General features: G+C 41.9%; 54 protein-coding genes, 4 tRNA genes and 1 pseudogene (2 of these 59 cut by a window edge). 8 read left to right on the forward strand and 51 right to left on the reverse strand.

Features of this window, described 5'->3' with window-relative positions:
- Positions 1–267, forward strand: the 3' portion of a protein-coding gene (locus AB685_RS06120) for a DUF421 domain-containing protein (RefSeq protein ID WP_047969580.1). The gene continues 447 nt to the left of window position 1, outside the view; only the last 267 of its 714 coding nucleotides appear in the window; its start codon lies off the left edge, out of view; the stop codon is at positions 265–267.
- 205 nt (positions 268–472) lie between these two features.
- Here the strand turns inward: AB685_RS06120 and AB685_RS06130 are convergent, their stop codons facing one another.
- Complete coding sequence (locus AB685_RS06130) at positions 473–1,873, reverse strand: MBL fold metallo-hydrolase (RefSeq protein WP_047969582.1); 1,401 nt, start codon at positions 1,871–1,873, stop codon at positions 473–475.
- A 127-nt stretch (positions 1,874–2,000) separates the two neighbouring features.
- Between AB685_RS06130 and AB685_RS06135 the strand changes: the two genes are divergently transcribed.
- The gene (locus tag AB685_RS06135; RefSeq protein WP_047969583.1) at positions 2,001–2,516 is read left to right on the forward strand and encodes a PH domain-containing protein; all 516 of its coding nucleotides are present in this window, start codon (positions 2,001–2,003) and stop codon (positions 2,514–2,516) included.
- Positions 2,516–3,970 carry a PH domain-containing protein gene (locus AB685_RS06140; RefSeq protein WP_047969584.1) on the forward strand — a complete coding sequence of 485 codons (1,455 nt, stop codon included), beginning with the start codon at positions 2,516–2,518 and terminating at the stop codon, positions 3,968–3,970. Before AB685_RS06135 ends, AB685_RS06140 begins: the two co-directional genes overlap by 1 nt.
- 55 nt (positions 3,971–4,025) lie before the next feature.
- Here the strand turns inward: AB685_RS06140 and AB685_RS06145 are convergent, their stop codons facing one another.
- The 6 genes from AB685_RS06145 to AB685_RS06170 form a co-directional block, all read right to left on the reverse strand.
- Complete coding sequence (locus tag AB685_RS06145) at positions 4,026–6,053, reverse strand: TRAP transporter permease (protein ID WP_082153517.1); 2,028 nt, start codon at positions 6,051–6,053, stop codon at positions 4,026–4,028.
- Positions 6,050–6,517, reverse strand: a complete 468-nt coding sequence (locus AB685_RS06150; protein ID WP_047969585.1) for a DUF1850 domain-containing protein — start codon at positions 6,515–6,517, stop codon at positions 6,050–6,052. Before AB685_RS06150 ends, AB685_RS06145 begins: the two co-directional genes overlap by 4 nt.
- A complete protein-coding gene (locus AB685_RS06155) occupies positions 6,507–7,484 on the reverse strand; it encodes a TAXI family TRAP transporter solute-binding subunit (RefSeq protein ID WP_047969586.1) in 978 nt (325 codons plus the stop codon). The genes AB685_RS06150 and AB685_RS06155 overlap by 11 nt, the downstream gene beginning before the upstream one ends.
- A 257-nt stretch (positions 7,485–7,741) precedes the next feature.
- Positions 7,742–8,020, reverse strand: coding sequence for a YwqI/YxiC family protein (locus tag AB685_RS06160; protein ID WP_047969587.1), 279 nt, complete (start codon positions 8,018–8,020; stop codon positions 7,742–7,744).
- A gap of 19 nt (positions 8,021–8,039) precedes the next feature.
- Complete coding sequence (locus AB685_RS06165; protein ID WP_047969588.1) at positions 8,040–8,405, reverse strand: DUF5082 family protein; 366 nt, start codon at positions 8,403–8,405, stop codon at positions 8,040–8,042.
- Between the two features lie 425 nt (positions 8,406–8,830).
- Positions 8,831–9,772 carry a D-2-hydroxyacid dehydrogenase gene (locus AB685_RS06170; RefSeq protein ID WP_047969589.1) on the reverse strand — a complete coding sequence of 314 codons (942 nt, stop codon included), beginning with the start codon at positions 9,770–9,772 and terminating at the stop codon, positions 8,831–8,833.
- A gap of 194 nt (positions 9,773–9,966) precedes the next feature.
- Here AB685_RS06170 and AB685_RS06175 point away from each other — a divergent pair, with 194 nt between their 5' ends.
- From AB685_RS06175 to AB685_RS06185, 3 genes are all read left to right on the forward strand, one after another.
- Entirely contained in the window at positions 9,967–10,944 is a 978-nt protein-coding gene (locus AB685_RS06175) for a TAXI family TRAP transporter solute-binding subunit (protein WP_128755803.1), read from the forward strand.
- A 130-nt stretch (positions 10,945–11,074) separates the two neighbouring features.
- On the forward strand, positions 11,075–11,602 hold the full coding sequence (locus AB685_RS06180; protein WP_082153518.1) for a DUF1850 domain-containing protein: 528 nt from the start codon (positions 11,075–11,077) through the stop codon (positions 11,600–11,602).
- Positions 11,595–13,604, forward strand: a complete 2,010-nt coding sequence (locus tag AB685_RS06185; protein WP_047969592.1) for a TRAP transporter permease — start codon at positions 11,595–11,597, stop codon at positions 13,602–13,604. Before AB685_RS06180 ends, AB685_RS06185 begins: the two co-directional genes overlap by 8 nt.
- A gap of 71 nt (positions 13,605–13,675) precedes the next feature.
- On the opposite strand, the gene AB685_RS06190 is transcribed toward AB685_RS06185, so the two are convergent.
- The 15 genes and pseudogenes from AB685_RS06190 to AB685_RS06255 all read right to left on the reverse strand — a co-directional run bounded on the left by AB685_RS06190 (position 13,676) and on the right by AB685_RS06255 (position 28,471).
- On the reverse strand, positions 13,676–15,160 hold the full coding sequence (locus AB685_RS06190) for an N-6 DNA methylase (RefSeq protein ID WP_082153519.1): 1,485 nt from the start codon (positions 15,158–15,160) through the stop codon (positions 13,676–13,678).
- A 372-nt stretch (positions 15,161–15,532) separates the two neighbouring features.
- Positions 15,533–16,477, reverse strand: a complete 945-nt coding sequence (locus AB685_RS06195) for a biotin-dependent carboxyltransferase family protein (protein WP_047969594.1) — start codon at positions 16,475–16,477, stop codon at positions 15,533–15,535.
- Positions 16,470–17,246: a 5-oxoprolinase subunit PxpA gene (locus tag AB685_RS06200; RefSeq protein WP_047969595.1), complete on the reverse strand. Its 777-nt coding sequence runs from the start codon at positions 17,244–17,246 to the stop codon at positions 16,470–16,472. The genes AB685_RS06195 and AB685_RS06200 overlap by 8 nt, the downstream gene beginning before the upstream one ends.
- Entirely contained in the window at positions 17,243–17,980 is a 738-nt protein-coding gene (gene pxpB / locus AB685_RS06205; protein ID WP_241773246.1) for a 5-oxoprolinase subunit PxpB, read from the reverse strand. The genes AB685_RS06200 and pxpB overlap by 4 nt, the downstream gene beginning before the upstream one ends.
- A gap of 21 nt (positions 17,981–18,001) precedes the next feature.
- Complete coding sequence (locus tag AB685_RS06210) at positions 18,002–19,231, reverse strand: NRAMP family divalent metal transporter (RefSeq protein ID WP_047969597.1); 1,230 nt, start codon at positions 19,229–19,231, stop codon at positions 18,002–18,004.
- Positions 19,232–19,364: 133 nt separating this feature from the next.
- Entirely contained in the window at positions 19,365–20,135 is a 771-nt protein-coding gene (locus AB685_RS06215; protein WP_047969598.1) for a YibE/F family protein, read from the reverse strand.
- On the reverse strand, positions 20,132–21,253 hold the full coding sequence (locus AB685_RS06220) for a YibE/F family protein (RefSeq protein WP_047969599.1): 1,122 nt from the start codon (positions 21,251–21,253) through the stop codon (positions 20,132–20,134). The genes AB685_RS06215 and AB685_RS06220 overlap by 4 nt, the downstream gene beginning before the upstream one ends.
- Positions 21,254–21,431: 178 nt before the next feature.
- Positions 21,432–22,286, reverse strand: coding sequence for a pirin-like C-terminal cupin domain-containing protein (locus AB685_RS06225; RefSeq protein WP_047969600.1), 855 nt, complete (start codon positions 22,284–22,286; stop codon positions 21,432–21,434).
- 145 nt (positions 22,287–22,431) lie between these two features.
- On the reverse strand, positions 22,432–23,940 hold the full coding sequence (locus tag AB685_RS06230; RefSeq protein WP_047969601.1) for a malate:quinone oxidoreductase: 1,509 nt from the start codon (positions 23,938–23,940) through the stop codon (positions 22,432–22,434).
- Positions 23,941–24,286: 346 nt separating this feature from the next.
- Positions 24,287–24,757, reverse strand: coding sequence for an inner membrane protein YiaA (yiaA, locus tag AB685_RS06235; RefSeq protein ID WP_047969602.1), 471 nt, complete (start codon positions 24,755–24,757; stop codon positions 24,287–24,289).
- 533 nt (positions 24,758–25,290) lie between these two features.
- On the reverse strand, positions 25,291–26,307 hold the full coding sequence (locus AB685_RS06240) for an aldo/keto reductase (protein WP_047969603.1): 1,017 nt from the start codon (positions 26,305–26,307) through the stop codon (positions 25,291–25,293).
- Between the two features lie 113 nt (positions 26,308–26,420).
- Entirely contained in the window at positions 26,421–27,335 is a 915-nt protein-coding gene (locus tag AB685_RS06245; RefSeq protein WP_047969604.1) for an EamA family transporter, read from the reverse strand.
- A 22-nt stretch (positions 27,336–27,357) separates the two neighbouring features.
- Positions 27,358–27,639, reverse strand: a complete 282-nt coding sequence (locus AB685_RS06250) for a DUF1232 domain-containing protein (protein ID WP_047969605.1) — start codon at positions 27,637–27,639, stop codon at positions 27,358–27,360.
- A 189-nt stretch (positions 27,640–27,828) separates the two neighbouring features.
- Positions 27,829–27,984: pseudogene (locus AB685_RS30170) on the reverse strand (dihydrofolate reductase family protein); the annotation flags it as partial.
- A complete protein-coding gene (locus AB685_RS06255; RefSeq protein WP_047969606.1) occupies positions 27,977–28,471 on the reverse strand; it encodes a peptide-methionine (S)-S-oxide reductase in 495 nt (164 codons plus the stop codon). The pseudogene AB685_RS30170 and the gene AB685_RS06255, both read right to left, overlap by 8 nt.
- Positions 28,472–28,871: 400 nt before the next feature.
- Between AB685_RS06255 and AB685_RS06260 the strand changes: the two genes are divergently transcribed.
- Complete coding sequence (locus AB685_RS06260; RefSeq protein ID WP_047969607.1) at positions 28,872–29,609, forward strand: hypothetical protein; 738 nt, start codon at positions 28,872–28,874, stop codon at positions 29,607–29,609.
- 40 nt (positions 29,610–29,649) lie between these two features.
- On the opposite strand, the gene AB685_RS06265 is transcribed toward AB685_RS06260, so the two are convergent.
- The 26 genes from AB685_RS06265 to AB685_RS06385 form a co-directional block, all read right to left on the reverse strand.
- Positions 29,650–31,182 (reverse strand): N-6 DNA methylase, encoded by a 1,533-nt coding sequence (locus AB685_RS06265; protein WP_047969608.1) that lies wholly within the window; start codon positions 31,180–31,182, stop codon positions 29,650–29,652.
- 318 nt (positions 31,183–31,500) lie between these two features.
- Positions 31,501–31,980 (reverse strand): 23S rRNA (pseudouridine(1915)-N(3))-methyltransferase RlmH, encoded by a 480-nt coding sequence (rlmH, locus tag AB685_RS06270; RefSeq protein WP_047969609.1) that lies wholly within the window; start codon positions 31,978–31,980, stop codon positions 31,501–31,503.
- Between the two features lie 82 nt (positions 31,981–32,062).
- Positions 32,063–32,275, reverse strand: a complete 213-nt coding sequence (locus AB685_RS30175) for a CxxH/CxxC protein (protein ID WP_347230862.1) — start codon at positions 32,273–32,275, stop codon at positions 32,063–32,065.
- Between the two features lie 53 nt (positions 32,276–32,328).
- On the reverse strand, positions 32,329–33,582 hold the full coding sequence (locus AB685_RS06275) for a S1C family serine protease (RefSeq protein WP_047969610.1): 1,254 nt from the start codon (positions 33,580–33,582) through the stop codon (positions 32,329–32,331).
- Between the two features lie 103 nt (positions 33,583–33,685).
- A complete protein-coding gene (locus tag AB685_RS06280; protein ID WP_047969611.1) occupies positions 33,686–34,480 on the reverse strand; it encodes an MBL fold metallo-hydrolase in 795 nt (264 codons plus the stop codon).
- A 6-nt stretch (positions 34,481–34,486) separates the two neighbouring features.
- Entirely contained in the window at positions 34,487–35,278 is a 792-nt protein-coding gene (yycI, locus tag AB685_RS06285; RefSeq protein ID WP_047969612.1) for a two-component system regulatory protein YycI, read from the reverse strand.
- A gap of 1 nt (position 35,279) precedes the next feature.
- A complete protein-coding gene (gene yycH, locus AB685_RS06290) occupies positions 35,280–36,617 on the reverse strand; it encodes a two-component system activity regulator YycH (protein ID WP_047969613.1) in 1,338 nt (445 codons plus the stop codon).
- On the reverse strand, positions 36,614–38,449 hold the full coding sequence (gene walK, locus AB685_RS06295; RefSeq protein WP_047969614.1) for a cell wall metabolism sensor histidine kinase WalK: 1,836 nt from the start codon (positions 38,447–38,449) through the stop codon (positions 36,614–36,616). Before walK ends, yycH begins: the two co-directional genes overlap by 4 nt.
- 5 nt (positions 38,450–38,454) lie before the next feature.
- Positions 38,455–39,156: a response regulator YycF gene (yycF, locus tag AB685_RS06300; RefSeq protein WP_047969615.1), complete on the reverse strand. Its 702-nt coding sequence runs from the start codon at positions 39,154–39,156 to the stop codon at positions 38,455–38,457.
- A 285-nt stretch (positions 39,157–39,441) separates the two neighbouring features.
- Positions 39,442–40,944, reverse strand: coding sequence for a peptidoglycan DD-metalloendopeptidase family protein (locus AB685_RS06305; RefSeq protein ID WP_047969616.1), 1,503 nt, complete (start codon positions 40,942–40,944; stop codon positions 39,442–39,444).
- A 427-nt stretch (positions 40,945–41,371) separates the two neighbouring features.
- Positions 41,372–41,444: transfer RNA gene (locus tag AB685_RS06310), tRNA-Phe, on the reverse strand.
- Between the two features lie 178 nt (positions 41,445–41,622).
- Positions 41,623–41,698, reverse strand: a tRNA-Asp gene (locus tag AB685_RS06315).
- Positions 41,699–41,713: 15 nt separating this feature from the next.
- Positions 41,714–41,788, reverse strand: a tRNA-Glu gene (locus AB685_RS06320).
- 5 nt (positions 41,789–41,793) lie between these two features.
- Positions 41,794–41,869: transfer RNA gene (locus AB685_RS06325), tRNA-Lys, on the reverse strand.
- A 348-nt stretch (positions 41,870–42,217) separates the two neighbouring features.
- Positions 42,218–43,507 carry an adenylosuccinate synthase gene (locus AB685_RS06330; RefSeq protein ID WP_047969617.1) on the reverse strand — a complete coding sequence of 430 codons (1,290 nt, stop codon included), beginning with the start codon at positions 43,505–43,507 and terminating at the stop codon, positions 42,218–42,220.
- A 338-nt stretch (positions 43,508–43,845) separates the two neighbouring features.
- Positions 43,846–45,213, reverse strand: a complete 1,368-nt coding sequence (gene dnaB, locus AB685_RS06335; RefSeq protein WP_047969618.1) for a replicative DNA helicase — start codon at positions 45,211–45,213, stop codon at positions 43,846–43,848.
- Between the two features lie 84 nt (positions 45,214–45,297).
- On the reverse strand, positions 45,298–45,747 hold the full coding sequence (gene rplI, locus AB685_RS06340) for a 50S ribosomal protein L9 (RefSeq protein WP_047969619.1): 450 nt from the start codon (positions 45,745–45,747) through the stop codon (positions 45,298–45,300).
- Positions 45,744–47,714: a DHH family phosphoesterase gene (locus AB685_RS06345; protein WP_047969620.1), complete on the reverse strand. Its 1,971-nt coding sequence runs from the start codon at positions 47,712–47,714 to the stop codon at positions 45,744–45,746. The genes rplI and AB685_RS06345 overlap by 4 nt, the downstream gene beginning before the upstream one ends.
- 41 nt (positions 47,715–47,755) lie before the next feature.
- Complete coding sequence (locus tag AB685_RS06350) at positions 47,756–48,694, reverse strand: YybS family protein (RefSeq protein ID WP_047969621.1); 939 nt, start codon at positions 48,692–48,694, stop codon at positions 47,756–47,758.
- A 364-nt stretch (positions 48,695–49,058) separates the two neighbouring features.
- Positions 49,059–49,298, reverse strand: coding sequence for a 30S ribosomal protein S18 (rpsR, locus tag AB685_RS06355; RefSeq protein WP_047969622.1), 240 nt, complete (start codon positions 49,296–49,298; stop codon positions 49,059–49,061).
- A 71-nt stretch (positions 49,299–49,369) separates the two neighbouring features.
- On the reverse strand, positions 49,370–49,897 hold the full coding sequence (ssb, locus tag AB685_RS06360) for a single-stranded DNA-binding protein (protein WP_047969623.1): 528 nt from the start codon (positions 49,895–49,897) through the stop codon (positions 49,370–49,372).
- Between the two features lie 45 nt (positions 49,898–49,942).
- A complete protein-coding gene (rpsF, locus tag AB685_RS06365; protein WP_047969624.1) occupies positions 49,943–50,233 on the reverse strand; it encodes a 30S ribosomal protein S6 in 291 nt (96 codons plus the stop codon).
- Positions 50,234–50,539: 306 nt separating this feature from the next.
- Positions 50,540–51,640, reverse strand: a complete 1,101-nt coding sequence (ychF, locus tag AB685_RS06370) for a redox-regulated ATPase YchF (protein ID WP_047969625.1) — start codon at positions 51,638–51,640, stop codon at positions 50,540–50,542.
- A gap of 504 nt (positions 51,641–52,144) precedes the next feature.
- Complete coding sequence (locus AB685_RS06375) at positions 52,145–52,354, reverse strand: DUF951 domain-containing protein (protein ID WP_047969626.1); 210 nt, start codon at positions 52,352–52,354, stop codon at positions 52,145–52,147.
- 61 nt (positions 52,355–52,415) lie between these two features.
- Positions 52,416–53,300: a mechanosensitive ion channel family protein gene (locus AB685_RS06380; RefSeq protein WP_047969627.1), complete on the reverse strand. Its 885-nt coding sequence runs from the start codon at positions 53,298–53,300 to the stop codon at positions 52,416–52,418.
- Between the two features lie 88 nt (positions 53,301–53,388).
- On the reverse strand, positions 53,389–54,405 hold the full coding sequence (locus AB685_RS06385) for a membrane protein (protein WP_047969628.1): 1,017 nt from the start codon (positions 54,403–54,405) through the stop codon (positions 53,389–53,391).
- Between the two features lie 99 nt (positions 54,406–54,504).
- Between AB685_RS06385 and yyaC the strand changes: the two genes are divergently transcribed.
- Positions 54,505–55,140, forward strand: coding sequence for a spore protease YyaC (yyaC, locus tag AB685_RS06390; protein ID WP_047969629.1), 636 nt, complete (start codon positions 54,505–54,507; stop codon positions 55,138–55,140).
- A 66-nt stretch (positions 55,141–55,206) separates the two neighbouring features.
- Here the strand turns inward: yyaC and AB685_RS06395 are convergent, their stop codons facing one another.
- From AB685_RS06395 to AB685_RS06405, 3 genes are all read right to left on the reverse strand, one after another.
- Positions 55,207–55,914 (reverse strand): DUF554 domain-containing protein, encoded by a 708-nt coding sequence (locus AB685_RS06395; protein ID WP_047969630.1) that lies wholly within the window; start codon positions 55,912–55,914, stop codon positions 55,207–55,209.
- Positions 55,915–56,221: 307 nt separating this feature from the next.
- The gene (locus AB685_RS06400; RefSeq protein WP_047969631.1) at positions 56,222–57,073 is read right to left on the reverse strand and encodes a ParB/RepB/Spo0J family partition protein; all 852 of its coding nucleotides are present in this window, start codon (positions 57,071–57,073) and stop codon (positions 56,222–56,224) included.
- Positions 57,066–57,671, reverse strand: the 3' portion of a protein-coding gene (locus AB685_RS06405) for an AAA family ATPase (protein WP_047969632.1). Its footprint extends 156 nt past the window's final position; only the last 606 of its 762 coding nucleotides appear in the window; the start codon falls outside the window, past its right edge; its stop codon occupies positions 57,066–57,068. Before AB685_RS06405 ends, AB685_RS06400 begins: the two co-directional genes overlap by 8 nt.

A 57,671-nucleotide genomic window follows, 5' to 3' on the forward strand; every position in this document is an offset into this window, starting at 1 on the left:
TCCATCAGTATCTTAAAGAAAAATAAATATCAAAAAGTTACTCTCCAAGACTTACAAATTGTCCCACAGCCAACCTACCTCAGTACGTCTTTGATAATTGATGGAGAGGTACTGCAGGACAATGTCACACATCTCGGCTATGACCTGGAATGGCTACAGCAGCAAATACACGCTAAAGGCTATTTTAAGATAGAGGATGTGTTATATGCCGACTGGATAAAAGATGATGGAATTTATATTGTTCCTTATCAATCGAAAGCTAATTAGAAAGGCTACTCTAAAAATTGTGGATTGATCTGTTTAACTCCTCTCGATTTTCTTTCTAGGTGTTCGCTTTCCGCGGGGCGGTGCTTGAGCCTCCTCGGCTTCGCCTGTGGGGTCTCAAGTCTACCGCTACCTCCCGCTGGAGTCTCACACCTTGCACTCCAATCAACAAGGGGAACCTCATATAACATGATGCATTCCCCATTTTCTACGTAATATCCTTTTGCCACCTTGCATACCCACCGAGCATATTGCGGACATCCTTTATTCCCCTTGCCTGCAGCAGACTAATTGCTATCGCTGATCTGACGCCTGATCCGCACTGAAGAATAAGGGGACGGTTCTTAGGTACTTCATCAAGTCTATCAAGCAAAGTGCCTAGCATTATATGCTTTGCCCCCTCGATATGCCCGGTCTTCCATTCCGAATCATGCCTTACATCAACCACTTGCGCCCCTTCCTCATCCATCAACACCTTCGCCTCGTCAGGAGTAATATCATGATAGGATTCAAGCTCTGGTGACATCCGGATCGCTATGTCACTATCCATAAAAAATTCCAGTTTATCTACTCCAATTGATTGAAGGGTCTTCTGTATCTCCCCAATTTTATCCGGATCGGTCAACAGATAGAGCGGACGCTCATAATCAATGATCCATCCAGCCCAGTTGGTAAAGGCCTGGTTGAATGGAATGTTTATGGTTCCCTCGATATGCTGTTTGGAAAAAAGGGCTGCTTCCCGAGTATCAATGACTTGAGCCCCTTCCTTGATTTTCTTACTAAGGACCGTTATATCATCCAGGCGTTTCGGCGAAGGGATTTCTAATGTGAAATTGGGACCAACTTTGTTCACACGCTTCATCACTGCAAAATATGTTGGAGGTTCCGGCTGGCCTTCCAATAGCTCATTTGCAAATGATTCATGATTATCATGCTGGAATGCCCAATTCACCTGCTTCTCGTAGCCGACAGTGGATGAAGGAATGGCACCAAGAGATTTTCCGCATGGACTCCCCGCCCCGTGACCTGGCCACACCTGCACATAATCGGGAAGGCTCTTGAATTTTGTAATGGAATCGTACATTTCTTTGGCACCCTTATCGGCGGTTCCTGCTTGTTGTGCCGACTTTTCCAAAAGATCCGGCCTGCCGACATCCCCTACAAAGACGAAATCCCCTGTAAAAATACCCATAGGTTTGTCTGTCTTCGCACCACCATCCGTCACCAAAAAGGAAATACTTTCAGGTGTATGCCCTGGTGTATGAATAACCTTAAATAGTATATTTCCGAGCTTTATTTCCTCCCCGTCCTTTACCAGGTGATGGGGAAGCTGTTCCACATTTTCATATTTCCAGTCCTTGTCCCCTTCATCGGAAAGATACATTTTCGCACCTAATCGTTGGGCCAACTCTCTTGATCCTGCAACAAAATCAGCGTGGATATGAGTTTCGAATGCCCCCACAATGCTCAGACCTTCTTTTGTAGCTGCCTCTATATATGGCAGGATATCTCTCGCCGGATCAATAATGACTGCCTCTTTGGAAGCCTGGCAGCCTACCATGTAGGATGCCTGTGCTAAGTTTTCGTCATAAAAGTATTTTAGTAACATGATGTCTCCTCCAGAACTTTTATTTCATCCTTTTTTATTCCCTTAAATAGGTTTTCCCTAACGCCCATAATTATTTTTGAAACCATCCTTTTTCCATAACCGTATAGTTAGTGGGAGCGTGAGAAGAATGTATATGACAATTAAAGAACCTAGTGAGAAAATTGCAGATCAAGCAGTCCAGATTTGGCGCATATCCAATACGATCGGACATGGAATCACCTTGGTAGTTTTAGGAATCCTGCTTTTTTGCAGCGAGCATTTTAGCTGGTACAGTTGGGTACAAATTATTCTGTATATACTAATTGGTCTAATAAGTGTCTCAGCCGTTTTTTCCATCTTTATTGAGCCTGTTTTTCTACAGAGGACTTGGCGTTATGAGATTGATGAAGAATTTATTCAGATGAAAAATGGAAAGTGGAATGAAAGTCATACACTATTACCAATGGAAAAGGTGGAGTTTGTCCGTACAGAGCAAGGTCCAATCCTGAGACGTTATGGACTCTACACCCTTATAATCGGGACCACCACTTCCCAGCACACCATTCCCGCTATTCCTGCAGAAAAAGCCAAGGTGTTGAAGGCTAAGATTGCCCAGCTGGCTAAGGTGAAAGAGAGTGATTTGACTGAAGGAGAGGAAGGTTAATGTCACAAGAGGTGAAAAGATTTCATCCTGCATGGATCGCACTCGAATTTACCAAGCTGATTAAAAATTCCATCGCTATCTTTCTATTCCTTTTTGTTTTGAAAATCAATTCTACGTCCGACTGGATAGTTTGGGGTCGTTACATATTTTTTATCGGTGTCGTTTGGACCATCATCATGATTGTATTGAAATGGCTTTATTATCGGTATGAAGTGATTGGAGACTCTTTTGTCCTTACTGAAGGAGTTTTTGTAAAGGAGCACCGGACTGTTTCTTTTGAAAAAATACAGAATCACCATACCAAGACTACTTTTTTGCATAGATGGCTGGGTCTGACCTCTTTAACGCTTGAGACAGGGACGACATTGGAGGGAGCGGCCGTATATTTCCCTGTATTGACAGTGGCAGAAAAGGAACGGATTCTTTCAAAACTTGAACAGAAAGTTCCTGTAGTGGAAGATGACCATAAAGTAGTTGGACAGGCAGGTAGGACGGTTCATTTCCGTTCCAATAAAAAGGATTTACTGAAAGCTTCCTTTACATCATTGAGCTTTCTGGCCATATTCCCCTTATTAACCACCATCTACTTCAACCTGGCCGATTTTTTCAACTTGGAGGATACGGCGGAAGGTGCTTTTGACTACTTGCTTCTGCATTGGTGGATGCTGATTGTCCTATTCGTGCTGGCATTGATTATTTCTGTCGGCATCGGTTATCTGCAAACGACCATCAAGTATGGTAACTACGAGATCAGTGATGATGACGAGCGCATCTATATTGTCAAAGGTGTCGGGAACACAAGCAGCTTTGTCATTCAAAAGGAGAAAGTCCAAGCCGTTGCAGTAGAGCAGTCTCTGATCAAACGCTTGCTCGGCTTAGCCTCTGTAAAGCTCATCAGTGTTGGCGCGATGAAAACGGAAGAGCAGGAAACAAGCTCGCTCTACCCTTTCATGCCAAAACACGAGGCTTATCAACTATTGGAGACGTTACTTCCAAACTATCCAATCCAGGAGGAGATGGAACGATTTCCGATGAAGGTGCTTTGGTACAAGTTGCTGGTGCCTTATTACTTCACTATTATTACAGCTGTCGGTCTTTTTATTTTCAAAAGGGAGTGGATCTGGGTTGCCGGTATTATCCTTGCAATAGCTTTGACCACCAGAATATTGGATTACTTGTTTACCAGCTACCTTCGCCAAGGGAACACTGTCCAGATCCGAAAGGGCGGACTTACAAACGAAACATTTATTACACATTACAGACGAATCCAGCAGGTGTCGGTGGAACATTCCTGGTTGCAGAGAAAATTCGGCATCGCCTCCCTGTATTTTCACAACCGGGCAAATCCCCTTCAAATAAGTGAATTGCACGGCGTCTCCAAAGAAGAAGCGAGCGAGTTTTTTAACTGGTTCAAAGAAAAGAGGCAACGTCTTGTACACCGTGTACAAGAATAATCCTAAGAAAAAAAAGCAATGCCCCTACGATGTTCCTGCAGGGGCCTTGCTTTTTCTATACATTCAAATTAGGCTGCTCTTCTTGTTTCTTACCTTGGATAAAATTAAATGCCATCGTCACACCTACGATGATGATTCCAAAGATGTCCGAATTGGATTCAGGTAAAATCATCATTAGTGCTCCAGCACCCATCAGAATACGCAATACCACATTCAAGTTGGTTCTGAAATACCCTTCTACTGCCGCACTCAATGCGATGATTCCAATGATTGCCGTAACGGATATCAGCACGATTTCCATCACCGGTGGCATTGCAAACTCCCGCGCGTTAGTAGCGATATCTGTTGTATCAATCATTAGCATTGCCGGATTGTAGACAAACAGATACGGTATGATGAATCCAGCTATCGAGAGCTTCAAGGCATTGAAGCCGGTTCGCATCGGATCTCCACCAGATATCCCCGCTCCGGCAAACGCCGCAAGCGCAACAGGTGGTGTGATATTGGCAAAAATACCGAAATAGAACACGAACATATGCGCAACCAGGATCGGAATACCGAACTCCGCCAATGCAGGTGCAGCCATCGTAGCCGTAATGATATACGCCGGGATGGATGGTAAGCCCATTCCTAATACCATGGAAGCGATCATCGTGAAGAACAGAGTAAGGAACAAGGAATCCGCCCCAAGGCTTGTAATGGATGACGTCATCACGTTACCGAAACTTGTCAAACTTACCACTCCAATGATGATACCCACCACTGCACAGGCCACCATAACGGCAAGGGACTGTCTTGCACCATTTTCAAGCGCCCCAAGAATATCCTTGAAAGACATTCTAGTATTCTTTCTGAAGGCTGCCACTACCACCGTCGAAATGATGGTGTAGAATGCTGCATGAGCAATCGGGAGGTTTTGATAAAGTAATACAATCAGAAAAACGATAGGCAGCAATAGATGTCCGCGCTCTTTCATGATCTCTTTTACTTTCGGCAGGTCCGCTTTCGGTATGCCTTTCAGGTTATCCTTGCCGGCACGGAAATGGACCTGCATAATAACGCCAAGGAAATAAAGAACTGCCGGAATCAACGCGGCAAGTGCGATGGTACCATAAGCAATACCAGTTGTTTCCGCCATGATGAAGGCACTTGCACCCATGATTGGCGGAAGTATTTGTCCACCAACAGAGGCACTTGCCTCGACTGCACCGGAAAAGTTACGGGAATAGCCTATTTTCTTCATCAATGGAATGGTGAAAGCTCCGGTACCAACCACATTTGCTACAGCTGCACCATTGATACTTCCCATAAATCCACTCGAGATGACCGCTACTTTCGCAGGTCCCCCCTGCTTGTGACCTGCAAGTGCCAAGGCAAGGTCGTTGAAGAACTGCCCCATGCCGGAACGTGCCAAGAAGGCTCCGAACAAGATGAACAGGAAGATAAAGTTAACCGACGCACCAATGGCTGTGGAATACAGTCCTTCTGTTTTCAAAAATAATTGACCAAATATATCTCCAAGATCATAAGGACGTGTTGCCATCTTAAGTGGCATCCAGTTCATATGACTGACAAAAGGATATGCCAGGAAAATAAGAGCAATGATCGGTAAAATGATGCCTGTTACACGCCTAGCCGCTTCAAGGACCAGTAGGACGGTCATCACGGCCACAAGGATATCAAGCGTATTAGGAATACCACCTCGGGAGGTTACAATTTGTGTGTATTCCACAATCAAGTATCCTGCAGACCCAAGTGCAAGGAAGAATAGGATCCAGTCGTACCATGCTACCCTTTTTCGATCCTGTGTTTTCGTAACGGGATACAAAACGAAGATCAAGGCGATCCCGACTGCCACATGGATGGCTCTCTGTTGTAGGGCAGGTATAGGATTAAACGTGATATATAAATGAAATAAGGAATAGAGGATTGCGATGGCTGAAACCAATAGGACTATTTTCTTGTTTGCAAACTTACGGACCTTCGACTCTGCATCATACTTTTCAAGAACCTCTGCCTTCTTTTCTTCCGAAATCATATCGGTATCCTTTAAAGGATCGTTTATTTTCTTTTTATCCGTCATTGTATCTCACCTCTTAGAAACTCCCACAACGGTAGTTTTTTTATTTCAATCAAAACATTTCCGTAATCTTCCACCATCTCATATAGACGGTACTCTTTCGAATTCGTGGTAAGCGTTGTTTCCACGTTTGCTGACACGATCAGATCGATCGCTTCCACTTCCCTGTCTATCTTCATATGGACAAAGCCATCATTGGATGGAATGATTTCTCCGTCTGAAGGAGTGCCTGCACCGAAGGTCTTAAATTTCGTTTTCACCAGATAAAGACGGTTCCCTTTTTTCTCATAGGTTTCCATCCAAGCTTCCTTTTCGACGGAATGGATCCAAGTAACTTCAAACGAGTCATCCTTCAATGAAAAGCCGCCACCTTCATAGGAAACGTATAAGACTGGAATCTTCACAAAAAGGAAAAGAAGGAGCACGATTAAAATTGTGCTCCCAAAAATGAAAATCTTATTGTTCATCGAAGAACTTCTGTGCTCCTGGATGAATTGGTGCAACCGTGCCCTCTTGTGCTTTCTCCAAGGAAATTTCCGTGGCAGCCTGGTGAGCATTTCCTAATGTATCCAAGCTATCAAAGAACGTTTTCGTCAATTCATACACATCATCTTCGCTTAAATCACTGTTTACCACCAAGGCGTTCATAATTGCCGCAGTTGGTACCGCTTCTTCGTTATCATACGTACCTGCCGGAATATCCAGCGCGACAAAATAAGGTTGATCTTGTGCAATCTCTTCAATCTTGGCAGGGTCCACCGTTACAAGCTTGAGATCGACTGTTTTAGCAAGCTCCAATACGGATGCATTTGGTAGTCCGCTTGTCAAAAACGCTGCGTCGATGGCTCCTGACTTCAGTCCATCAGCCGCTTCAGCGTACCCCAAATAATCTACTGAAATGTCATCATAAGAGATGTCGTGACCTGCAAGAAGATTTCTCGCATTCACTTCCACCCCCGAGTTCTGGTCCCCAACTGCCACACGTTTTCCAACCAGGTCCTCAACCGTTTCAATGCCTGAACCTTCAGTAGTTACAATCTGTACAAAGTTCGGATAAAGCGTTGCAACTTGTGCCACATTCTCCACTTTTTCTGAGAAGTTACCAGTCCCCTCGACCGCTTCTGTCAATACATCACTCATGACAAAGGCCATTTCGATCTTGCCTTCTTTGATTAGGTTGATATTTTCTACAGAAGCACCTGTCGCCTGTGACTTGGAGTTTACTCCATATTCATCGGAATAAATATTTGCTAGGGAAGAACCAATAATATTATACGGACCTGAAGATCCACCGGTAGCGATTGTTACCAATCTAGTATCCAATCCTTCTCCGTCCCCATTACTTGTCCCTTCACCTCCGCCACATGCCACAAGCATAGAGCTAATGGCTAAAGCGCTTACAATCGTCGTGCCTAATTTCTTGAATTTTTTCATGATTAACCCTCCCCTTCGTAGTTAAAAATCGTACAAAAAAAGCGTTCGGAAATATTTTACCAGAATAATAGTTTCACTTCAAATAATATTCTGTATTTTTCGAAATCTGTTGATAAAATAAAGAGTGCCTGCCTTGAATGTTTTAAATGCTAGACACTCTTCCACATTTATATATTATTCAAATTCGCAACTGCTTCTTCTATTTTATTTGTGTCTAGGAAGACTGTTTGACTTTTCACCCTCTCTCCTCCCTCCTGCTACCGCAGCTGAATATTGGAGGAAATCTGCCGATCCTTCTCCACCATTTGTTGGACAGATTGACGGGTCATCTCTTCATTATGTAGAAGCAACGCCTTATAGTTTTCGGTAAGTTGCTCAAGTGTTCGGTTTATTTCATTTAGTCTGTTGACTACATCTAAACGGTTACCACTGCCTATTGTGGTGGGAAAAGAGGAAGTAAGAGCTTCTGATGAGGATTTGATTTGCGTAAGGACCTGCTCTATATCACTTTGCTTAATTTTAATTTCGGTACTCATGTGGACACCTCCAATGATCTTAATTGAATCGCTTGGCTGCTTGTTCTTCTGCCAGTTGCAATTCTAATGAAGCAATTGTTTGCTTTATGGAACTTATTTCACGATGAAGCTGCTGGATTTTAATCTCTATGCCTGAGAAGATGGCACTGAATTGGCTCTGTTCCATATCATTAAAATAATGAAGCATCCCATTTGTTCGGATATCTTCAAATCGGTTTGCAAGAGTCCCTTGCCATGTAAAGGAGGAAAGATCAGGCCTTGTTACAGAAGCTCTGAAGCTGGCAAACTCTTGCTGTTTGCCCCTCAGCTGACTTTGACAGCTTTGAAGTCGCTGCAGATGCAACTGCTTTTCTCTGAGCAAAGCATTATAATATGCGATAGACAATATTATCACCTCATAAGGAATCTATTGGTTTTATTTTGGATTGGGTATGTACACGGGTGGTATAGATCAATTTCTCAATACCTTCTACTATAACATGGAAGAAAAATGCCAAAATGATGAAAACTATTTATTTTTGGTTGTATTTAAATGGGTAATTTATACTATTTTGTGAGAATTGGGTTGGATTGTGCTGATTTTGTGCGGAGTAAGTCGAATTACACCCAACCGGACGAAAAGTACTACTACTTTAATAGCACATTTTTTGGAAAATGAAACCTGAAATTAATTGTTGCATTGGAGGTGGGGGGCAGGCGAGTAATGTGGTAGTTTATGGTGGTTCAGAGGATGGAGTGGTTCTATTAGGGGGTTTTTTGGGTGCGTCGGGCGGTTAGAGACCCGCCCACTCAATAATACGCAGCCCCCCTTCAATAGCCCTTCCCAACATCCACCTTATTCCGCAATTCCCGCCCATCCTTAAGCAATGCCAACGTCTCCAAAAAACATTCTACCGCTTCTTCAGGCGTGGTAATGGCGGAGATGTGTGGGGTGATGTTCACTTTCGGATGAGCCCATAACGGACTGTCTGCCGGCAATGGTTCCTCTTCTAATACATCCAGAACGGCAGCCTTCAGCTTTCCTGAATGTAATGCTACTAACAAAGCTTCAGAGTCAATGGTTCTCCCCCTTCCAACGTTAATCAAAACTGCTTGATTTACCCATTCAAAAAAACTATGACTAAACAGATTCGTAGTCTCTTCCGTCAATGGTAATGTGTTTATTACATAATCCATTTTCCCGAGAATGCTCTCTTCCACATCCTCCAAAGGCATAACCATGCGAAAGTTCTCCTTATCCGCTCCACTACGGGAAACACCGTACACTTCCACTCCGAAGAAAGTAAGGATCCTGGCTACCTCCTGACCGATTTCCCCTGTTCCATAAATGATTACCTTCACCTCATGGAGAGGACGTGGAGAATGGACTGTCCATTCTTTTTCCCCCTGTTGCCGCTGAAATTTATCGTGGTGTTGAAGATCTTTTAAGATATGACTTAGCGTGTACTCCCCTATTTTCTGACCAAACGATGTAACAGTTCTTGTCAAAAGAACATTTTCGGGCCAACTCCCTAGTGCCATATAACGATCCACCCCAGCTCCTAAAGAGTGTATCCACTTGATATTGCCAAATTGGAATTCCTCTGTCGGCTGAAATGCTACAAAACCATCGGCCCAATCCATGTCCTCCCCTGTTACCTGACTCTCAGCAATAAAGCGGAGATTCAATCCTTTCAATGCATCTTTTGCTGTCAGCATAGTCTTCAACTCGTTGACTAATCTACCTGTAAAAAGGATATTCGTTATTTTCATGACAAAATCTCCCCTACTCATTAGGCTAATAATATCTTTATCTTATCATGTTAAAGTAGTAGTGTAATAGGACACACAATCTTCTAGAGTAAGTGAATAGAACAGAAAATCACCTAAATATTGGGTTCATATTTGATAAATCACTGTAATAACTGTAAAATAGGAGATGTAAATTTAATACTAGGGGGAGTTTGATGAAGAAGAATAGTTTTGTAGTCTTATCTATGGTTCTGGTACTATCTTTATTCTTGGCTGCATGTGGCGGGGATAATGGATCTAATGGTGAAGGTAGTTCAGAAGATCCGAAATTAATGAGTATGTTGACAGGTGGAACTAGTGGTACATATTATCCACTTGGTGGAGCTATGGCTAAGATTATTACAGACGAAACAGGAATTCAAACAGATGCGGTTTCATCCAACGCTTCTGCAGATAATGTAATCGCTCTATCCGAAGGAAATGCTGAGCTGGCTTTTGTTCAAACAGACGTTATTGCTAATGCGATTGAAGGTACGAATGCATTTGAAGGCAAAGCTGTTGATAACGTAATGGCAATCGGTTCTTTATATCCTGAAACGATTCAAATTGTAACTCTTGCAAAATCTGGAATTTCCAGTGTTGAAGATTTAAAAGGAAAAAAAGTTTCTGTAGGTGCACCTGGTTCAGGTACTTACATCAATGCTGAGCAAATTCTTGAAGTTCACGGTATGACAATGGACGATATCGATGCGCAAAACCTTGACTTCGGTGAATCCACTGGTGGTATCCAAGATGGCAACATCGATGCGGCATTCATCACTTCCGGAACTCCAACAGGTGCGGTTGATGGATTATCTGCTACTAACCCTGTAAGCATCGTTTCTATTGAACAGGATAAGGTTGATGAGCTAATAGAGAAATATCCATACTATGCTGCAGACACAATTCCTTCTGGAACTTATGGTATGGACAACGAAGTTAATACAGTTGCAGTTCTTGCAATGCTTGCGGTGTCAAAAGACCTTTCTGAGGATCTAGTTTATAACATTACAAAAGCTATCTATGAAAACACGGATGGCATTTCCCATGCTAAGGGTGAATTCATTACACTTGAAACGGCAACAGACGGAATCGGTATTGATTTCCACCCTGGTGCTGAGAAGTACTTTAAAGAAGAAGGTTTACTAGATTAATTTTTTGATATGAGGAATAGGCAGGCCGACACTTAATATTCATTTTGCTGTCGGTCCTTCTTTTTTATTTTTTTTGGCTCTGTAAAGACTTGTTTGAGTGCAACAGTACCTTTTTATTAGGTGGGTTACTATGAAGAAGAAAGTTTTAGCTATTATTATATCCTCTACTATTTTAATACTCTTAATGGGCCTTTTCTTGGTCCCTTTCCGAACCGCGCTAGTTTTCCATGTGCAAAACACCGAACAAATACAAGCATTCCTCCCCATTGATGAAGAGGAACCATTTCAAATCATCTTTACACACTCTATCCATTTAACCGATGTGGTGGAAAAATATAAGGTGAGAGATGACCACCAAATCGTTCAAACAGAAATCACTTACGAAGAATTCGGGATTGGCATGCCATCTAATGCGGAAGAGGGAGAAGAATTTGTATATGAAGATGGAAAGTATCATATCAGAGAATTAAACAATGTTTTCTCCTCCATGAATGTCCGAAATGGAAAAACCGTTTCCAAGAATCGCCTTGCCTGGGGTGAAAATGGAGAAAAGATGGTGTGGTTCAACGAATACTTTACTCCAGGAGACTGGTATAATGTAAGAGTAGAAAAATTGACATTATGGCAGTATATGAAAGGAATGAAAATAAATGAGTGATAGAAACGATCAAAAGGAATTGACGGCGGAAGAACAAGAAAAGCTGCTTGAGAAATACGATCCGGACGCAAAAACACGGACCCTTTCCGGCTACGCAGCTAAAGTGATCTTCTTTCTATTGATTGCCTTTTCCCTGTTTCAATTATACACAGGAATATTCGGTCAGCTTACAGCATACCTGCAACGTACCGTTCACTTAGGTTTTGCCCTGACTCTCATATTCTTGTTATATCCTGCTAGAAAAGGTGGAAATAAAACCAAGATTGCTTGGTATGACTACATATTAGTAGGATTGACGATTGTCGTTTGCGGCTATTGGCCTGTTTACTATGATACGTTGGTTCAGCAGATTGGTAGTATCACTTCCGCCCAAGCGGTCATTGGCGGGTTGGCCATCCTTTTAGTAATTGAAGCAACGAGGCGTGCAATCGGTCTTCCGATTACCATTATCGCCGTTGTGTTCATGATCTACGCGTTGTTTGGCCCTTATATGCCGGGTTGGCTGATCCATAGAGGACTCAGTTTAACTCAATTGATTCAATCTATGTTCTTTACGACAGATGGAATTTTGGGTACACCGTTACAGGTATCATCCACGTATATTTTCTTATTCTTATTATTTGGTGCATTCCTGGTTCAGACCGGGGTAGGGAACTACTTCAATGATTTGGCTATCTCCTTTGCCGGAAGACGTACAGGGGGACCTGCGAAAGTTGCGATCTTCTCCAGTGCCTTACAAGGTACCATTTCTGGTAGTTCGGTTGCCAACACAGTTACCACCGGTTCTTATACCATTCCGTTAATGAAACGACTTGGATATCACCGGAACTTCGCCGGAGCCGTAGAAGCAGCCTCGTCGACTGGAGGACAGATCATGCCTCCAATCATGGGAGCAGCCGCCTTCCTGATGATTGAGTTTGCCGGGGTCCCTTATTGGGACATTGCCAAAGCGGCGACCATCCCTGCCATTCTCTACTTCTCCGGTATCTGGATCATGACCCACCTTGAAGCAAAGAAACAAGGATTACTCGGATTACCAAAAGAAGAAATACCGAAAAAGATGGAAGTATTGAAAAAGATTCATTTACTATTACCAATTCTGGTTATTGTCGTTCTTTTATTCCAAGGGTACAGTATAGAAAGAACTGCTTTACTAGGTATTTTAAGTACGATTATCGTTAGTTTGTTTAGGAAAGATACCCGAATCACCCCAACCAAATTTATGCTGGCACTGACAAATGGTGCACGCACCGCTCTTGGAGTGGCTGCAGCAACAGCATGTGCAGGTATTATCGTTGGTGTTGTTACAAAGACAGGTCTTGGACTTAAGCTTGGAAACAGCCTTGTAAGTATCGCAGCTTCCATTACGTCCACACCTACTTTACTATTATTACTTACTCTATTCTTTACGATGATTGCATCTATCATCTTAGGAATGGGTTCACCGACGACTGCGAACTATATCATTACGTCTACGATTGCATTACCGGCAATTTTAGCGCTAAATGATCAATTGGAGGTTGCTATTCCGGTTCTCGCTGCGCACATGTTCGTGTTCTATTTCGGAATTGTCGCTGACATCACTCCACCGGTTGCCCTGGCCGCATTTGCTGCTACAGGGATATCAAAAGGAGAACCGATACGTACTGGAATAAATGCTTCCAAGCTTGCAATAGCGGCGTTCATTATTCCGTATATGTTTGTCTTCCAGCCACAGCTATTGATGATTGATACGACCATTCCAGAGGTTTCCTGGATTCTGGTAACCTCCATCATTGGAATGATCTCCATTGGTGCAGGGCTTATCGGGTTCTGGTATAGAAAGCTTCACTGGATCGAACGTATTCTTACGGTTTCTATCGGTTTATTATTGATCTATCCTGAATCGAACACTGATATCTTCGGGTTCATCGCGTTTGGTATCATGCTTGCGCTACAGTTTTTCTGGAAGCGCGGGAACACCGAAAAAGGCGTGAAGAATGCTGTAGGTGAAACGAATTAAACAAAAAAATCCTGACTCCATTTATTTGGAGATCAGGCTTTTTTAGTTTATTCATTAACTACAACGAGGTTTTATGTACTCTTAATCAGATTCCTTTTGAATCTGCCAATCACTTCTTCGCTTTCTACGCTTATTCCCGATAAGTGGTTGACCCGTTGATTGATTTCTTTCAACTCTTTTTCAAAGGGGTGTCCTTCTTGGGCAAGGTCATGCGCTTTCCTTGCCAGGCTTCCCAATATGGTTTTGTCTCTCTCTTCCATTGCAATTAACGGAATCCGGGAAACATAGCCGGATGTAATCATATTCGATCGTATGAGGACACCTCTTACCATATAGGTGACAAGGTCGGAATTAAGGTATGCCAATAGCCACCAAGCATCATCTTCATCACAAATAATATTGGCATTTACACCATATGTCGCATTCTTAGGCAACCTAGCAGCCGCAAATTCAACCCCCATCGAAGAACAGGTAATTCCGGATTGAAACAGTAATGGCTTGTTTCTCACGATAAAATTCTTGATCTCTTTATCAAAAGTCAGAAATTCCTTATGTAAATAGAGATGGTTTTCGGTATAGAATCTTTTTCTTCCAGGGTTTTTATAGAACGGGACTGTGTAGGGTCCGGTCTTTTCCTTGGATAGATAGAGCTCGTCTCTGCCTGTGGAAATGCCAGTCACACACTTATATTCGTCTGCAATCCGTGCTCCCGCGAACAAACCTTTAATATCAGGCGGGCAACCAATAACGAATTCCATATTGTCTACAGGGTTGGCCATTAATAGTTCATCCAACGAGATGCCGGCATGTTGTTCTATTCGTATCATTTCCAACTGTTTATCCAGCTGTTTTTCAAATATAGTTCTAGATAAAGGTCGATTGTTCGTGACCACTTCTCGTTGAAATTTCTTCCCTTTTTGAAGGATAACGATACTTGTCCTAACATCTGCAGCCTGGTTATGGAACAAATCGTTGGAGCACATGGTGATTTCATGGATTGCACAGGTTTCCACTATCTTTCTTCTCAACTTTTCATGGCCTTTTGCCGTGAAAAAGGAGTCGGCTGTTATAAGCCCTATCAAAGCCCCCTCTTTTGCCATATCAATGAGCGCAGAGATGAACATACTGTACATATTCAATACTCCCACATCAGAAAACTGTTTCATCAGGGTAGTTTTATTCTTACTGATAAAATCGACTTCATGGCAGTTATACGGAGGGTTCGCAATGTAATAGTCATAATCCTGCTCCTGCAGGTTTGCCTTATCCCGCTGGATTTTTTCATGGAACCGGACAAAATCCTGTAGGTGGAAGCTGCAACAGTATTCCGATTTATAGGATTCGATATCCATGCCGTCCACCTGAAGTTGCCGATGAAAAAACGCTTCCAGCAACTCTTCCTTTCCACAGCAGGGGTCAAGAACCTTTTCTCCATTGGGGTTAATCATCAACAGCCTTTTACTAAGGTACTTGGCCACAAAATCAGGCGTGGAGTAATAGCCGATTTCTCTCACATTTCTATTCTCTTTTTCAATCCATTTATTATGTCTTCCCACTATCGACCCTCCCACTGTTGCCTCTCTCTAATTATAGTTCACTAGCTTCACTTGTTCATTATACAGAAAGTTCTTTTATTCAGTCAGAGGCAAAAAAATAGCAGAAGACCAGGTCCTCTGCTATTTAGGGTTAACGGGAGTGGATTCCCCTAATGCTTTAAAAATAAGGCTGTTTTCGTAAACTTTGTTGTTTTTTCGTATTTATAAACCAACCGTTATATTCCTTACTGTCGTGCTCTTTTCTCTGGTATCGAGAGTAAACTACATGCCTATTTTAGAGTAGGTAAGTCGTAAAAAGTCCAATAACCGACTTTTTACTAGTGAATAGCAACAATCTTTGAGAAAAGAGCCAAAAATAAAGTTTGTGATAGGTCATGTCACTTTTTCAAGAACACGGAAAAACTTGGCTCTTTTCAAATAGAACGCCTGTGCCTCTTCTACAGACACTTCCCGGAACCGGATAGTGGAGCCAGGCTGGGCTTGTGCCAGCAGTGGGATATCATAGGAAATGACAGTGGCAATCCTTGTATATCCGCCCGTTGTTTGCCGGTCGGCCATTAGTAGTATTGGGCTTCCATCTGCAGGCACTTGAATCCCACCAAGAGGGATAGCTTCTGAAATGATATCTGCAGATGTTTTATGTTCTATTTTAGGTCCTTTCAGTCGATAGCCCATCCGATCTGATTGTGGGGTCACTTCAAAAGTGGAGGTCAAAAATGTTTCCACAGATGATTCATGAAAAACATGATGATGAGGTCCCAGGCAAACTCTGATTTCCATCTCTTTTTTATAGGAAGGGATTTCATCAGGATGGATGGATCGTCCAGCTCTCACTCTATCGTGAACTTCTCCGTACAAGATATCATCCTTTTCAAGCCCGCGGCCATCCAACCCGCCAATTTGCGCTTTCAAATAGGTCGATTTACTTCCCATTACTATCGGCACATCGAAACCTCCTGCTACACAGATGTAGGCACGTGCTCCTTCCAACGGCTGGCCGAACTCGATGAACTCTCCTTTTTTTACCGAAAAACTCTTCCACATTGGTGCTCGTTTGCCATTGACCTTCGGGGATAGATTTCCCCCGCATATGGCGATGACCACGTCTTCCAACGCCTTCAATTCGGGCCCCATGATGGTCACTTCAAGTCCCGCTTCCCCTTTATTGTTTCCGACCAATAAATTCCCTATTTGAAGGGCATAATCATCCATCGCACCAGAAACAACCACCCCGAACTCCTGAAAGCCTGTCCGGCCCAAATCCTGCAAGGTTGTCAACAATCCGGGTTTAATTACTTGAAACAAAGGTTTAGTCATGGATATTCACCGCCCCAAAGGCTTGAATTCCCACTTTTTCTTCCTCCAGTTTCTCTCGTAGCTTCCGTACGAATTCCAACGCTTCCGGCTCATCTCCGTGCACACAGATTGTATCCGCCTGAATGGATATATCGTGTCCTTCTACATCAGTCACTTTTCCTTCCTTCACCATTCTCAGAACCCGCTCAACAGCAAGATCTGCATCGTGTATCATGGCATTGGCCTGTGACCTTGGAGTAAGCGTTCCATCAGGTTGATAAGTTCTGTCGGCAAACACTTCATGCGCCACTCTTAACCCTACTTTCTCCCCTGCCCGGACCAGTTCACTTCCTGCCAAGCCGTATAGTATTAGATTCGGGTTAACCGCATGGACTGCTTCAGCGATGGCTAAAGCTACGGTTTCATTTTTGGATGCCATATTATACAGGGCACCGTGTGGTTTAACATGACGGACCAGTGTACCAAATACGGTAACAGCAGCCTGTATTGCCCCCACTTGATATACTACGAGATTGAAGATTTCCTCCCGGCTCATGGACATATCACGGCGACCGAATCCAGCCAGGTCAGGAAATCCGGGATGGGCACCTATTGAGACGCCGAGACCGGAAGCAGTCTTGACGGTTTCCATTAATACGTTGTAATCCCCAGCATGAAAACCGCAAGCAATATTCGCAGACGAAATGTACTTGAGCACTTCTTGGTCATTTCCAATCGTATAAGCACCGAAACTTTCGCCTAAATCACTGTTCAAATCAATGGTCCTCATCGTTTCCTCCCCCCTTTTTCATAGCTTTTCACCTTATATTCACCAAGGCTGATGGCCTCTTCTATTTCTTCAAATTCTTTATGATCCACTGAAACAAAACGCAGATAATGGCCTGCAGATAAAAGAATAGGATCTTCTTTGGCGGCATCATAGAGCTTAAGAGGCGTCCTCCCGATAATCTGCCAACCACCTGGAGTTTCTAAAGGATACACGCCGGTCTGTTCCCCTGCTATTCCCACAGAGCCTGCTTCAATTTTCGCCCTCGGGTTTTCACGCCTTGGGGTAGCTATCTGTTTCGGCATGCCACCTAGGTATGGAAAACCAGGTACAAAGCCCATCATGTAAATGAGATAGGCTTGACTGGAATGAATGGAGATGACCTCCTCTTCGGTCAAGCCATTGTGGCTTGCCACCTCTGACAGATCCGGCCCCGCCTCTCCTCCATACAGGACAGGTATTTCATAGACGATCGAGGTGGACCCCTCGTCTGCCCCCTGTAGAGCTTCGATTATCGTTTCAAGCTCATTGCACAAATCCTTATAGAGAATTTTATCTGGACGGTAAAAAATGGTCAGGGTTGTATAGGCTGGCACCCACTCCACTATTCCGTCCACCGGATGCTTTTTGAGATAATCTGCAAAAATCCTGATTTGTTGGTTCGTCTCTTCCGAAATGTCGGAACCAAATTGAACTTGTACTCCTGTATCTCCCAAAGGAAAAAAGTGGGTCTTCACTTTGGCTTCCCCTCCAATCATTTAAGAAAACAGCTTCGGCACTTGGTTAATGAGCGTGACTGCTGCCAAGTATGCTGTTGCGATGAAAACAACCGCTCCAAAAATCGTTAACCATAACGGATGTTTATAATCGCCTACAATCTCTTTTTTATAAGCTGCAATCAGCAACGTTCCAAGTGCCACAGGTAAAATAAGTCCGTTGAAGGCTCCCGCCAGAATCAACAATAGAACCGGCTCGCCGATGAATGCAAAAATAATAGTCGAAACAACAATGAAACCGATAATGAATTTTGAATTATTCCTGTCTATCTTCTTGGACAAAGTACGTAAAAACGAAACGGACGTGTAGGCGGCTCCAACTACGGAAGTAATCCCTGCAGCCCATAGTACAAGACCGAACATTTTATATCCGACCATACCCGCTGCCTCCATGAACACGGATGCGGGTGGATTGTTTGGATCCAATGTAAAGCCGGTCGCGACTACACCAAGCACGGCAAGGAATAAGAAGATCCGCATAATCGATGCTATTACAATTCCAGTTACAGAACTTTTTGTCACCTGGTGAAGGTTTTCCTTCCCGCTAATTCCTGCATCTAATAGTCTGTGTCCTCCAGCGAAAGTGATATAGCCTCCAACCGTCCCGCCAACCAAGGTAATGATTGCAAACACATCAATCGTTTCCGGAGCAAATGTGCGGAAAACAGCCTCCCCTACAGGCGGGTTACTTTTGAAAGCCACGAAGAGCGTGAGCAATACCATCATCAACCCTAAGATTCGTGCAATCTTGTCCATCGTGACTCCCGCTTCTTTAGAGAGGAAAATCCCGACGGCAATAACAGCAGTAATGACTGCCCCAATTCGGACATCAATACCAAATAGCACGTTCATTCCAAGACCCGCGCCACCGATGTTACCGACATTAAATGCAAGGCCGCCCAAGGCCACAGCGAAAGCCAAGAAATAACCTAGGCCCGGTAAAACCATATTGGCAATATCCTGACCCCTTTTCTTGGAAACCGCAATAATCCTCCAAACATTTATCTGTACCCCGATATCGAGGATAATGGACATTAAAATAACAAAACCGAAGCTCGCAAGAAGTTGTTCCGTGAATACAGCCGTCTGTGTCAAAAATCCAGGTCCGATAGCAGATGCCCCCATCAAGAAAGCTGCACCGAGCAGGACACTCCAATTACTTTTAGTGGGCTTATGTAAATCATTGTATGTGTTCTTCTGTTTTGACGACATGGTGGGACCCCCAATTTTTGTTGTGATTTTATAAAATGCACACTATTATTCCAATATATTAACACTAACATAAAAGTGGAAGCTATTAAAATTCAAACCAAAAAACCACTCCGAGGAGTGGTTTCAAATACATCTACTTTTCTATATCCTTACTTGATTTCACCAAGACAGAAGCCGTAATCCAAGAGGTGATAGGAATCACAATAGCTATACCTGTACCCGCACAAAGAATTGTAATCATCTCTGCACTAAATACTTTGGAATTAATGATTTGCCCAGCAGAATAGGAGAGCTCCTTAAACCAGATGAGCAAGGCCAAATAGCCTCCAAAAAAGGCGAAAAAGATGGTGTTGGCACTTGTGCCGAGAATATCCCTCCCGATGCTCATTCCAGACAGAAACAGCTCTCTTCGGCTGATAGTCGGGTTATGGTGATGTATTTCCCGCATGGGAGATGTGATGGAGATGGCAATATCAACAATTGCCCCGATTGTACTCATGATAATGACGGAAGCCCCTATTTTCACAAAATCAACTCCCAGGTACATGGAATACATGCCCATCTCTTCAATTTCCTCTTCACTGAACCCCTGGATCATCGAATGCTTCGTGATAAATAGAATGAAGAGCAGCATAATGATGATCGAGATGATCGTCGATATGAACGCAATGGTAGTTTTGACGTTCCATTCATTGATATAAAACAGACTAACACAGCTGATGATGATGCAGGCGATCAAGGTCAAGACAATTGGATTGGCATTGGGGTCGGTCATAAATAAAATCGTCATAAACAGCACACCAAAATTAACAAAAAGTGCAATGAAGGAACGTACCCCTTTTTTCCCACCGACCATAACCATCAAGATGAACAAAATCACTGCAAGTACAATTAATACATTCATGCCCTCGCCCTCTTCCGGTTGACAAAAAATATCGACACATACAAGCCAATGGGAATTGTAAGCACAATCCCAATTCCTCCTGCCAATGCCCTGGCAAGCTCTAAAGAGAGGTTAAGGGACAAGGTGTAACCGAAAGGGGAAGCGTTCATGAAATATAAAATAAGAATAGGAATAGAACCGCTCACATAAGCGAAGAACAAAATGTTCGTCATGGTCCCCATGATATCCTTTCCGATATCCATTCCTGATGTAACAAGTGCTTTGACCGAAATGTTCGGCTTTTTCTCATATAAGCTGAAGATGGAAGAGGACATGGTGATGGCGATATCCATGACCGCTCCGAGCGATCCCACCAATATTCCAGCCATGAACACCACCTCAGGGGGGCGGGTTAAAAACTGCATATCCTCGTACCTTAATCCGTTGCCGGCAGTCGCCCCGATAACAAAGTAGGTGATGAGCATTAATGCCAAGGTACCAAGCAAGGTCGCTATGACAGCCGCATAGGACTTTTCATTCCTTCCATTTACAAGCAGGAGAGAAATAACCGTAAATAAAATGGCACTAATCCCGCATATTAAAACCAAGCTTAAGTTGGAGGAGTTCATATAAATATTCAGAGCATACGATAATAAAACGGCGTTAACGACGAGGCTTACTATAGAATAAAACCCTTGCTTCTTCCCTACCAAAATTAAAACCAGGACAAAAAACCATGCTGTTAAAAGAAGAAACTTATCCCGCTTAACATCCTCGATCGTTCCCTTCAACATGGTATCGTCTTCTGAGGGGGACTGAATGGAAACAAAAAGCTCGTTTCCTACATGGTACTCCTGATCGTACGCGCCGGAATTCGAATACTCATTCATCAAGGAGATGCGTTCTCCTTTTTCTTTTCCATTTTGCAACTCTGCAATAATTTGCTGTCTGTACAGGACATCTTCATTATTGTACATGTCAACCAGTTCTGATTGATCCTCAAGCTTTGTTTCTATTACTTTGGCTATTGGTCGCTCATAAAAGGAATGGTTGTTCTGAACAAATAAGTAGGAGGAGAACAAGCAAGTTGCCAAAATGATGTAGAATAGAATATATTTTCGTTTACTAGTTTTGAACATGTCAACCTCATTTCCCTATCTGAACAGTATAGATATTAGAACGTGACCTCCCGTGGTTCGAAGAGTGGTTTATGGAAACCTAAACAAGTTGTCGTCCCAAGCTCATCTTCGCTTATAATATCTATAATTCACCAATCTTTCAACCAACGTAAAAAACTCCCCGCCACTTCTGTAGGTTTCATTGAGAAGACGGCCCAAACCTCCCTCTCCGAAAGTCTTCAAATGCGTCCTCTATCTCCTTATCCGTGTTCATCACAAAAGGACCTCTGGCAACAAGGGGCTCCCTAAGAGGCTTCCCGGTATAGATAAGCATTCTCGAGCGTTCCTCCGCCTTGATATGTAACACATCCGCCACACCGTCACTTGCCTGCTCGTCGAAAGAAAGCAGTCCAACTTCTGTTTTACCCAACGTCACGTCCGCTGCAAACGTCATCTTGCCTTGTAGCATGTAGACATGGCCATTGTGATTGGAAGGCAGTTCTAGGGAATAGCTTTCCCCCGCTTTTAAATAGACTTCGAACATATTGATAGGAACAAGTGAGTTCATTGGACCTGTCACCCCCTCCGCACTTCCCGAGTAAATACGCAAAAATCCGCCATCCAACTCTACGACAGGAACATCTTCCATAAGAACATTTTGATAAGAGGACTCCGTCTGTTTCAAGCTCTTCGGCAAATTAAGCCACAGTTGCAACGTATGGATGACATCCTCGTCCACGGCTTCCTCCGCATGGCGGGCACCACTTCCGGCATTCATGTACTGGACATCCCCTGCGTGCAACACAGAATGCCCACCCTGGTTGTCGGTATGCTCAAGCCTGCCATCAATTACATAGGTGATGGTCTGGAAGCCGCGGTGGGGGTGATCGGAAAAGGTTCCTCGTTTGAACCAATCGTCCGCCATCAGAATGAACGGGTCATAATCTGTCATACGTTCAGGAGGTAGCACCCACCCCTGCTGAACATGCGGGTAGCCTGGATTTTTATATTGCACCTTCCAATGGTCCCGGATTAATCGTTTAGCTGTTCCCATAATAAAACCCCTCTCTAATCTCAGTTACCTTTAGCATACAGAACTTGGAAGAGTCATCTCAAGTTTTCGGCTCGTGCCATGTTCTCCTGTGTAAAAAACATAAAACCTTCAATCCCAAGGAGGATTGAAGGTTTCACCATTAATTTTAATTGTAGGAAAGCTCTTTTTTTCCTTCACTAAGAAAGAGGGTTTCCGCCGTGGAGGCGAAAATCTCGTCGAATAGTTCCGGATTATCCACTAAAGATACACCATAGGAAGGAATCATTTCCTTGATTTTCTCTTTCCATTCAAACATATGCTCCGGGAAGCATTTTTCAAAGACTTCTAACATGACGTGAACAGCCGTGGAAGCCCCGGGAGAAGCACCGAGTAATGCGGCTATCGAGCCGTCACTAGCACTGACGACTTCTGTACCGAATTGAAGCGTCCCTTTGCCACCAGCCTCGGTGTCCTTGATAACTTGTACACGTTGACCGGCCACGACGATCTCCCAATCCTCGCTTTTCGCATTCGGAATAAACTCACGCAACTCGTCGATGCGCTTTTCATTCGATAACAGAACCTGCTGAATCAGGTACTTGGTCAAGGACATCTCTTTAAATCCTGCCGACAACATGGTCATAACATTATATGGCTTCACAGAACCTATCAGATCCAAATTGGAGCCGGTTTTCAGAAACTTCGGAGAGAAGCCTGCAAATGGTCCGAACAGTAAGCTCTTTTTATTGTTAATATACCTTGTATCAAGATGCGGCACGGACATTGGAGGAGCTCCAACTTTCGCCTTCCCATACACTTTCGCATGATGCCGCTCGACTACTTCAGGATTGTTACATGACAGGAACAAACCACTTACCGGGAATCCGCCAATATTCTTCGACTCCGGGATACCGGTTTTCTGAAGGAGAGGAAGACTGCCGCCCCCACCGCCGATAAAGACGAATTTGGCATGATGATATTCCGTTTTGCCAGTTTTGATATCACGTATTTTCAATTCCCATGATCCGTCGCTGGCACGTTTTATATCATCTACACTATGCTCGTAATGTACTTCCACATTACTCTTTTCCAAATGATCAAACAGCATCCGTGTCAAAGCACCGAAATTGACATCCGTTCCGGAATCAATTTTGGTTGCCGCAATCGGTTCCTTGGACGTCCGCCCTTCCATCATAAGAGGCATCCATTCCTGCAGCTTGTTAGGATCCTCGGAATATTCCATCCCTTTAAAAAGCGGATTCTTTGACAGCGCTTCCATCCGATTTTTCAAAAACGTGACATTCTCCCTACCTTCCACAAAACTGATGTGTGGTAAAGGCATGATAAAGTCCTGCGGATTGCTAATCAAATTGCGGTTTACAAGATAGGACCAGTACTGTCTTGAAAGCTGGAACTGTTCATTCACCTTTACCGCTTTGCTAATATCCATCGTTCCGTCCGCTTTTACGGATGTATAGTTAAGTTCGCACAGTGCTGCATGACCTGTACCTGCATTATTCCATTCGTTCGAGCTTTCTTCCCCTGCACTTGCTAGCTTTTCGAACACTTTGATTTCCCATTCAGGTACTAGTTCCTTCAATAACGACCCCAAAGTCGCGCTCATGACTCCGGCACCAATTAAGATAACGTCTGTTTTTTTCTGCATGTTGCTCATTATTACACATCCCCTAAATTTATAAAAAGGCTGTTTTCGTGTCCTTTGTTGTTTTTTCGAATTTATAAACCAACCGTTAAATTCATTGCTATCATGCTTGTAAAAAGTCAAATTGTGTACTTTTATACAAGTTGTCATCTAGAAACATACTTTGTCCATCTTAATTTATATCATATCATAATTGTATTGATATTTTTGTAGAGTTACAATCTATTTATCTGATATTATAAACTATTTTGAGCACTTAAAAAAGTGTGAAGTCCTTCCTCAAGGGAACAGAACTATAAAAATTTCACCATAAAAAAAGACAGTTCTGCCTATATACGACAGTACCGCCCCCCTACTACTAATCTCTTTCTCTTGCCAACTGAGCATCTCGGATATTTTTCTGAATGGTGATTGCCGCAAATAGGCTAAGAACGAACGACATGCCATAAAACCCTTTTTCACTTAAGATAATACTTCCCGCATTATAAAGGCCGATCGCCATCAAGGAAATGGCTACAACAACCGCAAACCAACTTAGCCCGTAATAAATCCCTGAAACTGGTATATCCTCTTCTTTATCCCTTACCGCCTTTTGCAAGGATACGGCTGCATACAGTCCGAATACCAATACAGCAAAGTAGTACCCCTTCTCATTCAATTCCATTGCGGCATTGAAGAGACCAATCAGATAAGCAGAAACACCTACCACCAAAGCGGCCCAGCTTGCCCCTTTAAACGCGGCAGTCGGTTCTCCCTCTTTTCTTTCCACCTTGATCTTCGGTTTATTCTCATCACTTTTCAATAACGGGTTTTCGTTCATATCAGCCATTTCACACTCCCCTTTGCTATTATGTATATGGTCCATTATAACAATTTTTTACAGAGTTTGGTTTGATGCTGGAAATTAATTTTTCCTATTTGTTGAAAAGTGATAACTCACCTTTGAAAATAGATTGGGCCATCTACCCCTAAAACTCTGGCAGTATCATTTGTTTTTCTCTAGTGATTAAGGTCATTTCTTCTGTTATGGGGACGGTCTTTTAAAGCGGAAATATTTAAAGTATCCACCAGGCAAAAGACGTCATACTGAGGGCAACAGGAAATAATGGGAGCAAGATAAAAAAGGGAATTGGCTCATCGATTGTGATGAGCCAATTCCCTTAAGGTATAAGGCTGTTTTCGTAAACTTTGTTGCTTTTACGCATTTATCAACCAACCGTTATAATCCTTGCTGTCGTGCTCTTTTCCTCGCTATCCTAATAGGATTCCTGCCAATTTTTGTGAAGATAAGCGCTAAAAAGTCCAATTGCCGACTTTTTACAAGCGAATAGCAACAATCTTTGAGAAAAGAGCCAAGTATTATTACACATTTTTAAAATCTATCGGTAATGGTGCGTTTTCAGCTATTAAATTTTGTTCACGCATTTCATTCCAGAAAGATGCTGGAATCACTTCTTTTAATGCTGCCTGATCCTCTGCAATTCGCTCTGGTCGAGTTGCGCCTGGAATAACAGCTGCAATAGCCGGATTGGCTAAAGAGAATTGAAGAGCGGCAGCTTTTATGCTAATCCCGTGCCGTTGTGCAAGGTTTTTTATTTTCTCAACCTTTTCATTAATTTCAGGACTTGCTTTTTGATACTCGTAGTGTGTGCCACCAGCCAAAACTCCTGAACTATATGGCCCTCCGGCGATGATATCTACACCTTGTTCAGCGGCAGCCGGCATTAATCTTTGTAATGCCCGGTCATGGTCTAGTAATGTATAGCGACCTGCTAATAAACTGACATCTGGTTTGTTTTCACCTAATTCAAGAGCAATTTCGATTGGCTCCACTTTATTAACTCCAAGCCCCCAGGATTTAATTACCCCTTCATCTCGTAATTGTGACAGTACACGAAATGCTCCCGTACGAGCACTTTCGAATTTAGCTAACCATTCATCACCATAAAAATCTTGTGCTATATCATGGACAAAAACAACGTCCAAACGATCTGTCTTTAAACGTTTCAAGCTGTCTTCAATTGAACGTAATGTTGCATCTGCACTATAATCGTTGATAACTTTATTCTTTCGGCCGAATTCAAAAAGTCCACCTTTTTCCCCTAAATCACGCTTCGATGTATCTTCTAGTTCATCGAGAACTAATCTACCCACTTTTGTACTTAGCACATATTCATCACGATTGTGTTTTGATAATACTTCACCAAGACGAAGCTCAGCAAGTCCTGCACCGTAAAATGGAGCAGTATCATAATAGCGAACCCCATTATTCCAGGCAGCTTCTACTGTTGCAAGTGCTTCCTCTTCAGGAATATCACGGAACATATTACCAAGTGGAGCTGTTCCAAAACCTAACTTATCTTTCAAAATTTCTTTCATATAATCTCCTCCCTATACAAAATGATATTTCCCGAACATTTAAGATGATAAACGACGGTGCTATTGTTCATAGGTACAAAAAAATTCAGGTCCATCGATTCGCTCTGATTCATTTACAGGACATTTACTGGCTTTTTTCTACGCCCTCTATGTTCATCTTTTCCCTCAGAGCCTCTGGAGGCCCCTATCAACAATCCAATCCCCAGCATTAAAAGGAACATTCCGGCCCAAGCAGTAGGATTCAAATTTTCCCCTAAGAGGAAAACCCCAAATAATGCCGCAGTTAACGGCTCTGCCAAAGCAAGGGTAACGGCAGTAGAGGAGGAAACATAGGTGAGGCCTTGCGCAAATAGAATATAGGCTACCCCTGTCGTCATAATCCCTAAATAAAGAGTAATGCCCCACCCGCGCACATCCGCCACCCAAGACATATCAAATACAAATAAAAATGGCGCTAAAAATACAGCACTGAGCGTAAACACAACCGCGACAATAGCCAGCGGAGAAGATTTCCCTACCAGATCTCGACTGACAATCGCATAAACAGCAAACGATAATCCTGCCCCTAAAGCCATCAATATTCCAAAAGGATCCACCACTACAGATTCCTTATTTAGAAAGAGCATGAGACAGCCCGAAATGGACAGAAAAGTCGAGCCCCACCAAATTCTACTCGGACGCCTTTTAAGAAAAATCCATTCCAGGAATCCCGATATAATCGGCGCACTACCTATCGCAACCACCGTTCCAATGGCTACACCTGTTACCGTCACGGCGGAGAAAAACAATGGTTGAAACAACGCCATGCTTAAAGCAGCTAAAACCGTTGCCTTGAGCGGCCAACTCTTTAAGCTTAACCCACCGGTCATAAAAACAAGCGCCAATAAAAAAAGACCTCCAACTGCCAAACGGGCTGCCCCAATGGCAACTGGATGTGCCGGTGCAGGAGCAAAAGTCTGCGCCGTTCCGGTGGTACCCCACAGTATAGCTGCTATTACAATAAGAAATGGAGCTATTTTTCCGTTCAAAACCTTCACCTCATTAAAACTTTTACTTATCCAAAAGCTTATGCTTCTTCTTTAACGAAGCCGGTGCCATCTTCACCATTCGCTCCAGCACAAACGTTACAATCATTATGTCATCCAAAACACCGAAAAATAAAAGATAGTCCGGAATCAAGTCAAAAGGAAAAATTAGATAAGCGAGCAGGAGCACCACTCCAACTATCTTTTTTGTCCCTGATACTTCGCCTGACCTAAAATAATCTATAAGGAAAGGAATGAACTTCCAGAATGTAAAAACAAACTTCAAACGCCTTAACACCCTCCACATGCTATTTCACCCCTTTCCGTTGTTAACCTTTATTATAGCTTTATATATTTAACTTTCCTATCTCATAAATAATTCAATATAGTTTAGTTTAACAAGCTTCATAGATAAAAGAAAAACAGCGGTAATTTACATTCCCCGCTGTTTTATGCATTAATGAAATTTTTTCTTATGGAGCCACTTTGGCCATGCCTAACCATTCCTATGGTAAGTTAATTGTACTACGCCAGAAGAAAACGTTCTTGTATGATCCAATTTTAAGTTTAATCTTTTACTTATATTAACAAACAATGGTTTTCCTTCTCCTAGAACAACAGGATGAATAGACAATCTGAATTCATCAACGAGTCGTGTCCCCTTGACCCTTCTTATATTTATTTAATATCTCTTCAGGAATATGACAATAATCATCTGGACATCTAGCTAACCTATCCTGATGTTCTTCTGCACTTCTCACATAGTTTATAAGAGGTAATACTTCAACGACTATACGGTTAGAATCTTTTCTCTTACTAATAAACGCCCTCGCCTCTTCCAAATGTTTACCTTCTACACTATACACTCCAGTTCTGTATTTCTCCCCAACATCCGCTCCTTGTTGATTCAAACTATACGGATCGATTATTTCAAAGTAATATTCCATTAATCTCGTTACAGTTACAACTTTCGGATCAAATTCTGTTTTTACACATTCCGCATAGCCATCATACTCACCCTCAAGTGTATTACTTGTTCCATTAGCTCTTCCCGCTTCTGTAAACGTTACACCAGGTAAAGTTTTTAAAAATGCTTGTACTCCCCAGAGACAACCACCTGCAAAATATATTACTTCCATTTTGTCACTCCCTTTGACCCTATATTCTTTTTAGCATTTGTAATTTTGTGGTGGAAATCATTCTATGAGGACAAACCACCTTTTATATGAGGGAGAATATTCAAAGCCTGCCTCCTCACTTATCCTCGACATCCACCATCCTGTAGACAGCATCATTTTCGTTTTACTTATCCAAAAAACTTATGCATCTTCTTTAAAGAAAACGTGGCCATCTTCACCATCCTCTTTAGCATAAATGTAACATTAACATTTTATTATAGATGTATTTATTGGGGTTTCCTATCTGCAGAGAGCACTTTTAACATTTATAAATCAACTTCTTCCTTCTAATCAAAATTTTTCCTCTTTCTAATAAATAGTTGGTATAATACGATTAGTTTGGGAATATGGGGGAGATATTTTGATTAGAAATGAAAAAATTGAAAGAATAGCTAAAGAAAGAGAAATTCTAGAAAAAACCATAAATTCACTTATTCAAGATAGGATTAGCCATATACAAATCGCTAGTCCTGAACTAATGCCGTACGGCTGGAGGAAATCAGGAAAAGGAAGAACAGTTTGGAGAATAATAGAGGAGATTATCGGTCAGAACCTTGAGATGTTCGGTAGTAATTATGGACTCGAATCCGTTATTCCTGCTGATTCAGAAGTCGGTGTTTACGACTTTGAATTTGAACTTGAAGCAGGTTTTAAATCTTTTGTTAACATAAAATCTGCTGTTCAAGGTGGACGAGTAAACAAAGACGATGTCTCAAAAGCGGATGGCTTAATTAGTTTTATTGAAAATAATCCTGAATGTAATTTATATGTTGCAACATTCTTAATCAAGTTTAATGACGATATGAAAGTTGAACTTTTAGAATGCATTGTTTGTCCAACTGCTTGGATACCAGATGTTTATGTCAACCCAAGCAATAATGGAAACCTTCAGTCTGCTAAATTTAAAAATATTGACGAAATGGTCCATAGAACTAACGAAGAATTCCTAAAAATACTAAAAAAAGAAAATAAAATTGCTAAGCTTGGTGGCAGAACAAAAATAAAAAAGTCAATTACCCAAAGAGTTGCAAATGGGGAGGATATTAGTGAAATCGCAGATTTATTAGGAGTAAGAGTAAAGGATTTGATGGAAATTTAGTATTAGTAAACCCCAAAGAAATATCTTTTGGGGTTTCTTTTTAGGTGTTCTTAATCAAATTTAAAGTGAAGGATTTGATATTTGATATTGTTTTATCAGTTATTCCAGCTATTTTATTTACTAAAGTATTTATCTCTGCTGATATCTCTTCATATGGTTCTTTCCTTTTAGCCTTCTCATATGCTTTTTTACTGAGATCTCCCAGTATAGTTTTTTCTTGTTCACTTATATTGATTAATGGAATCCGTGATACATATCCCGACGTTATCATGTTTGACCTATTTAAAATTCCTCTTACTAGATATGTCACTAATTCAGAGTTTAAATAGGCTAACAACCACCAAGCATCTTTGTCTTCACAAATAATATTAGCATTAACTCCAAATGTTGAGTTTTCAGGGAGTCTACTAGCTGTGAATTCTACTCCCATCGAAGAACAAGTAATTCCTGGCTTGTATAATAGATGTTTGTTCCTAACCATGAAATTTTTTATTTCGCTATCAAATTTCAAGAAATCTTTGTGTAAAAATAAGTTATTATCAGTGAAGAATTTATTTTTACCAGGATTTTTATAAAACGGAATAATAAAAGGGTCTACTTTTACTTTTGATAAATATAATAAATCTTTCCCTGTGGATATTCCAGTTACACAGTTGAATTTTCCCCCTAACCTTTCATTCATAAAAAGTAATTTAATATCATCGGGACATTCAATAATTAACTCATTATTGTCCTTTGGATTAGATAGAATTACATTTGATAAGTGATAGAGTTTGTTTGTTCCTGTGCTAAAACCTTCTATTTGTTTTTCCAGCTGAACTTGAAATGCCTCTTTTGAAATGGGGCGATTACTAACAAAAACATCTCCTTGATACTTTTTTCCTTTTTGTAATATTATGATACTTGTTCTTACATCTGCAGCTTGAGAATGAAATAAATCATTTGAACACATGGTAACTTCATGGATTGCACAGTTATTTAAGATTTTCTTTCTAAGGTCAGTATGTGCTTTTGAAGTAAAGAATGAATCATAAGTAATGAGCCCAATTAATGCTCCGTCTTTTGCTAGATCAATTATTGCGGAAATAAACATGCTATACATATTATGGACGCCAACATCATCAAATAGTTCTTGCAATTCTTTTTTGTTATCCTTAATATAATTCACCTCATGGCAGTTATATGGCGGATTTGCAATAATATAATCGTAGTCCAATCTACTTGTTTTTTCATTATCGTCAAAATCACATAAATTCTCAAATGTAATTTGAGCTTCATTTTCTAACACCTTGATTTCTCGATAATATTCAATAAAATTTTTCTGCCTAAAATTACACCTATAGTCCTCTTTATATTTATAGACATCGATGCCATCAACTATTTTATCTTGAGTAAAAAATTCCTCCAATAACTCTTCTTGTCCAACACAAGGGTCTAAAACCTTATTCCCATTTGGATTTATCATTAATAAGCGTTTACTAATATAACTAGAGATGAATTTCGGGGTATAGTAATAACCTAATTCTCGTTTATCTATGTTATCTTTTTCTAAAATTTTTGCGTGTCTACCCAATTCAATCTCCTCCTACTAAAATTATTTTCGTCTAACGCTTATCTATTTATATATCATCAAAATTTTAAAAGCCAAACCTGAGCTATAGTGGAGAAATAAATAAATTTATAAATATAAACCTTATACAAGACTCAACGAACACAAAAACCACTACCTTTTATATTTATTATAATTATAACACTAAGAGGAACACTCGTTCTATTATAAAAGTATTATAAAGTAATAAAGACACAGACATTCTGCATCTTTATAATTTAATCATAAGTTTAAAGCATCATCAAAGCACTATTTATGGTAATTCTATAACAAAAACCCTCTCTATTTATGATACGGTTCCCCCCGATTAATCCTAAATCCCCGATAAACCTGCTCCAACAAAATCAATTTCATCAACTGATGCGGAAATGTCATCTTGGAAAAAGACAATGTATCATTCGCCCTTTTCATTACCGCACCACTCAACCCAAGAGATCCCCCAATAACAAACGCCACTTTACTCTTCCCATACGTCGCAAGCTTGTCCATTTCCTTAGCCAACTCTTCAGAAGAACGCTGCTTGCCTTCAATCGCCAAAGCAATTACATGCGTGTCATCAGAAATTTTCCCGAGGATCCGTTCGCCTTCTTTATTTTTTACCTGTTCCATTTCGGCATCGCTGAGTTGTTCGGGTGCTTTTTCGTCCGGAAGCTCGATGATGTCTATTTTAGCGTAGGCACTTAAGCGCTTTAAATATTCGTTTATTCCTTGTTTCAGGTATTTTTCTTTCAGTTTACCAATTGTGATTATTGAGATATTCACACGTCATACCACCTTGCAAACAGTTTATCCACAGAAGTTATCCACATATCAACAATTTCTATCCACATTTAGTGGGCGAATATCAGTTCCCCACAATATATATTGCAGATTCTTTACAAAATTCACAGGTTGTTGATAACTTTTCCTCTTCCGGTAGCATCTCCAGAATCGGTGCTTCTTCGTGTTCATCTATGTACATTTCCATTGCTAATTCTATATGCTCCAAACAGCATTTCATTTTATCCACAATCCTTTCCCATCCTTCTTTAACTTCATTAGAATACCATTTATCCACATGTTATTAAACAAAAAGAGGAGAGATTTGTCCTGCTATCCCTCCCCTTTTCTCTATTCGCCTGTCGTATCTTCCGTCAGATTGACCGTTGTCGTTTTCTCTTCCTTGCCTCGATAGAACGTAACAGCCATATCATCGCCGACCTGTTTTTCATTGTAAAGATGCTTACGCAACTCAATAACATCACGCACCTGTTCACCGTCAAGATCCACGATCACATCATATTCCTGCAATCCTGCTTTAGCAGCCGGTGAGTTAGGCGCAACACCAGTAATATAGACACCAGCACTTACTTCTTTCGGAAGCTTCAAGGTCTGTTGCCAGTGGTAGCTGGACACATCTGACAAAGATCCGATACTTACACCAAAATACGGTCGTTTCACCTGTCCGTATTGCTCTAGGTCATTAATAATCGGTATGGCCGAATTGACCGGTATTGCCAAGCCGATCCCTTCTACAGCAGATTGGGCAATTTTCATGGAGTTGATGCCGATGACCTTCCCTTGAATATTGATCAGGGCGCCTCCGCTGTTTCCGGGGTTGATGGCCGCGTCTGTCTGCATGACATCTGCATGCCAGTCTGGTGTGCCATCTCTGTTTACATCAACTGGTATGCTACGGTCAGTCCCTGAAATGATCCCTTGTGTTACGGAACCTGAAAACTGCAAACCCAGTGGATTCCCGATTGCGATAACCGGTTCCCCTGTTCGGACGCTGTCTGAGTTACCGAAATCGGCAACCTTTGTCACCATTTCATCCTCCATCGAGAGGACAGCAAGGTCAGTCAGAGGATCTTCCCCAAGCACTTCTGCCGAAACCCTCGTACCATCAATCAGACTTAACTCCAGCTGTGTGGCCCCTTCGATGACGTGGTAGTTTGTCACTACATATGCTTTTCCGTTCTCTTTTTTATAGATGACTCCAGAACCTGTCCCCGCTTCGCCTTCTTCATCCGTTTCCGCTTCTGTATCGTTCCAGAAGGAGGCATTTTGCAGGTTGATGACCCCAACGACTGCTTCTGCGACGTTATCGACCGCTTCTGTGACGCCAGAGGTTACATTGACCGAGACGTTGCGGATCTCCGCCGCAGTTCCACCGGTTTCAGGTTGTTCAGGCAGCTGCTCACGTTGTTTTTCCGCCTGCTGTTCACTCACATCAGGCATAACTCGTCCTGTTAGCCCAGGGAATGCCACTACCAATAGTACAACGCCAAGTGCCAATGCCACCGCTCCAGGTAGAAAGTACTTTCCTCTGTTTCCTTTTTGCTTAGGGTGTTTGGATTGATCTTGTTTGTCGTAATATCCCATGTTGTCCTTCCTTTCTCTCACAGCTAAACCAACGTCATGTCCGCCGATTCATGTAAAAGTCCAGAAAAAAGACAAAAAGAAAGGCGCTTTAAGCCTAAGACTTTTACACGAAAGCAAGCGTGGTTGGTTTATTAGGGTCTGTGTCATACAGCTCCACTTGTTCTCCCACAATGACTCCACGTGTGGCAAGTGTTTGCTGGACAGACATCCTCGCTAAATCTTTCATGTTATTATCTTTACTTAAATGCGCCAAATAAATACGCTTCGTTTTATCACCCATGACATCCGCCATGGCTAGGGCCGCATCCTCATTGGATACATGGCCGACATCGCTTAATATTCTTCGTTTGATGCTCCATGGGTAGTGTCCCATCTGCAGCATCTGCACGTCATGGTTGCTTTCAAATACATAGGCATCGGCATTAGAAATGATGCCTTTCATCCGGTCACTGACATAGCCTGTATCGGTGATGACTACCACTTTTTTGTCTCCATTATGGAAAGAATAGAACATCGGCTCCACTGCATCATGGGAAACGCCGAATGACTGGATATCCAGACCCCCGAAGGTTTTTATCTGTTCGATTTCGAAAGTGAATTTCTGCTCGGTCGGAATCACTCCCACAAGGCCGTCCATCGCTTTCCATGTCTTTTCATTAGCATAGATCGGGAGCTTGTACTTGCGAGCAAGTACTCCTAACCCCTTGATATGATCACTATGCTCATGTGTAACTAAAATACCTGATAGATCCTCTATTTTTTTATCTATCTTCGTAAAAAGTTCTTGTATTTTTTTGCCGCTCAAACCAGCATCAATTAATATAGAATGCTCCTCTGTTGCGACATAAATAGCATTTCCTGTGCTGCCGCTTGCAAGCACACTAAAATGCAGGCTCATGTCACTTCACTCCAATGTTCGCTTGTCTTTTAGTATGATGGACCCTTCAAAGGCGTTAACAAAAAAGTCCTGTTCATCGTTAATGACGATGTGCCAAGTCGGAATCAAAACATGGGAGTTCGTATTATCCAACAATGTGTAATATCCGAGTTCCATATGTCCGACATGACTTCTTGGCCGTAGATCCCCGCTGTTATACAAATTCTCTAAAGCATTAAAAACCGAGATGACATCCTGCTCTACGTCCATTTCCTCAAGATCAGAAATATACGTCTGTACATAGGAAACTATTTCATTCAACTCATTCAGCTGGACCATAACCATACCGCTCGAGTTACTGTAAATATGCTTCCCATCATATTGCTGGTAAAAATACAATGTATTAGTGATTGGGCTAAATCCCCAAAACTTATACTGATCTGCAAAAAGAATCTGATCTTGGAAAACCGTATTCAGTCTTGTGGTCATATTAGTTTCAGGAAGCGGAATCGGTTCTTTCCATTCGGCATTAATCGTCGTTTCGTCAACACGGGTCACATCTTGATCCTTCTTCATCAAGGTATCCACATCTTCGTCAGTAAAGACGTAACTGTTTCCGCTTATATAACTTTCTTTGGAAGGTGTTTTGGGTAGATCTGCATAAGTTATTTCATCCACTTCAAACTGTTCTTCCGTCGATGCTTCAGCAAGTAGCTCCAATTGACTACGCTCTCTCTTCTCCAGTATTTGTGCACTCAAGAAGATATTAAGAACAAGGAAGGTAAGGATGAAAATGGTTTTTGTCTTTCTCCAATCCATCTTACATCCCTCCTTCCAAATTATCTTTTTCCGAGAAGGTAAGTTTGGTCCACATTGCATTGCTCTCCTGATAGACCCAGACTGGTTCAATGATAATAATTCCTTTTTGATTGGAAACGCGCTTTAATTCATATGCCACTTTGATGTCGGTCACTTTGCTTAAATCAACATTCATCTTTTCAAGCTTTCTGAGGACACTATTACCTGTTGGAAGCTGTTTCTGCACGGATCCGGGTACTATTATACCGAATTCAAAAGTCGGCCGTACATATTCACGCAGCTCGTTATTCCGCCAGGATTGTGAGATCTCTGTAACTGCATCAAAATTAAAATTGAATACCGGATAATTACCGACATGCATGCGAAATGTAACCGAATCCTCCAAGGTGCTCCTATTCCATTTGTCCAAATGATAACTTTCCACTGGTCCGGTCCATCCACTATGATCATTTATAAACTCAATGCCCTGTTCTATTACGTTGAATTCAAAAGTATTCCCATTTCCGGTGTTCCCTGGGTTTACATATTGCAGCTTGTAATCATGATTTGTTACCCGCATCAACCTGGAGTCATCCCGGTACACTTCCGCATCCATTGTCAGGTCCTTTGTCACAATACTTGGGTCGCTGAATAGTGCATCCTTGAAATCTTCAGGATTCAACTGGTCTGTGAAATAGTTGTAAGTTCGTATCTGTTCTTCTTTTCTATCCAGAGCAGGCAAAAATATATATCTGCCTTCCTCAGCTTTTAAGGAAAGGTAACGCGGATTCGTTCTGGCAGTTTGGTAAAATGCACGCTCCAAATGATTAAGTGACAAATTACCCACTCTAGCAGAATAAACTTCTTTCTCCTCGTAATTGACCAGATATATTGTTGGCTCATTGCCAAAAGAATCATCTTTAAAGTCAAATACTATTCGGTTAATAGAAAAATTAGGAATTTCACTATCAAAACTCGTCAAATATCGAAAAGTCTGCAATGGGATTTCTTCAGGAAATACCACTTCCATTTTTCCGTTTCCATGCATGAAAGTAACAAATGTTTTCTCATTGATGTTTTCCACTGGTTCGATTTCCGAAAGGCTCCATTTTTTGAACTCTTCCAGAAAACGATCTGTATCCACTTTGCCATGATGGACGTCTTCAAAGTGAAAAAGCAGATGGCTAGGCTTAACTATCTGATCAATCTCCTTCTTCTCACGGATTTCGACGTCATTGATGACCCGATCATTGTTTATAAATTCATCATCAGGCTGATATGTCCAGAGGTTCCATGTAAGAATTAAACTCAAAAGTACAAGGAAAGTTAAGATTAATGATTTTATAGTTTCATAATTCATGACCAGTCATCCTCTTGTTCTTCTTGGGAAATTGGCAGTGTGAAGTAGATGATAGTACCCTTACCTTCTTCACTGGAGGCCCAGATATCACCATCATGCGCTTGTATCATTTCTTTGGCTATGGCCAAACCTAAGCCTGTCCCTCCAAGCATTCTTGTTCTTGCTTTATCCACCCGATAGAAGCGTTCAAAGATTTTATTTATATCCGCTTTTGGTATTCCTACTCCCTGATCGCTGATACTTACCAATATTTGATTGGCCGCTTCTTCAATATTGACCGTGAAAGTGATAGTGCCACCTTCTGGAGAATATTTCATGGCGTTTGAAATGATATTATCCAAGACCTGCGTAATCTTATCTGTATCTAAAGAAACCAGTACTTCCTGGCTCGGAAGATTCCGAATAAAGGCCACCTTCTGTGATTTCGATAATTCAAAACGGTCTATAACACGGTTGAAAAACTCGACAAAATCTATCTGTTTTTTATAGAAATGATAATCCCTTGAATCCATTTTAGTGAGCTGCAATAGATCATTGACTAGACGGATCATTCTTTCTGTTTCCGTTTGTGTGACATCCAAAAATCTAGGTGCGATGTCATCATCCTTCCAGGCTCCATCCGCCAAGGCTTCCAAGTAACTTCGCATCGTGGTCAGCGGTGTTCTCAATTCATGGGATACGTTGGCCACAAACTCCCGTCTTTCCTGATCAATTTTCTCCTGTTCGGTAATATCATGCAGAACCGTTATCAAACCGTTGATAAAACCAGTCTCTTTCTGGATGATGGAATTGCTGGCACGAAGTATATATGGTTTCTTATTGGTACTGAAATCAAGTATTAACGATTGCTGTTCTGAAATCAGAAGGTCGAATGTGTGAGTCTCTTCAATTCCCAGCACTTCCACGATGGATTTGTTTATCACTGTTTCACGTGAAACGTCTAACATCCCAAGGGCTGGTTCGTTGATCAGGATGACCCTTCCCTTTCTATCCGTCGCAATGACACCGTCTGTCATATGAGATAATACAGAGCTCAGTTTTCTCCGTTCCCCTTCAGTCGTCGCCTGTGCTTCTTGCAGTTTTTTCGTCAGGTTATTGAAGGAGAGAGCCAACTGCCCAATTTCATCATTACCATATATGTTAACCTTCCTCGAAAAGTTACCTCTTGCCATTTCCAAAGCCTGTTTTCGCATATCAGACATCGGTCTCGTAATGGTTTGGGCAAGTAGAACACCAAGAATTGCAGTAAAAGCCAAGGCTATGGTCGTTCCTGTTGCAAATATGCCATTTATTTGCCTCATTTGTTCATAAACGTTTTCCATGGATGCTTCCAGATATATGGCACCAATGATTTCCTGGTTGTTCGATTTGACAGGGGCTGCAATCAGCCTTACCCTGTTCAATGTCCTTGGGTCAATCGCATCTTTTTCCGAGAGCTTTCCGGTTACCAACGCCCTTTTCACCAATAGTTCCGTCGTTCTTTTTCCGACGCTTGTCTGATTATATGGGTTGGAAGTGCCAAGGACTCTGCTATTGCCATTCATGATACGGATTTCAGCGATGTCTTCCATTTTCACATCTTGAAGCACTGTACGGATGTCGTCCTCAATTTTCGGAGTCGTATCATCCCGCTGTTTTTTTATTTCTTGCTCGATACTGTATGCCAAAAGATTAATTCGCTCATGAAGAGAATTGTTGAAATTATTGACGAGTTGATTTTCTAGTTTACTGACAAAATAAACCCCGATAATCTGCATAGCGATTAATATCAGTAATACATAGATCACCACAAACTTAAGATGAATGGATCGAAAAAAACCTACCTTTTTCATGTATATTATTCCTGCTCGGTTTGTCGCAGGTAATAGCCAACTCCTCTTCTTGTAACAATCCATGTCGGATGACTCGGATTATCTTCAATTTTTTCACGGAGGCGACGTACCGTCACGTCCACGGTTCGTACATCTCCAAAATAATCATAACCCCATACCGTCTGCAGGAGGTGCTCACGAGTCATAACTTGTCCAATATGTTTAGCAAGATAATGCAGCAATTCAAACTCACGGTGAGTCAGTTCAATCATATCTCCGCGTTTGGTAACCATATACGCATCAGGATGTATAATAAGGGAGCCGATTGCGATTTCCGTCGGTTCTTCCGTGTCTGCAGCTTTTTGCTGATGGCGGCGTAAGTTTGCCTTCACACGTGCAATCAATTCACGGGTACTGAACGGCTTCGTTACATAGTCATCGGCACCAAGCTCTAGGCCGAGCACCTTATCTATTTCTGAATCCTTTGCTGTAAGCATAATAATTGGCATCTCATATTTTTTACGGACTTCACGACAGACTTCCATACCATCTCTTTGCGGCAGCATGATATCCAGAAGGATTAGATCCGGACGTACTTCCTCCACTTTATTGACAGCTTCTTCACCATCATAGGCGCAATAAACATCATAGCCCTCTTTTTGAAGGTTGAATTTCAATATATCTGCAATTGGTTTCTCGTCGTCTACCACTAATATTTTCTTTTCCATCTGATCTCGCTCCTTCTCAACATCTATCTATTCATATCATTTAGTATATACGAAAGCATTATACTATTTACTTTACCATGTACAGCCGGGTAAAGCATCTATTAAGAGAACGCTCTTTAACCTTAAAATAGATTTGGCGTCAGTTTAACTCCTGTAGATTTCCGTTTCAGGTGTTAGCTGCAATCTACAGGGGGACTTTTGTATTACATACAAGCTTTTAGATGAATCTTGGAATATAAAAACCTCTAGCTAACGGCCTGGTTGCTAGAGGTTTCTTGTGAGTGTTTAGTTGCTTAAATACTGCATTGGATCTTTCAGTTTTCCATCTTGGTGCACCTCAAAGTGTAAATGGATGCCTGTAGATTGACCAGTAGTTCCCATAACACCGATCTTAGACCCGCGTGACACGGTTTCTCCCACTGAAACACTCATGGAATCAAGATGAGCATAAGTTGTTTTCATTCCGTTCTGGTGGTTGATTACAATCTTGTTCCCATATCCGCCGTCCCAGCCAGCTGATTCAACTACGCCGTTATCGGCAGCTTTGATGGTTCTATCACTTGGACGGGCGATATCTATCCCTTTATGCATTTTGCCCCAGCGGTGTCCCATCTTACTTGAAATATATCCACCAACTGCCGGCCATGCGAGAGAGCCGCTTCCACGGGAAGGGATAACCTTTGTACCCTTTACAACGATGTGTTTAACAGGTTCTTTCAGTGTTTCTTCATGCGTTACTTCTGTTTTCATCGTAATGCCGTTTTCTTTGGTGGTAATGGTACGGACATTTTTCTCTCCGTTTTCCCCTTGTTGCTTCACTTTCGTTTCTCCCTTAGGAAGTTCTTTGTCTTCCACCACTTCCTGCTCGTAAGGGACTTCTTCATTTTTGGAAACTTCTTCTTTGACTACTATTTTCAAGTATGGCTTTTTAGCCGAAACATTCAATGTTTTCCCGACCGCAAGCAATGTGCTCATCTCAATGTCAGGATTCAATTGCAATAACTCTTCTGAAGACAGATCATGCTTTTCAGCGATATCCCCTAAAGAATCTCCTGCTTGAACTTCATATTTCTTCGCTTCTTTTGTTCCCTTTTTAATCAATGTAAGTGCTTCTTTAACGGAAGCCACACTTTTTGGATCCACATTTTTAGTAGAGAATGAAACTTTTTCCGAAATGGACACGTCTAATACACGAGATTCATTTTCTTTCAATTCCGGAAGCTTCTTCTCGGAGTCTTCATCTTTTTGTTTTTGTTCCAGAGCTTTTAAATCTTTCTCGGAAACATAATCCAATTTAAGAAGCTCAATCACTTTTTCCGCTTCTTCCTCGTCTTTAAGAAGTACTACTTCCTTCCCATCAATGGATAATGCGGAAGCACTTGCTTTTACTTCTACCTGCTCGAGGACGGCATCTATCGTCTCTTCATTCTGTGCTGATGGTCGAAATACCTTTTCAGGAACAACAGACACTTGGTTATCAACGGAAAGCTCCAAGTCTTTGTATTGTTTCTGAACAGACTCTATCTTGGTATTTACAGCATTGTCCAAAGCTTCTTTATCATCCACTGCACCAACACGTTCCCCGTTCAGGTACACATGATAAATGGTTCCAAGAAGGGAGTTCTCACTTGCGTGTACGGCTACAGCACCTACTGTAATTGTAGAAGCAGCGACTGTAGTTACCATTACCCTTTTAGTGAAAGTGGATAGACGATTTTTCTGGGATGTATGTTTACTATTTTGTTTTTTGGTGTATGTACTATATATACGTTTTAATCGGTTCATCATGGTCTTTATTTCCCCCTGATTTCTTTCCCCGTTCTTCAATAAACAGATTTATTTAGATTCACTGGGTTCCTAGATTAGGACTATTGATACCCATTTAAAATTTTCGACTACTTTACCATACCATATGTCTATGAAACAATAGAATACTAGAACAAAAGATGTAATGAAACTGTATTATTCTTGTCATAATTAGGCGATTAATAGGGTTTTTCCCTTATTCAGGAATAAAATGTGGGTATTTTTTCATAGTTTCTACTTACAGTCTGGAAGTAGAGGAGAATTTATCCTTGATTGTTACAGGATAATAACAGCGGATCTGCTCATTTTCTATCGAATCCGCAAATATTTTCACGGAGACTGAGATAAACATCATATATATATTAAAAAAACAGCACGTTCATCAAAAGATGAACGTGCTGTTTTGGGATGGCTCGGGACGGAATCGAACCGCCGACACATGGATTTTCAGTCCATTGCTCTACCAACTGAGCTACCGAGCCGTATTTTTAGTTATCATTCACAATTTCAAGAACACTTCGCAACATCACCCAAATTTTAAAGTTCAAAAATTTGTGCGCTGTAGTCAAGCTTCGAAGCTTATTCGATCGTGCTCTACCAACTGAGCTACCGAGCCGTATTTTTAGTTGTGATTCTTTTAAGAGCTATAAATATGTAAAATGGCGGTCCCGACCGGGATCGAACCGGCGATCTCCTGCGTGACAGGCAGGCATGTTAACCGCTACACCACGGGACCTAAGACTAAAGAATATGGTGACCCATACGGGATTCGAACCCGTGTTACCGCCGTGAAAGGGCGGTGTCTTAACCGCTTGACCAATGGGCCTAAAATGGTGTGCCATGAAGGACTCGAACCTTCGACCCTCTGATTAAAAGTCAGATGCTCTACCGACTGAGCTAATGGCACATAATTAAAGATATTAATTGTAATTTTTAATACTACTTTGCATTAATATTAGATTCGAGGAAGCATATTCTGTCGACGCCCTCGTTTCTACTAGCTTAATCAAGAAGTGTAATCAACGAGTGCGCTGAAGTTTCGCTTCGCAGCTAATTCCAACGTGCTCTACCGACTGAGCTAATGGCACATAAGGATTGTTTGTTGTCGATAAGAATAATTTCCATACGTATCTCTGAATCTCTTTTGACGACGTTTTTAATAATAGCATACTATTTATAATCCTGGCAACAACTTTTTCGAGAAAAAATGAGGGGACGGTTCTTGCGCTTCGGAAGCGCAAGAACCGTCCCTTATTTATTTAGCATACACACTGCGTACCACGTTCGTCTGAGAGCGATCTGGCCCTACAGAGAAGATAGACAATGGAATTCCTGTAAGCTGAGATACGCGCTCGATATAGTGGCGAGCATTTTCCGGCAACTCACTTAAGTTCTTCACGCCTGTGATGTCTTCTGTCCAGCCTGGCATTTCTTCATATACCGGCTCACATTCAGCCAGCACCTTAAGGCTTGCAGGAAATGCTTCCATTACTTCACCTTTGTATTTGTATGCAACACAGATTTTCAACTTTTCAATCCCTGTTAATACATCGATGGAGTTTAGGGATAGGTCTGTCATTCCACTTACTCGGCGAGCATGTCGAACTACTACGCTGTCAAACCAGCCGACACGGCGTGGACGACCTGTAGTGGTTCCGTACTCTCTTCCCACTTCGCGAATCTGGTGGCCGATTTCGTTATCCAGTTCTGTCGGGAATGGTCCGTCCCCAACACGAGTAGTGTATGCTTTAGCAACACCTACCACGTGGTCAATTTTCGATGGACCAACTCCAGAGCCGATTGTAACACCACCAGCTACAGGATTGGAAGATGTTACGAATGGATACGTACCTTGGTCGATATCAAGCATAACCCCTTGTGCACCTTCAAAAAGTATACGGCGTCCATCGTCAAGTGCATCATTTAATACAACAGATGTATCTGTTACGTACTTCGCAAATTGTTGCCCGTACTCGTAGTACTCATCAAGAATATCTTCTAATTTGAAGCCTTCTGTTTCGTACATTCTTTCTAGCAAACGATTCTTTTCCGCTAAATTATGGGCAAGCTTTGCTTCGAAAAGTTCACGGTCAAGCAAGTCGGCAATACGGATTCCAACGCGAGCTGCTTTGTCCATGTAAGCTGGTCCGATTCCTTTTTTGGTTGTACCAATCTTGTTGGCACCTTTGCGCTCTTCTTCCACTTCATCCAACTTCAAGTGATAAGGAAGGATGACATGAGCACGGTCTGAAATGCGGAGATTATCTGTGCTCACACCGCGGTCATGTAAATATTTCAATTCTTTGATTAATGCTTTAGGATCTACAACCATTCCGTTACCAATAACACAAGTCTTGTCGTTATAAAAAATTCCAGAAGGTATTAAGTGTAATTTATATGTTTCGCCGTTAAATTTTATTGTGTGTCCTGCGTTGTTACCACCTTGGTAACGCGCAATAAGCTCTGCATTCTCAGAAAGAAAATCGGTAATTTTCCCTTTTCCTTCGTCTCCCCATTGTGTTCCTACTACGACTACTGATGCCATAGAGCGTACACCTCCACTAAATATGTAAACTTTTTTTGAATTCATTTTTCAACCAAAGTAAGTTTATCAGCTGACTATGAGAAAGTCAACCAAAACACGAACAATTATTTAATCTCAAAACCTATTTGTTCGTAATTAAGACTAATATCCTATCCCAAAACCTAATTTATCTTATATATTGCACTTAGCTGTTGATCTCCGTTCCAGGCACTTCGCTTTCCAGTGGGCGGTCCGGGAGTCTTCGCGCCTTCCACTGCGATCAACATGGTGATTGCATATTAAAGAAAAAAAGCTTTGTAAGATAAACTAAGGCACCTACATGACGTAGATGCCTTTTATTATGCCCCTGAAGGGACGGATTCATCATCAAATCGCCGCTCCAAGTTAACAAATTTATTATATTCTTTTACGAAAGCCAAGGAGACCGTTCCAACAGGACCGTTACGCTGTTTGGCCAGGATAATCTCGATGATATTCTTGTTTTCACTTTCTTTGTCGTAATAGTCATCACGATATAAGAAACCAACAATATCGGCATCTTGCTCAATACTTCCGGATTCACGAATATCAGACATCATCGGTCGCTTGTCTTGACGCTGTTCCACACCACGGGAAAGCTGGGACAAGGCGATAACAGGGACTTCGAGTTCCCTTGCCAATGCTTTTAAGGAACGAGAGATTTCAGAAACTTCCTGCTGACGGTTTTCTCCGCCTCCACGTCCACTACCTTGTATCAATTGAAGGTAATCAATCAGAATCATGCCAAGACCGCTTTCCTGTCTCAGACGGCGGCACTTGGAACGAATTTCACTGACGCGGATACCCGGGGTGTCGTCAATGTAAATTCCCGCATTGGACAGACTTCCCATCGCCATGGTCAGCTTGCTCCAATCTTCTGCCGTCAATTGGCCTGTCCTCAAGTTTTGCGCATTGATATTACCCTCAGCACAGAGCATCCTCATTACAAGCTGCTCGGCACCCATCTCCAGACTGAAAATGGCTACGTTCTCACGGGCCTTTGTTGCGACATTTTGAGCGATATTCAGCGCGAATGCCGTTTTACCAACAGAAGGACGCGCAGCAATGATAATCAAGTCGTTTCGCTGGAATCCTGCCGTCATTTTATCAAGCTCTGTAAAGCCTGTTTCAATACCGGTCACTTCCCCTTTACGGTTATGAAGCGTTTCGATATTGTCATAGGTTTTAACAAGTACATCTTTGATATTTTGAAACACACCGGAATTTTTTCGCTGTGACACTTCCAAGATCTGTTTTTCCGCTTCGTTCAATAAACCAGCAACTTCATCTTCCCGGCTGTATCCTTCTTGGGCAATATTGGTTGCGGTACGGATGAGACGGCGCAGAATGGATTTCTCTTCCACAATCTTCGCGTAATACTCAATGTTGGCTGCAGTAGGCACGGATCCTGCTATATCACTTAAATAGGAAACCCCGCCTACCTCTTCCAAGAGTTTCAGGTTTGCAAGCTCCGATGTGACAGTGACCAAATCAACCGGCTCTCCCCGATCGGAAAGGTTCAGCATGCAGTCATATATCTTTTGATGCGAAGCACGGTAAAAGTCATCAGGCATCACAAGCTCAGATGCCAATGTCAAGGAGGATGGCTCCAAGAAAATTGCCCCAATGACCGCCTGTTCCGCTTCTATATTTTGTGGTGGAATTCTATTTTCAAAAATATCACTCATCCCTGTTCCTCCTCCCCAGAAAGCAAAGCCGATTTGTTAGTCCCGACATTCATAAAGAAAACTCGGCAATAGCCGAGCATCTTCTTACTTCTGTTCTGTTACATGCACCTTCAGGGTTGCTGTAACGTCTGTGTGCAGCTTCACTGGCACATTTGTATATCCTAAAGCACGAATGGCATCGTTTAGCTCCATTTTGCGCTTATCAATCTTTATTTTATGCTTCTTTTGAAGCTCTTCTGCAACTTGTTTGGTTGTGATGGAACCGAATAGTCGGCCACCTTCACCTGCTTTGGTCTGGAACTCAAGCGTCAGCTTTTCCAACGTCGCTTTTAATTCTTTTGCGTTTTCAAGCTCCTGTTCCACTTCTTTAGCTTCTTTATTTTTTTGAGCTTCCAATGATTTAAGGTTACCATTTGAAGCCTCCATCGCCAACCCTTGTTTTAGTAGAAAATTATGGGCATAGCCGTCTGCTACGTTTTTCACTTCGCCTTTTTTACCTTTTCCTTTTACATCTTTTAAAAATATTACCCTCATTCCTTGGAACCTCCTTCTAAGTATTCGTTTATGGCTTGTTTCAGTTGTGCTTCCGCTTCATCAATCGTCGTGTTCATCTGTGTCGCTGCATTGGTGAGGTGACCGCCGCCGCCAAGGTTTTCCATCACAACCTGAACGTTTATATCACCAAGCGATCTCGCACTGATACTAACCTGTTCGCCGGTTCGATAGCCAATGACAAAGGATGTATTAATATCACTCATTGCAAGCAGAGTGTCTGCTGCCTGAGCAATCATTACCTGATCAAAGGACTCTTCTGGGTTTCCTTTTGCAATGACGATGCCTTCTTGATGCAGATATGCGCTCTCGATCAGTTTGGCACGTTTTACGAAGCGGTCCAGGTTTTCTTTTAGCAGCTTTTGTACCAGAATGGTGTCCGCACCTTGAGAACGCAAGTAAGAAGCTGCATCAAATGTACGGGAACCGGTTCGGACCGTGAAGCTTTTCGTATCTACTATTATACCAGCTAACAAGGCAGTCGCTTCAAGCATTGTGATTTTGATCCTTTTCGGCTGGTACTGTAAGAGTTCTGTAACAAGCTCTGCCGTGGAGGAAGCATAAGGCTCCATATAGACGAGCAACGGATCCTCGATGAAGTCCTCTCCACGCCTGTGATGATCAATGACCACCACATTATCGATTTTATTCAACAGCTTTTCCTCGATTACAAGGGAAGGCTTATGTGTGTCTACCACAACGAGTAGAGTATCATTGGTGGATATCTCGTGGGCATCTTCAGGTGAAATGAATTTTTCCCATAGCTCACTATGGGTTTTCAGTTCCTCCAGTAGACGATGAATGCCAGCATCCATTTCCTGCTGATTTAAAACAATATAAGCTTCCTTATGGTTTAATTCCGCCACTTTGGCAATACCAATAGCCGCTCCGAGTGCGTCCATATCCGGATAGCGATGGCCCATGATAATCACTTTATCACTTTCATGAATCAGTTCTTTCAATGCATGGGAGATGACTCGCGCTCTCACCCGGGTCCGTTTTTCCATCGGATTTGTTTTTCCTCCATAGAAGCGGACCTTCCCGTTTGTTTGTTTGATTGCCACCTGGTCTCCTCCACGCCCCAATGCAAGGTCGAGACTTGACTGGGCAAGGTGTCCAAGTTCTGGTAATGAAGGGACACCCGTACCTATACCGACACTCAGAGTCAGAGGCATACTTTGTTTGGCGGTCTGCTCACGCACCTCATCAAGGATAGAGAACTTGTTTTTTTCCAACTGGACGAGAATATGTTCATTTAACACTACAATAAAACGTTCCATGGACGTTCTTTTCAGGAATACACCGTTTTCCATAGACCATTTATTAATAATGGACGTCACTTGGCTATTAATCGCACTTTTCGTTTGATCATCCATTCCCTGTGTCACTTCATCATAGTTATCTAGGAAGATGATGCCGAGCACTGTCCGTTCATCTTCATATAATTTTTCAATATGAGTCTGTTCCGTAATATCAAAAAAGTAGATGAGCCGTTCTGCTTTTTTGATTACCACTTTGTATTTCCGATCATGTAAGGGAATGGTTTCGGTCTCGATATCCTGCTTCAGAAGTGGTATCAAGTTTTCTCCGACATCATATAACGACCTTCCGACCAATGTTTCCTCATGAAAACAAGAGGCAAGAAAGGGGTTGGTCCATTCGATTTGGTAATCGTCATTATAGAGCATTATTCCGATTGGCATTTCCATTAACGCTTCTTCCCCTACCTTTTTCAACCGGTAGGAAAGAGTGGAAATATACGTTTCCATTTCTTTTTTAGCCTTTTGTTCCACTTTGATGTAAAGATATACAACCAAGCCTAGGAGCAGAAAGCTGACTATCCCTATTTGCCATTGGAAAAACACGATTATCCCAAGTTGAATCATTGCTATTACAAAAAGTAAATAAACGGGATAACGCAAATTCAGTTTTTCAAAATAATTAGGCATGTATGTTCAGCTCCTAATTAATAGTTTAGCTAATTATTTTCCTATTTTTTACCCTGTATTCTATCTCTTAATTGAAAGCCGATGTCTACTATTCCTATCATTCTTATTATATAGACCAAAGGTGGGATTAGGAAGGATAAAATTAGAATCGTAATCGGTACGACCTTTGAAATCTTTTTCACATGACAAAAGAAAAAGATGAAGGATAATCCCTGAATGGTCATCAGAAGCATCAGGATGAACGAAAGGTTAAGGACCGCCGTGAATAAGGTTGATCCCTCTTCCGGCTGCATAAGGGACAATACCAGAACAATCAAGTAGTACCATAGCAGGCTTTTAGGAAGCATCAATTCCCTGAATGGGGGAAAAGAACTTACTTGCATCTTCAATCTCTTCAGGATAAAGACGGTGAAGAGTTGCGAGAAAAAGGCATGAACAAAGGATGTCAGGACAAACCAAGTCGGTAATAGATAGGTGGAATATCCGAGATACTCCTCCATCTTTTCCAGACCTTCTTTTGCATTCTCCTGACCAAGAGAGGTGGCGATGGACTCTGATGCCTGCATCGACTCTCTGATCATCCCTTGGAGTACTTCCATGAAATCAATGTTGAATAGAACGATTGCGACAATATATGCCAATATATAATTGATTAAATATACACCTGTTGCAGCTCCCAAAATGGCATAGCGGTTGGCTTTATTTCCGATAAGGTGGCCCATCACCACACCAACCGTACTTGCTGGAATACTCAACACCAGTGCCAATGGCGATCCGAGAAGAACGCTTAACAGACCGGCAATTACGATAAGCCATATCCCTGATTTCCAGCCGTTTCTAGCTGTGAAAACGACAAATGGGACAACCATGGCTAGTATGGTAATCATGCCTAAAAAGGGAACATAGAGCGTTATGAGGAGCAGCAGGGCATAGATGCCAAGGAGTGTGGCTCCTTCTGTAATATGTTTCGTTTCCTTCACTGTATAAACCTCCAAGAACACTTAGTTACACAATATGTATAGTTTATCCTTAAGATTCTATAACAATCAAATGTTATGTATGTTATGAAAATGTCATCCCAAAAGAGTTTGAAGGATTCGTTTAACTCCCTGTTGATTTTCGTTCCAGGTGTTCGCTTTCCGCGGGAGCCTCCTCACTTCGTTGTGGGGTCTCATGTCTACCGTTTCCTCCCGCTGGAGTCTCTCACCTTGCACTTCAATCTACAGGGGAAATTCGTTCTCCAGCTTGGGATTATTTAACCTGACAATCATTTTCATTAGCCTAGCAAAAAGGAAGGCAGTAAGATATTCTCTCACTGCCTTCCTTTTATTTTTCAGCTGGTTATTACTCACCAGATACATATGGTAGTAATGCCATTTGACGAGCGCGTTTGATCGCAATCGTTAATTTACGTTGGTATTTAGCGCTAGTTCCTGTAACACGACGAGGTAAAATTTTACCACGCTCAGAAACGAACTTTTTTAGTACATCGATTTCTTTGTAGTCGATGTGAGTGATACCGTTAGCTGTGAAATAACAAACTTTACGACGTTTGTTACGTCCACCTCTGCGTCCTCCTGCCATTTTATTCACCTCATTCTTTTTTAGATTTTTTGGCTTATACAGCCTTTTTTATAAAACGATTCCTTCTAAAATTAGAACGGTAAATCGTCATCGGATATATCAATTGGTTGGCCATCATTCTTAAATGGGTCGTCATCAACACGAGTATAACCTTGGTTGTTATTGTTGTTATTGCTACGTTGTTGGTTCTGATCATACCCAAAGTTAGGTGATGAACCATAGCCTTGATTTTGATTTGAATTAGGACGAGATGCATTTGCATTTCCTGAACCACCGGATCCCTTAGGTTCTAAGAACTGAACACCTTCTGCCACTACTTCCGTTACGTACACACGTTTTCCATCTTGGCCTTCATAATTACGTGTCTGCATTCTGCCATCTACACCAGCCAAGCTTCCTTTTTTCAGAAAGTTTGCTGCGTTTTCAGCTTGTTTTCTCCAGACAACACAGTTAATGAAGTCAGCTTCGCGTTCGCCTTGCTGATTCTGGAACGTACGATTGACTGCCAATGTAAAAGTAGCAACCGCCACTCCACTTGGGGTATAGCGCAATTCAGGGTCTTTCGTTAAGCGACCTACCAGTACTACGCGATTTAACATCAGAACCACTCCTCCTTGAGACGACGTCCATAAAGAGGACAACTATTATTTAACTTCTTTTTTAACGACAATATGACGGATGATGTCTTCGCTGATTTTAGCTAGACGATCAAATTCTTGAACTGCAGCTGGCTCTGTAGCCACGTTTACTAACATATAGTAACCGTCACGGAAATCATTGATTTCGTAAGCTAAACGGCGTTTCCCCCACTCTTTTGAGTCAGTAAGTTCTGCACCATTATCAGTTAGAATCGTATTAAAACGTTCTACAAGCGCTTTTTTAGCGTCTTCCTCAATGTTTGGACGGATGATATACATGATTTCGTACTTGTTCATCACAGTCACCTCCTTTTGGTCTAAACGGCCCTTGGTGGGCAAGGAGCAATCAATTATAAATAATCATTACTCACAAATTAAGATTATACCAGAGACGCCGTTTTTTTGCAACATGTCCTATTGATAGCTTTTGATTAGTTTTAAGAGAGTCCGATTTGGATTTGGCATGAACTTGGGGTGTTTTGGCATGAACTCGCATGATTTTGGCACGAACTCGAGGCATTTTGGTATCAACATACCTCATTTCGGCATGAACTTGCCAAAAAACAAAAAAAGAGAGGGAAATCCCACTCTCTTGGAACAATTTTATACATTAAATCGGAAATGGATGACATCCCCGTCTTTTACGATATACTCTTTTCCTTCTAGGCGGACTTTACCTGCTTCTTTTGCAGCTGTATGAGTGCCTGCTGCAAGTAAATCTTCATAGGATACTGTTTCCGCACGGATGAATCCGCGTTCGAAGTCAGTATGGATGACTCCCGCACATTGTGGAGCTTTCATGCCTGTACGGAAAGTCCATGCACGAACCTCCTGTACACCGGCGGTAAAGTAAGTTGCCAAGCCAAGTAGATTGTATGCTGCACGAATTAGTTGATCCAGGCCGGATTCTTCAATTCCAAGTTCTTCAAGGAACATCGCTTTTTCGTCTGCATCCAGTTCCACAATCTCGGACTCGATTTTCGCACAAACAGTAATTACCTCTGCGTTATCTTTTACAGCAAATTCACGTACTTGCTTCACAAACTCATTATCTGAAGTGTCGGCTACATCATCTTCTCCTACATTTGCTACATAAAGAACCGGCTTGCTCGTCAATAGATGCATGCCTTTCAGGTATTTCACCTGCTCGTCGGTCACTTCCACGGTACGAGCTGGCAGCTCATTTTCAAGCGCTTCTTTTACTTTTACAAGCACTTCATGTTCATAAACCGCTTCCTTGTCTTTTTGTTTCGCTAATTTAGTTACACGCTCAAGACGCTTGTCCACAGACTCCAGGTCAGCTAATATAAGCTCAAGATTGATTGTCTCGATATCCTCAATCGGGTTCACTCCACCGGAAACGTGGGTGATGTTGTCATCTACAAAACAACGAACCACGTGACAGATAGCATCCACCTGACGGATATGGGATAGGAACTTGTTTCCAAGGCCCTCACCTTTACTCGCACCCTTTACGATACCGGCAATATCGGTAAACTCAAAATGAGTCGGAACCGTCTTCTTTGGTTTAACAAGCTCTGTTAATTTTTGCAGACGCTCATCTGGAACATCCACGATACCCACATTCGGATCTATAGTACAGAACGGGTAGTTGGCAGACTCTGCCCCCGCCTGTGTAATTGCATTAAAAAGCGTTGATTTCCCTACATTTGGAAGACCAACGATACCTGCTGTTAAAGCCATTTCATCCACTCCTAACTTCCGTTAACACATATTTAAACCTCCCACAATTATAGATAGAATGGGAGGAAAAGACAAGTTTATTTAAATTGGGATTGTAGTTTTTGGATTACAGGTGGATCGGTTCCTTTTCGCTGCGGGCACTCGCTTTCCGCGGGGAGGACCGGAAGCCTCCTCGGCAAGCCTGCGGGGTCTCCCGTTTCCCTCTACCTCCCGCCGGAGTGAGTGCCCTCCGCTCCAATCCACTCGTTTCTATAGCGTTTTAAAAGAAAGGACTTTGCGAAAGGCTGTTTTCGTAAACTTTGTTGTTTTTTCGTATTTATCAACCAACCGTTATATTCCTTGCTGTCGCGCTCTTTTCTTAGGTGTACAGGATATCTCGCATGCCTGTTTTAGAGTAGATAAGCAGTAAAAAGTCCAATTGCCGCCTTTTTACTGGCGAATAGCAACAATCTTTGAGAAAAGAGCCTTGTGAAAACAGCCTAATAAAATAAAAAACTGCCCTTCTCAAGACAGCTCTTCTTCTTCACTTCTAACCAATATTTTCTTTATTTTTCTGGTAAACTCTTTACGTGGCATCATTACGGTATGGTCGCAACCTTCGCACTTGATGCGGATATCCATCCCCATACGGACCACCTTCCAGCGGTTCGTTCCGCATGGGTGTGCCTTTTTCATCTCGACCACGTCATTTAATCCAAATACCTTATCTGTCATCCTTCTTCACTCCCTACAACGGACACTATTGTTTATGCAGAAGGAACTTTCTGCTAAGAAATTACTCGAACGCTCGCCCTTCTTCCTTTGGCTCCCGGTTATATAGTACAAGTCGTGGAAACGGAATTTCAATACCCGCTTCATCTAGGCGGTTTTTAACTTCCTTCCTGATGGAACGTCCGATATACCAATGCTTCATTGGCAAGGTCTCACAGATGATCCTGAGTACGACTTCTGAGTTACCTAACGTTTGTATGCCTAACAGCTCGGGCGGTTCTGTCATCTCCGCGTATCTTGACGGCAGTTCAGCAAGCAACTCCTGAATCACTTGTTCCGCTTCATCTATTTTTCCTTCATACGCAATGCTTACATCTACCACCGCTACACTGTTATGAATCGAAAAATTCGTTAATTCTACAATACTGCCATTGGGCAATATATGCAATTCCCCTGTCCAACTTTTTATTTTCGTGGTGCGCAGTCCAATTTCCTCCACATAACCTTCAAAAGTACCGGTTCTGATATAGTCCCCTACAGAAAATTGATCCTCGAAAATAATGAAAAAACCAGTAATAATGTCCCTGACAAGGTTCTGAGCACCAAAACCAACTGCTAGACCGACAATACCTGCTCCTGCCAACAGCGCCCTGACATCAATATGAACGATATCCAGAATCATGATGAAGGCAATAAAATAAACCACATACGTCATTACGTTTTGAAGAAGTTTCAACAAAGTGTTTTCTCTTCTTTCCGATATGCGGATGGGACCCTTTTCCCTCAGTTTCACAAAATTCCGGATTAGGGTTTTTCCAATTTTGATCACAATCCCCGCGACCAGAACAATAAGGATAATCCTAAGCAACCCTTCCCCTATGGCGAGCCATAGAACTTCATTTGTTAATGAGGTTTTCATTTGTATGAGCACGCGGTTGATCCAGTCCATATTCATCCTACCTTTGTACTTTCGTTAGATTAGCATTAGATTCTCCAAGAAATTACTATTTTACTAAAACATAAAAACAGAATAATCCTCACCAATTTTCACGATTTCTTATTGGATAAAGCAGAATACAAACTAGCAGATAGAGATTGATAAGGCCGAATAGTGGGTAAAGTATTGCTACTAGGACAGAAAAACCTACAGCGGTAAAAGGAACCATCATGAGAATGAACAGTAGGCACATGGTCCAAAGTGGGATTGGTACAGCATTTCGAAACCTTGTGACAAGTCCAAGCAGTCCAGATGCAGCAGTGGTGTAAATGGCCACCCAAAGCAGGATCGTCATTAAAAAGAACATATAGAATGGGTAGCTTTGTATGATGGCAAATAAAGGAATTTCGAAAAGTGACAGTTTGTTTTGTACCGACATGAGTGTTTGGTTATAAAAAAGCGAGATAACTCCTAAAATAGCCCCACTTCCAACACTTGCAACCATAATTTCCCCTTTGCTTTTCACCTTTTTCCCAATAGCCGATAGAACTGCAACAAGCGGAAGGATATTCAATGACGTAAAGGTGAATCCTGCTGGCCAGTTGCTTTGCTTCATCAAAGAGGTGGTGACCATTTCCGTATCGTTCAGTACGGCTTGGACCATGACAATTGCGAGCGTCAACACGATGACAGGAATAATAACTACATTTAGGGTAACCATTCCATTGACATCAAAGACAAATAATAGAACTAATAAGCTGCAGATGATGGCTATGCCGCCCCAATAAGGAATGGAAAAAACCTGAAGTGCCGCTCCACCACCTGCCAACATCACAACGGTGGTAGTAAATAAGTAAACAACCATTACAATATTATATAAATAGGAAACTTTTACTCCGACCAGTATTTGAAGGACCGGAGAAAAGTGCTCCGATTGCTCTTTACGACTGATATGAAGGATCACATAGCAAGAAATGATAAAGAAAAGGGTAAATAAAAGAATAGCCAGTCCGCTTTCTGAGCCGAAAAATTGCCAAAGCTCACGGCCAGATGCATACCCTGCACCAATCACAGTTCCCAATATCAAAAACATCCAGCGAAACCCGCTTTTCCACATAACTTGTAACCTCCTGAGTATCCAAAAATAAAAAAGTGGACGTATAGTTTCCCATCAATAGTCGTATACTGTTACTACTATTAAGAAGGAGTGGAACCTATGAATCTTAAATCTAATTTTTTCGAGAAGAGAGGAGGCAATATTCGTATTGCTCACGATGAGGTAGATGCCTATAAAGAGTTGGCATTAACTTTACAATCCAACCTTCCTTCAAGCCTAGTGTACCGTCCCATTGTCATTGTTTGTATTGGCACAGATCGTTCAACAGGAGATTCTCTGGGACCACTCGTCGGAACAAAATTATTTGATAAAAAGCTTGATCATATTCATGTATATGGCACACTCGATGATCCTATTCATGCCGTCAACCTGGAAGAAAAACTTATGTATATCCAAAAGAAGCATTTGACCCCGTTTATCATCGCTATCGACGCATGTCTTGGCAGATTAAAAAGTGTCGGTCAACTTACCATAGCTGAAGGACCTGTCATGCCTGGGGCTGGTGTCAAAAAAGACTTGCCTCCTGTTGGAGACATTCATATTACAGGGATTGTGAACGTGAGTGGTTTTATGGAGTTTTTTGTGTTACAAAATACAAGACTCAGCTTGGTGATGAAAATGGCGACAGTGGTGGCAAATTCCATACAGGAACTCGATAGATCCATTGAAAGGAAGGATTTTCTCGCTTCTGCCGTGAGAGACCAGGAGCCTCCGTTTATTCAAGCCCAGGAATAGACAAAAAAACAAGATCGACCATATATCAGCCGATCTTGTTAAACCTAATTATGCACAAAACCTTTCTTATAGAAGAAAGAAGTACTGAATGAGCACCAGACCTGCTGCCACAAGGATCCCTGGAAGCAGATTGGCTACTCGGATAGCGGTGACGCCAATAATATTCAGCCCAATTGCCATAATCATGATTCCGCCGGTAGCTGTAATCTCAAAGATGAACAACTCAAGTAAAGCTGGTGGAACAAATAGATCTATTTGTGTAGCAAAGAGAGCAATGCTTCCTTGATAAATCATGACCGGAATAGCGGAGAACAAGACACCGATACCTAAAGTCGTTGCAAGCACAATGCTTGTAAATCCATCTATAATCGATTTGGTATAAAGGACTTGATGATCCCCTCTCAATCCACTATCTAAGGAACCGACAACCGCCATTGCTCCGATAACAAAGATGAGTGTTGCCGTTACAAACCCCTTTGATACGGAGCCCTGTTGGTTAGACCCCAATTTACGCTCAAGCCAATTACCCACATTGTTCAATTTCCTATCAAGATCAATCCACTCACCAATTACAGCTCCTACAACCAGACTGATAATGACAATCAAAAATTCATTACTTTTAAAGCCCATTTGCGTCCCAAGAAGAAATACCGCAAGACCGATGACTTTCATTACCGTTTCTTTCGTATTTTCTGGAATTCTAGTGAACAGCTTTCCAATTAAAGTTCCCAGAACAATACATATTCCGTTTACTATGGTTCCTAGTAAAACCACTTCAAAGCCCCATTTCTTTTTTATGTCATGTGCCCGCACCCGGTACGAGACCCGAGGAGACCGCCGTAAAATATCACTGTCCTATCCAAAAAGCTGTTTTGTAAATGTTGCTTTTTCGTACTTTTAAACCAACCGTTATATCTCTTGCAATCGTGCTCTTTTCCTCGCTATCCGGATAGGTTTTATGCTCTCTTAGAGTCTATATGCAGTAAAAAGTCCAATTACCGACTTTTTACAAGTGAATAGCAACAATCTTTGAGAAAAGAGCCATCCAAAAAAGCAAACCACCGCAAAGTGGTCTGCTTTTTCATTCTTCTGATTGGGCCAATAATTCCAGTAATCTATTCAGATCATCATCAGAGAAGAACTCAATTTCTATTTTCCCCTTGTTCTTTGAACGTTTGATAAACACTGATGTACCAAAGCGTTCTCGTAAAAAGGACTCGTGATCCTGAAGGAATATATCCTTTTCCTCCGGGTCTTTTTTCGTTTCACGTGGAACATTCTCATTCAACTGTTGAATCAACTGTTCCAACTGGCGAACATTCAAATGTTCTTGTAAAACTTTCTCAATGACCACTTTCAATTTATCTTTTCTTTTCAGGCCTAACAGTGCCCGGCCGTGCCCCATGGAAAGCTTGCCGTCGTTCATCAGATCCTGTACGGATTTAGGAAGAGATAATAGACGGATATGGTTGGCGATATGCGGCCTGCTTTTTCCGAGCCTGCTTGCCAACTGTTCTTGTGTAAGCTCGAGTTTGGCCATAAGTGATTGATATGCCGCTGCTTCTTCAATTGGAGTAAGATCTTCGCGCTGTAAATTCTCAAGGAGAGCAAGTTCCATCATTTGCTGTTCCGTTAGAGAACGGACAACTACGGGAACTTTTGTCAGTTTCGCTTCTTTTGCAGCTCGATACCGACGTTCTCCCACCACAATCTCATAGCCTTTTATACTTCTGCGTACAATAATCGGCTGAAGGATTCCATGCTGAAGGATGGATTCCTTCAATTCTTGTATTGCATCCTCTTCAAAATATTTACGTGGCTGATATGGGTTGGGGCGAATCTCTTTAATAGCAATTTCTTGTACGGCTTCTTCCTTGGAAGCTTCTATGGAAGGGAAAAGAGCATTAATACCTTTACCTAATCCTTTACCCATGCGTGACCACTTCCTTTGCTAAATCTAAGTAAACTTCCGCTCCACGTGACTTCGGATCATAAATGATAATAGGTTCTCCATGGCTTGGCGCTTCACTCAAACGAACATTGCGAGGAATAATGGTCCGGTACACTTTATCTTGAAAATATTTTTTAACTTCTTCTATTACCTGAATGCCAAGATTTGTTCTGGCATCAAGCATCGTTAACAGTACTCCGTCAATCATCAGTTCTTTATTCAAATGCTTTTGTACTAATCGAACTGTATTCAATAACTGACTTAATCCTTCCAGTGCGTAGTATTCACATTGCACAGGAATCACAACGGCATCAGAAGCTGTCAGAGCGTTGATGGTGAGTAAACCTAATGAAGGAGGACAATCAATGATTATGTAATCATATAGATGTTTCACATCATCTAAAGCTCTCTTTAATCGCACTTCTCTTGAAATGGTAGGAACCAGCTCAATTTCAGCACCAGCCAGCTGTATGGTCGCAGGGATGATGGAAAGGTTCTCGACCTTTGTTGGAAGAATCGCCTTTCTTGCTTCTACATCTTCTACTAAAATATCATAAATACACTGATTGACTTCTGCTTT

The organism is Bacillus sp. LL01, from assembly GCF_001037965.1.

Excerpts from the sequence above, each read along its gene's own strand:
- yycF (WP_047969615.1), bottom strand. The coding sequence starts at position 39,156 with ATGGAAAAGAAAATATTAGTGGTAGACGACGAGAAACCAATTGCAGAT.
- yycH (WP_047969613.1), bottom strand. The coding sequence starts at position 36,617 with ATGAATTATGAAACTATAAAATCATTAATCTTAACTTTCCTTGTACTT.
- AB685_RS06275 (WP_047969610.1), bottom strand. The coding sequence starts at position 33,582 with ATGGGATATTACGACAAACAAGATCAATCCAAACACCCTAAGCAAAAA.
- AB685_RS06250 (WP_047969605.1), bottom strand. The coding sequence starts at position 27,639 with ATGTGGAGGGTGTTAAGGCGTTTGAAGTTTGTTTTTACATTCTGGAAG.
- AB685_RS06305 (WP_047969616.1), bottom strand. The coding sequence starts at position 40,944 with ATGATGAACCGATTAAAACGTATATATAGTACATACACCAAAAAACAA.
- AB685_RS06175 (WP_128755803.1), top strand. The coding sequence starts at position 9,967 with ATGAAGAAGAATAGTTTTGTAGTCTTATCTATGGTTCTGGTACTATCT.
- rpsR (WP_047969622.1), bottom strand. The coding sequence starts at position 49,298 with ATGGCAGGAGGACGCAGAGGTGGACGTAACAAACGTCGTAAAGTTTGT.
- AB685_RS06195 (WP_047969594.1), bottom strand. The coding sequence starts at position 16,477 with ATGACTAAACCTTTGTTTCAAGTAATTAAACCCGGATTGTTGACAACC.
- AB685_RS06385 (WP_047969628.1), bottom strand. The coding sequence starts at position 54,405 with ATGTGGAAAAGCGGGTTTCGCTGGATGTTTTTGATATTGGGAACTGTG.
- AB685_RS06345 (WP_047969620.1), bottom strand. The coding sequence starts at position 47,714 with ATGCCTAATTATTTTGAAAAACTGAATTTGCGTTATCCCGTTTATTTA.
- rpsF (WP_047969624.1), bottom strand. The coding sequence starts at position 50,233 with ATGAACAAGTACGAAATCATGTATATCATCCGTCCAAACATTGAGGAA.
- AB685_RS06160 (WP_047969587.1), bottom strand. The coding sequence starts at position 8,020 with ATGAGTACCGAAATTAAAATTAAGCAAAGTGATATAGAGCAGGTCCTT.
- AB685_RS06210 (WP_047969597.1), bottom strand. The coding sequence starts at position 19,231 with ATGTCGTCAAAACAGAAGAACACATACAATGATTTACATAAGCCCACT.
- ssb (WP_047969623.1), bottom strand. The coding sequence starts at position 49,897 with ATGTTAAATCGCGTAGTACTGGTAGGTCGCTTAACGAAAGACCCTGAA.
- AB685_RS06400 (WP_047969631.1), bottom strand. The coding sequence starts at position 57,073 with ATGGGTAAAGGATTAGGTAAAGGTATTAATGCTCTTTTCCCTTCCATA.
- walK (WP_047969614.1), bottom strand. The coding sequence starts at position 38,449 with ATGAAAAAGGTAGGTTTTTTTCGATCCATTCATCTTAAGTTTGTGGTG.
- AB685_RS06330 (WP_047969617.1), bottom strand. The coding sequence starts at position 43,507 with ATGGCATCAGTAGTCGTAGTAGGAACACAATGGGGAGACGAAGGAAAA.
- AB685_RS06150 (WP_047969585.1), bottom strand. The coding sequence starts at position 6,517 with ATGAACAATAAGATTTTCATTTTTGGGAGCACAATTTTAATCGTGCTC.
- AB685_RS06280 (WP_047969611.1), bottom strand. The coding sequence starts at position 34,480 with ATGAGCCTGCATTTTAGTGTGCTTGCAAGCGGCAGCACAGGAAATGCT.
- AB685_RS06255 (WP_047969606.1), bottom strand. The coding sequence starts at position 28,471 with ATGGAAGTAATATATTTTGCAGGTGGTTGTCTCTGGGGAGTACAAGCA.
- AB685_RS06225 (WP_047969600.1), bottom strand. The coding sequence starts at position 22,286 with ATGGGAACAGCTAAACGATTAATCCGGGACCATTGGAAGGTGCAATAT.
- AB685_RS06145 (WP_082153517.1), bottom strand. The coding sequence starts at position 6,053 with ATGACGGATAAAAAGAAAATAAACGATCCTTTAAAGGATACCGATATG.
- AB685_RS06215 (WP_047969598.1), bottom strand. The coding sequence starts at position 20,135 with ATGAATGTATTAATTGTACTTGCAGTGATTTTGTTCATCTTGATGGTT.
- AB685_RS06220 (WP_047969599.1), bottom strand. The coding sequence starts at position 21,253 with ATGTTCAAAACTAGTAAACGAAAATATATTCTATTCTACATCATTTTG.
- rplI (WP_047969619.1), bottom strand. The coding sequence starts at position 45,747 with ATGAGGGTAATATTTTTAAAAGATGTAAAAGGAAAAGGTAAAAAAGGC.
- AB685_RS06135 (WP_047969583.1), top strand. The coding sequence starts at position 2,001 with ATGTATATGACAATTAAAGAACCTAGTGAGAAAATTGCAGATCAAGCA.
- AB685_RS06240 (WP_047969603.1), bottom strand. The coding sequence starts at position 26,307 with ATGAAAGAAATTTTGAAAGATAAGTTAGGTTTTGGAACAGCTCCACTT.
- yycI (WP_047969612.1), bottom strand. The coding sequence starts at position 35,278 with ATGGATTGGAGAAAGACAAAAACCATTTTCATCCTTACCTTCCTTGTT.
- AB685_RS06375 (WP_047969626.1), bottom strand. The coding sequence starts at position 52,354 with ATGACAGATAAGGTATTTGGATTAAATGACGTGGTCGAGATGAAAAAG.
- AB685_RS06380 (WP_047969627.1), bottom strand. The coding sequence starts at position 53,300 with ATGGACTGGATCAACCGCGTGCTCATACAAATGAAAACCTCATTAACA.
- AB685_RS06140 (WP_047969584.1), top strand. The coding sequence starts at position 2,516 with ATGTCACAAGAGGTGAAAAGATTTCATCCTGCATGGATCGCACTCGAA.
- AB685_RS06170 (WP_047969589.1), bottom strand. The coding sequence starts at position 9,772 with ATGAAAATAACGAATATCCTTTTTACAGGTAGATTAGTCAACGAGTTG.
- AB685_RS06200 (WP_047969595.1), bottom strand. The coding sequence starts at position 17,246 with ATGAGGACCATTGATTTGAACAGTGATTTAGGCGAAAGTTTCGGTGCT.
- ychF (WP_047969625.1), bottom strand. The coding sequence starts at position 51,640 with ATGGCTTTAACAGCAGGTATCGTTGGTCTTCCAAATGTAGGGAAATCA.
- AB685_RS06180 (WP_082153518.1), top strand. The coding sequence starts at position 11,075 with ATGAAGAAGAAAGTTTTAGCTATTATTATATCCTCTACTATTTTAATA.
- AB685_RS06230 (WP_047969601.1), bottom strand. The coding sequence starts at position 23,940 with ATGAGCAACATGCAGAAAAAAACAGACGTTATCTTAATTGGTGCCGGA.
- AB685_RS06185 (WP_047969592.1), top strand. The coding sequence starts at position 11,595 with ATGAGTGATAGAAACGATCAAAAGGAATTGACGGCGGAAGAACAAGAA.
- AB685_RS06130 (WP_047969582.1), bottom strand. The coding sequence starts at position 1,873 with ATGTTACTAAAATACTTTTATGACGAAAACTTAGCACAGGCATCCTAC.
- yyaC (WP_047969629.1), top strand. The coding sequence starts at position 54,505 with ATGAATCTTAAATCTAATTTTTTCGAGAAGAGAGGAGGCAATATTCGT.
- AB685_RS06155 (WP_047969586.1), bottom strand. The coding sequence starts at position 7,484 with ATGAAAAAATTCAAGAAATTAGGCACGACGATTGTAAGCGCTTTAGCC.
- yiaA (WP_047969602.1), bottom strand. The coding sequence starts at position 24,757 with ATGGCTGATATGAACGAAAACCCGTTATTGAAAAGTGATGAGAATAAA.
- dnaB (WP_047969618.1), bottom strand. The coding sequence starts at position 45,213 with ATGAGTGATATTTTTGAAAATAGAATTCCACCACAAAATATAGAAGCG.